This window comes from Streptomyces sp. SCSIO ZS0520 (genome assembly GCF_025643355.1).
In the GTDB taxonomy this organism is placed as follows: domain Bacteria; phylum Actinomycetota; class Actinomycetes; order Streptomycetales; family Streptomycetaceae; genus Streptomyces; species Streptomyces physcomitrii.
In genome coordinates this window covers 6,587,858-6,643,792 of sequence record NZ_CP092644.1, presented here as the reverse complement: position 1 = coordinate 6,643,792, position 55,935 = coordinate 6,587,858, and the positions used below count along the sequence as shown (strand labels likewise).

Here is a 55,935-nt window from a genome sequence, read left to right as displayed (position 1 = left end):
CGCCGCGGGCGCCGTGGCGCTCTCCTCGCCCGCCTCGGCCGACGAGGTGCGCGTCCACGACATCCAGGGCGCCACCCGGCTCTCCCCGCTCGCGGGCAAGCAGGTCACCGAGGTGCCGGGCATCGTCACCGGCGTCCGCGCCTACGGCTCCTCGAAGGGCTTCTGGTTCCAGGATCCGCAGGCCGACCGCGACCCGGCCACCAGCGAGGGCATCTTCGTCTTCACCGGCTCCGCGCCGAAGGTCGCCACCGGCGACGCGGTACGGGTCAGCGGCACCGTCACCGAGTACGTGCCCGGCGGCGCCGAGAGCGGCAACCAGTCGCTCACCCAGATCAGCAAGCCCACCGTGACCGTGGACTCCTCCGGCAACCCGCTGCCGAAGGCCGCCGTGCTCGACGCGCGCAGCCTGCCCGACCGCTACGCGCCCCGGGGGGAGGACTCCGCCGAGGGCTCGGTCAACGACCTCCCGCTGCGCCCGGACCGCTACGCCCTGGACCGCTACGAGTCCCTGGAGGGCATGAACGTCCGCATCGGCACCTCCCGGGTGGTCACCGCCACCGACGCCTACGCCGAGTTGTGGGTCACCGTGAAGCCGCACGAGCGGCCCACGGCCCGCGGCGGCGCCCTCTACAACGGCTACGCGGCGCAGAACACCGGCCGCCTCCAGATCCAGTCCCTGGTCCCGGCCGCCGAGCAGCCCTTCCCCACCGCGAACGTCGGCGACAGCCTGCGCGGACGCACCGAAGGCCCCCTGGACTACAGCCAGTTCGGCGGCTACACGCTCACCGCCCGCACCCTCGGCACCGTCGAGGACAAGGGCCTGGAGCGCGAGCGCACCCGCCCGCAGAAGGACCGCGAGCTGGCGGTGGCCACGTACAACGTCGAGAACCTCGACCCGGCCGACCCCCAGGAGAAGTTCGACCGGCTCGCGGAGGGCGTGGTCGAGCACCTGGCCTCGCCGGACATCGTGACCCTGGAGGAGATCCAGGACAACAGCGGCGCGAAGGACGACGGCACGGTCTCCGCCGAGGAGACGGTACGGAAGTTCACCGCGGCCATCGAGGCCAAGGGCGGCCCGCGCTACGAGTGGCGCGGCATCGACCCCGCCGACAAGGCGGACGGCGGCGAGCCCGGCGGAAACATCCGCCAGGTCTTCCTCTTCAACCCCGAGCGGGTCTCCTTCACCGACCGCCCCGGCGGCACCGCGACCTCCGCGACCGAGGTGGTCCGCGAGCACGGGAAGGCCGCGCTCAGCGCCTCCCCCGGCCGCGTCAGCCCCTCCGCGGAGGCCTGGAAGGACAGCCGCAAGCCGCTGGCCGGGGAGTTCGTCTTCCGCGGCCGTACCGTCTTCGTGCTCGCCAACCACTTCTCCTCCAAGGGCGGCGACCAGGCGCTGCACTCGCAGTTCCAGCCGCCGGCCCGCGTCTCGGAGAAGCAGCGCCACCAGCAGGCGGACGAGGTCAACTCCTTCGTGAAGGAACTCCTCGCCGTCCAGAAGGACGCCCGTGTGATCGCCCTCGGCGACATCAACGACTTCGAGTTCTCCGGTACGACCGCGCATCTGGAGGACGGCCGCGCCCTCTACTCCGCGATCAAGTCCCTGCCCCGGAACGAGCGTTACACCTACGACTACCAGGGCAACAGCCAGGTCCTCGACCAGATCCTGGTCAGCCCGAAGATCCGCAAGGACGGCTTCGGCTACGACAGCGTGCACATCAACGCCGAGTTCGCGGACCAGAACAGCGACCACGACCCGCAGGTGCTGCGGTTCCGGCCGTGAGTTCGGGGCCCGCTCCTCTCGGGGGGCGGGCCCGCTTCCGCGCCTTCCCGGCAAGGCGGCGGTACGCGGCCGAGGAGCGTGACGGGGCGGCGTACGCGGCGGAGGAGCACGGCGGCGTCCGCAGCCGAAGAGCAGCCCTCAGCCGAAGAGCTGGGAGAACCAGTTCCGCCAGGCGAGTTCGGTGCCCTTGGCGTCCGCGCCCGGCGTGAAGTCGTGCACGGTGAGCCCGGCCGGGCCGCCCGGATGGTCGCGGCCGCAGAAGCGGTACAGGGCCTCGTCGGTGCGCAGCCCGAGGAAGTACGGATCGCGGAAGTCGACCAGGGCGTCCAGCTCCTGCCCCTCGGGCCCGGTCGCCCGCACCCGCGCACCCTGGGCCGCGTCCTCCGGAAGCCCGAGCGCCCGCACCATCCGGGCCAGGGTGTTCGGGGCGGGGGCGGCCGGGTCGACGGGGGTTCGCGCGGCACGCCGGGGCGCGAGCAGGGCTGTGAAGGCGGCGGGGCGCCCGGGGAAGTGGACCAGGTACTCGCGCAGGGTGTGCAGGGCGAAGTCGGTACGCCTGGCCAGGGATTCCAGCTGTTCGTCAGGGGTGCCGGCGAGGATGCCGGGGGTGCCGATGAGCACGTTCCGCGGGGGCGGGGCCACGGCGAGCCGGCCGGTGTGGACGTACCACACGCAGGAGCGGCGCCCTCCGTCCCGCGCCTCTATGCGGTGGTCGAACCTGCCGGGTGGCGGCACGGGCGGCGGAGTGCGGGGATCCGGGGACCGGGGATCCCGGGATCCGGAGTCCTCGGACCGGGAATCCCAGGATCCCGAGTCCGGCGATCCCGAGTCCCAGGATCCCGAGTCCCAGGGTCCCAATCCCCCGGTCGTGCAGGTGAGTTGCCGGGGCGGATCCCAGGTCACCACCGTTCCGCCGCAGGGCGCGGCACCGCCCGGCCGGGGCTCGTACGCGAAGGGCCGCAGCCAGCCCGCGCCGCCCTCGGTGAGCGCGGCCCAGACCTGTTCCGGGGTGGCGTCCACGGCGAAGGAGCGGCGTATCTCGAATCTCCGGTGCTCGGGCTCGGACATGGCATCTGCTCCTCCGCATTCGGCGCCCCGACCACGGTGACGCCGCCCCCTGGGTCCATCCGTCCCCTCTACCCTCTTCTCGTCCGGGTGAGCAGGACCGCCGGGAGGAAGAGGAGCCCGTCTACTACCCTTTAGCACCGCTCCGGAAGCTTGGGTAGAAGAATTAAGTGGAGCTTCATGCAGGGGCGGCCGAGACTCCCCGTATGACCTCCCCGATCACCCCCGGCCCGACTTCCCCCCGGGCCTCTCTCAGGGGCTCTCCCGCACCCGCCACGGCCCCGGCCGCCCGATCCACCGCCCCCTTCGGCCGCGCCCTCTGCGCGATGGTCACGCCCTTCACACCGGACGGCGCCCTCGACCTCCCCGGGGCACAGCGGCTCGCGCGCCACCTCCTCGACGAGGGCTGCGAGGGACTCGTCCTCTCCGGCACCACCGGCGAGTCACCGACCACCACGGACGAGGAGAAGGCCCGGTTGGTACGTGCCGTCACCGAGGCGGCCGAGGGCAGGGCGCCGGTCCTCGCGGGCATCGGGAGCGCGGACACCCGGCACACCGTGCGCCTCGCCCGGGAGGCCGAACAGGCGGGCGCGGACGGCCTGTTGGTGGTGTCCCCGTACTACAGCCGCCCGCCGCAGGAGGCCGTCGAGGCGCACTTCCGCCAGGTCGCGGACGCCACCGGTCTCCCCCTGATGCTGTACGACATCCCCGGCCGCACCGGCACCCGCATCGCGCCGGACACCCTGCTCCGCCTCGCCGGACACCCCCGGATCAGGGCGGTCAAGGACTGCGCCTACGACCTCCTCGGCTCCCAACTCGTGATGGCCGAGACCGAACTGGCCTACTACACCGGCTGCGAGGAGTTCGTACTCCCGCTGTACGCGGTGGGCGGCGCGGGCTACGTCTCCACGGTCGCCAACGCCGTCCCGCGCCAGCTCCGCGCCATCCTCGACGCCTTCGACCACGGCGACACCACGACCGCGGCCGCGGCCCAGCGCGCCGCCCTCCCCCTGATCCGCCTGATGATGGCCGACGGCCTGCCGGGCACCGTCACGGCAAAGGCCCTGCTCAACGCCCTGGGGCTGCCCGGGGGCCCACCCCGCGCGCCCTTGCTTCCCGCGGACCCCGCCGTCACGGCCGAACTACTCCGCAGTTACGAGAAGTTGACGCCCAGCGGCACACGCACCCACGAGCCCGCCCCGAACCCCGCCCCGGAGCCCGCAGCCTGACCCTCCTCCGCGCCTGAGACGGATCCCTCCCCTGCCCGGAGGGCAGGCCCCCGGCCCGAGAGGGCAGGCCCCCGGCCCGAGAGGGCAGGCTCCCAGCCTGGGGGGCTCTCTCCGCGCCGCCCTCCACCCTCCTCACACCCCGGTCTCGCCCGCCCCCTCCCCGACCACCGACCCGGTAGCCGGGGCGGCCTCCTCCCCCACTCCCAGAGCCACCCGCACCGCAGCGACAAACCGCTCCGTCCCCGCGAACCGCTCGCGCAAGGCCCGGGAACGAGCAGCGGGGTCCGCCATTGAGGCACTGAGTTCCGAGGCGCTGAGTTCCGAGGCGCTGAGCGCGGATACGCGCGGGTCGCCCTCGACATCCGTACCTGCCCCGACGCCACCACCGACCCCGTCGGCCTCCCCGACGGCCTCCCCGACGATCCGCCCATGCGTACGGAACTCCGCGGCTATCCCCCGAACCACCGCCCGCCCCGCCCGCACCACCGCCTCCGGCGCGGTCAACTGCACCCGCACATACGCCTCGTCCAGCGCCCGCCGCGCCGCGAACCCGTCCTGCCACGGCAACGGCTCCCGGAACGGCCGCGCCGCCCAGCCCTCGTCCAGCACCCGATAGGCGGCATCCGCCTCCGCGAGAAACCGCTCGCAGGCCGCCGCACACACCTCCCGGCGCCCCGACTCCCGCTGGTCAGCCCGCTCTTCCCGGGCAAGCGCGGCCTGGTACCGCAACTGCCGGGCCGTGCTCCGCGCGGCGACCAGCGCGGCGAGCCCCGCCGCGGCAAGCGTGGACAAGGAGGTGATCAGGGCAACGGCGACGGTGTCGTTCACGGGGTCATTCTCGCGGGGCACCCCTCCCCCACCCCCGCAGGGCAGAGTGGGGGCATGCCCCCGTACAAGACGATGTCGCTCCACCTGAGGACCGAACGGCTGCTCCTGCGCCCATGGACCGAGTCGGACGCCGCCGGACTCCGCGCCCTCCACTCCGAACGCGGCAAAGGAACGCCCACGGTCGAGCACACCCGATCCCTCATCGCGAAGCAGCTCACCGCGACGGCCACCACGGGCATCGCCCTCCTGCCCGTCCAGCGCCGTGAGGAAGGCGACTTCATCGGCTACTGCGGATTGACCATCGGCCGCTCCACCGTGGAGGAACCCGAGATCGCGTACGAGCTGTTCCGGCGTGCGCACGGCCACGGCTACGCCACCGAGGCGGCCGAAGCGGTCCTCGACGCCGCGAGAGCGACCGGCCGCACACGCCTCTGGGCGACCGTCGGCGCCTGGAACACCCCCTCGTTCCGCGTCCTCGAAAAACTCGGCTTCGAGCGGGACCGCGTCTCCACGGAGGACAGCGGCGAAGTGGTCTGGCTGACACGCTGGTTGCCGTGACGGCACCGAAGCGCCCTCCCAAGGCCACCCATCGGGGTCGTGGAAGGGCGCTCACCGGTTGAGGGCACTCACAACTGCCCGCAGTCCGGCATCAGTTCAGGGCGACGATCGCTCGGACGGCCGCAAGTCCCGACCGTTCCCGCTCAGTTGTGGCTGTTCTGATGACGCAGTAGGTCAGACACTCAATCCTCCCCCTGGGCCGTCACCGGGCCGTCGTACGGTACGTCCTCCCCGCGGAATACGCGATCCACGGCGGCCCGGATCCGGGCTTCGCTCGACGACATCAAGTGCGTGTACGTGCGGAGCGTGAAGGCCGGGTCATGGTGGCCGAGGTACTCGCTCAGGGCCTTGATGCTCTCCCCCGCGTCGAGGAGGACGGAGGCGTAGAAGTGCCGGAGTGCGTGCATGCCGTTCTCGCGGCCGGAGGGCACGCCAGCGGCGCGAAGGGTCGGCTGCCACACCTTCTCGTTGAAGCGCGTGCGGTTGAGCGGCTTGCCCGTCACGGTGAGGAAGAGGAGCGACGCCGTGACAGCGGGCCCGTCCAGGGTCTTCCAGGGGAGAGTCACCGGCACCGGCGGGTGGCGGGTGATGTGATCAGCGAGCGCGAACCCGACGGTCTCAGGCAGCGGCACGTCACGTTCCTTGCCACCCTTGGGAGGCCCGAAGACGGGACGCGTCCCCTGGAGGAGCTTCACCCGCCGGACCACGTGCAGGGTGCCGCCAAGGAAGTCGACGTCTTCGACGGCCAGCCCGAAGATCTCTCCTTGCCGCAACCCGCAGCCAGCGCCGACCGCGGTCATCTCTCGGTACTGATCCGGCAGCGCCTCGTGCAGCTCCATCACGCGGTCCGCGGTCCACGGCTTGATCTTGCGCGGGTCCAGTCGCGGAGCGCGGACCGATCGAGCCCGGCAAGGGTTCTCGGCGATGATGCGGTCCTCTACAGCCGCCGTGAAGACCGCCGAGATGTTCGCGAAGATCGAGCGCCGGTAGGAAGCAGCGCGGCCAGTCGCTTCGAGTTGCCTCATCCACACGCGGAGGTGCGACGGCCGGAAGGACGCCATCGGCCGATCTCCCAAGAAGGGGAAGGGGTGCACCCGTAGCCGGATCTCGACACTCTCGCGCGTCACGGGGTCGGTAGTGAGCGCCGCCATCCACGTCTTCGCGTACTGCTCGAAGGTGACCACCCCGGCCGAGGGGTCGATGTAACGCCCCTGGGACACGTCCGCCTCGATGTTGGCCAGCCAAGTGTCAGCCTTGCGCTTCTGCTTGCCCGGGAAGCTCTTGGACTTCTCCGAGCCGTCCGGGCCGATGTGGCGGGCCCGATAGCGGAGGCCGACGTCTTAGCGGTCGCTCTTGGCCCTCCGGGGCTTTCCGTCCGGGCCAATCTCGACCTTGAACCAGCGGTCCTGGATGTGCCCGGCCATCAGGCAGCCGCCCTTTCCATCAGGGATTCCGCCCAGGAGCGCACGTCTCCGGGGTGATAGCGAACGTGCCGGCCAACGCGGAATCCCTTGGGACCAGTGCCCTTGCGACGCTACTGATAAAGGGTCTCGACTGGGACGCCGAGCAGGTCAGCAACGTCAGTCGGGGTCAAGTAGCGCTCAGGCAGCGCACGCTTCACGATCACCACTCCTTCTCGTCGGCAAAGTCGGCCAGTGCTTCGCGTGCTGTCTCTCGGTTCAGTTGGATGTCACGGGCGATGGTGGCGGCGAGGGCGGATTCGCCGGGGGGTGTGCCCGTGCCCGGCGTACTGCCAGTCGGCAAGGACGAGGACCGTTCCCGGCTCGTAGTCAGGCGTGCCGAGGGCTTCGCGTTCTTGGGCAGCACGGAAGTCGGCGCGGGCCTGGCGGAGTTCGCCGAGGGTGGTCAAGGCCCGCGCACGGCGCGGGCGCGGGCCGCCTCAGCGGCCCGGCCTGCCTCATGTCTCCGCCCCGGCTGGCCGGGCCCGGCGGCCCGCTGCGTGCATGCGGGCGAGGGCGGGGACATCATCCGCGGGTCCAAGAAGATGCCTCCGGCGGGGGATCGGCCGACACCGGGATGGAGGGGGCGCCGTCGCCGACTGCGGGCACATCGTGGTGAGCGTGGGGGGGGCTCCCATCCCGTCCGCCGTCGACCCAGGCAGAGCCGAGCAGACGCGGCCCATGGCGTCCAGGTCGTTCGTACAGTGGCGCGCTCCACCTGGACGCCATGAACCACGCCCGCTCCACGGTGTGTGGGTCGACGGCGGACGGGATGGGAGCTGGGGGCTTGCTGTTGAAAGGTAGGCCTTCTGTCAGTGCATCTGGTTAGCATGCGTGGCGTGGCAACGTCGAGACCAAAAATTCCGAGCGAACTACGCCGTCGAGTGCTCATTGAAGCTGGCCATCGCTGCGCAATTCCGACCTGCAAATCCACGCCCGTCGAGATCGCGCACATCATCCCGTGGGCGAAAGCACAAAAGCATGAGTTCAAAAATCTAATTGCGCTATGCCCGACGTGCCATACCCGTTTCGACGACCCGCATGGCCCTATAGATCGAAAGGCCATGCGTCAATACAAGGCGAATTTGAATCCGCTCCTGACTATCAACCTTGCCAGCCGAAACGGGCAAGCCAATATGCTTGCCGCCTATCAGGAGCTGAGGGGGAGGTTCGCGGAGTGGCTTCCGGCCGAGGTGGAGTATGCGGAAATTAAGTCTTGTCGATCCTCATCGCGCGAGAGAATCAAAAAAGGCAAGTCGGATGCAGTAGATAAGTTCGCATGGGCGATCGACGCTGTAGCCGACTTCCAATCAGCCTGGGGCGAGTCAGAAGTTTCGGATCTGACTGGAGCAATCTTTTACCATGTGGCCGACTGGTGTGATGAAGTCGAGAGCGCACCGTCCCCCCTCCCGGCAGAGTTGAAGCGGCGGGATATTTTAGAGGAGATTTCAGAAGCTTCGGCAGACCTTCACCTAATGGTATGCGAAGAGCTCTCGATGTAGAGCGCGTCACCATGGAATGAACGGTTGGGCACACGGGACAAAACCCAGCCGACTCGACCATCAGGCTCCGCCGCCCCTCGACTGAGTATGCCACCCATCACAGCACTTAACCGCCTAGAAGTCCGGCAGCTTGTCCCGTCGATGCAATCGGGCCTTACGGTAGACATAGAACGGATCTGCATCCGTCAGGTTCCATTCCCACCGGTACATCACACCGATATACCCAACCGTCATGGAACTTGAAAACATCGCCAATCGACCTTTCGATGGGTTTACCGCTCCCGCCATAGGGCCGAACCCTTCACCGATTATCCAATTCTCGGTCTTCCGTGAGCCCTTGTGCAGCTCCCAGAGGGCCGAATCTTTGTACATCACCATGTGCAGACTCGGAACTCTACTGGCCCCATCCAGGAAGTCGACGAACTCCGGAGGGACTGGGTAGCCATCATGCTCAACACGACAACCGATCTGCTTCACAAAGTATCGAGCGAGGTTGAGTGCCTGCGCGGGCCAATCATCGCCATAGATGCGCTTCATGTTGACATGCCGGGAGCGATTGAGGCGCCGCCCATGGCTCCACAAGTAGTCAACGAAGCCGTCATAGGCAAAGTCGAAGGGCTGACTCCTGGCATTATTGCACGAGGCGCAGAGATTCGCTCTAAACCTCACATGCTGCGATTTCTTGATGGAACGAATTTCCCGATTGAAATCGTCACCCACCCATACCAGATTCCCTTCGGTGCCTTGAGAGAGTCGCTTCAAGTTCTTTAGCTTGAACTTATGCTCTTGCGAGTCTGCAACTGCTCCGCACCACCAGCAGAGTCCAGTCGGGGCCACCTTGTACGCTTCGAGGTCATCGCCTTGCAGGAATTCGTCATCACTCATGGTGCCTCCAGCGATCTGCAAGAAGCCCCAGCGACTCTCTGCGGCATTACGAGCTTAGAATCTGCGAGATTCGCTCGCATCGACATTTGCGCATGCCCGGATGCAGCCGCGCGCCGGGCGACCGACGCAGCAGAGCAGGCATACCGCGCGAGGGAAGAGCCAGCTTTCGACCCTGACGCACAGGCGCCCTTCGGGGCCGTCCTCGGGCCGTGGAAGGGCGCTCTATGGTGACCAACGTCGACAACTGACGACAGCTCACCAGCAGGTCAGGACGTTGATCGGTGAGACAGCCGCAGGTCACGGCCGTCCGTGATCAGTTGTGGCTGTGCAGCACCTCATTGAGCCCGCCCCACACCGCGTTGTTCGGGCGGCCCTCGACCGTGCCGGTCTCGGAGTTGCGGCGGAAGAGGATGTTCGAGGCGCCGGAGAGTTCGCGGGCCTTGACGATCTGGCCGTCGGGGAGGGTGATGCGGGTGCCCGCGGTGACGTACAGGCCCGCCTCGACCACGCACTCGTCGCCGAGGGCGATGCCGACCCCGGCCTCGGCGCCGATCAGGCACCGCTCGCCGATGCTGATCCGGACGTTGCCGCCGCCGGAGAGGGTGCCCATGGTGGAGGCGCCGCCGCCGATGTCCGAGCCGTCGCCGACGACGACACCGGCGGAGATGCGGCCCTCGACCATGGAGGTGCCGAGGGTTCCGGCGTTGAAGTTGACGAAGCCCTCGTGCATCACGGTGGTGCCCTCGGCGAGGTGGGCGCCGAGCCGTACCCGGTCCGCGTCGGCGATGCGTACGCCCTTGGGGGCCACGTAGTCCGTCATGCGCGGGAACTTGTCGACCGAGGTGACCTGGAGGTGCAGGCCCTCGGCGCGGGCGTTCAGGCGGACCTTCTCCAGCTCGTCCACGGCGACCGGGCCGAGCGAGGTCCAGGCGACGTTGGCGAGCAGGCCGAAGATCCCGTCGAGGCTCTGGCCGTGCGGGCGCACCAGGCGGTGGCTCAGCAGGTGCAGGCGCAGATAGACGTCGTGGGTGTCGAGCGGCTTCTCGTCGAGGGAGGCGATGACCGTGCGGACGGCGACGATCTCGACGCCGCGGCGGGCGTCGGTCCCGATCGCCTTCGCGGCCCCCTCGCCGAGCAGTTCCACGGCGCGTTCGGCGCTCAGTTTCTCGGTACCGGCCGGGCCGGGCGCCTCGCTCAGCTCGGGCGCGGGGAACCAGGTGTCGAGGACGGTGCCGTCGGCGGTGAGGGTGGCGAGGCCGGCGGCGACGGCACCGGTGGTACGAGGGGCAGTGGTGTCGGTCATGGGGACAGTTTAGGTGCCGTGCCCGGTGACCCGGCGGGCCGGGCGGCCCGGAGCGGCGCGGCGGCGCAGCGACAGAGGCGCAGCTCAGCGGTACCAGAGCCCGCCGCTACGGCCTGCCCGGGGCGGTGCCCCTCAGCCATGCGCCCCGCCCGTCAAGTTGACCACCACGACCCCCGCGATGATCAGCGCGATGCCCAGCGCCTTCGCCGCCGTCATCGACTCGCCCAGGAACAGCGCGCCGATGGCCGCGATGGCCGCGGTCCCGGTGCCCGCCCAGATCGCGTAGGCGGTGCCGACGCTCAGTGACTTGAGGGTCTGGGCGAGGAGGGCGAAGGCGATCAGATAGCCGAGGGCGGTGGCCAGCGAGGGCCAGAGCCTGCTGAAGCCCTCGCTGTACTTCATCGCCGTGGTCGCCCCGACCTCGGCGGCTATCGCTCCCGCGAGCAGCACGTATCCCATGAGGCGAGGGTACGACCGGGGGCGCGGTCGGCTCGCCCGTTCACGGCGGTGTTCACCCCGGCTCCCCGGTCCGGTTGCCGTCCGCTTCGCCGAGATAGGTGCCCAGCGGCTGGAGGGCGGCCCAGAGCTGCTCGAAGTAGGCGGCGAAGTAGGTCATGAACATGGGGTCCTCGACGCTGAAGCCGTTCAGCCGCTGACGCGGGCCCCCGGAGAAGGCCAGGAAGACCACGCTGTCGTCGATCAGGGCCATGTTCAGACCGTCGGCCGCCGGGGTCCAACGCAGCACATTGGCTTCGTAGTTGAGGATGTCCTTGCTGTCCTCGTGGTGCTGGCGGGCCCAGGAGAACATGTCCCGGTCGGGGAGCCCGTCGCGTTCGGGGATCCCGATGATGCGCCGGACGCTGCGTTCGTCGTCGCTCTCCTCGCCGGCCCAGTCCAGGATGGTCCGGAAGTAGTCGGCGGACGCCCGGGTGGTGTACTGCGTCGGCGGGTACCGGCGCGTGTAGGTGACCCGGATCTCCGACCGGGCCTGGCGGACACGTGCGGAGGCCGCCTCGTAGAACTCGCGGTTGTCCCGGTACCAGTGTGCGGACAGCAGGGCGTCGCCCGGGGTCTCGGGCCCGGCGACGAGCGGGAGTGGGGGGAGCGGGGAGCGCGGGCCCTTGGTGGCCTCCTCGATCTGCCTGCCCGCCCGCAGCCACCGGTCCTGCCATCTCGACGGTTCCCCGCCGCAGGCCTCCACCAGGGAGGCCGTGTGCTCCCAGTTCGGGAAGCGGCGGCCGTTGAGGATCGCCGAGACGGTGCTGCGGCCGCAGCCCATCTTCCGGGCCAGCGCCTCCTCGGTCGGCTTCCTGAGGGTCCGCCGCCGCAGCTCGCGCAACTCGGCCGCGAAGGCGAGCTGAGGCTCCGGTGCCTTGGAGGAGCTCCGCTGGCCGGACATGGTCCACCCCCGTGAACGACACAGAAAGACGCTGACGGTCCGTCATTGTCCGTCAGTGCTACAGAACTTCGCCAGCGGTTGGGAGTGTCCGGCTTCGCCCGGGGAGTTCTCCGCACGTCTTCCAGCCATTGTCGCAGTTGAGGACCGGCTCCAGACTCGGAGCAGCGGCCGTCGGGCGCCGCCCCGGCGAGAGAAGGGAGCCACCTGCCATGTGAGCTGCCGAACCACCGTGCCACCGGCCCGCGTTGCCGGGCCCGGCGGCAAAGCCGAGGCCGCCCCCTGGTGCTTCTGGGCGGAAGCAGGGAGCGGCCTTCTGACCACACACAAGGAGAACCTCGTGCTCGTCGACTTCAGGATAGACCTGCCGTGTATGAGCGTGGCCTTCGTGGCCACGCTGGTACTGGGCATCGTGCTGGTGATGTCCCCCTCGGTCCAGGCGGCCGTTCTGCAGGAGGGTGGCTGGCTGCTCCCGGCGGCCGCCTGCCTGCTGACCGCCGTCCGGCCCCGCGAGACGGGCCGGCGATGACCTCCCGCGGCCTCGTGGCGTTCTGCCCGCGGTGCGCGGGACGCCACCGCGGGCTCGCCTTCCGCGTCCGGCGCGAGGAGGAGCCGCGCTCCGGGTAGCCGCCCGCGGGCGGGCCCTCCCGCGGCCGTCTCCCGCGGGAGGGTGCGGGCATGCCTGAGCCCCCGGCTCGCCGGGGGCTCAGTGCCGTACGAGGCGGTCGCGGTCGGCGCGGTGCGTGAACTGCCGTGCGCGACGTGCGGGGTGAGGGATCAGACGTTGAACCCCAGCGCCCGCAGCTGCTCGCGGCCGTCGTCGGTGATCTTGTCCGGGCCCCACGGCGGCATCCAGACCCAGTTGATGCGCAGCTCGTTGACGATGCCGTCGGTGGCGGCCTTGGCCTGGTCCTCGATGACGTCGGTGAGCGGGCAGGCCGCGGAGGTGAGCGTCATGTCGATGGTGGCCACGTTGGAGTCGTCGACGTGGATGCCGTAGATCAGGCCGAGGTTGACCACGTCGATGCCCAGCTCCGGGTCGACGACGTCGTAGAGCGCCTCGCGGACCTCCTCCTCGGAGGCGGGCTTGGTCAGCGTGTCCTGTGTCGTCTCTTCGCTCATGCGGTCTTCGCCTCCTGGTCGAGAGCCTGGGCCGTCGCGTCTTTCCACGCCATCCAGCTGAGCAGCGCGCACTTCACCCGGGCCGGGTACTTGGAGACCCCGGCGAAGGCGACGGCGTCCTCCAGGATCTCCTCCATGGCGTCGTCCGGCTCGATCTGCCCCTTGGACTGCATCAGTTCGAGGAAGACGCCCTGGATCTTCTGTGCCTCGCCGAGGTCCTTGCCGACGAGCAGGTCGTTCAGCACCGAGGCGCTGGCCTGGCTGATCGAGCAGCCCTGGCCCTCGTAGCTGATGTCCTCGATCCGCGAGCCCTCGTACCGTACGCGGAGCGTGATCTCGTCGCCGCACGTCGGGTTGACGTGGTGCACCTCGGCGTCGCCATCCCGGAGCCCCCGGCCGTGCGGGTGTTTGTAGTGGTCCAGGATGACGTCCTGGTACATCGAATCCAGCTTCACCGGTCAGTCACGTCCTATCCGAAGAAGTTCCGTACGTGCTCCAGGCCCTCGACCAGAGCGTCGACCTCGGCCGGGGAGGAGTACAGATAGAACGACGCCCGCGTGGTCGCGGGAATTCCGTACCGCAGGCAGACGGGGCGTGCGCAGTGGTGGCCGACGCGTACCGCGATGCCCTGCTCGTCGAGTACCTGGCCCACGTCGTGCGGGTGGATGTCGCCGAGCGTGAAGGAGATCGCCGCGCCGCGGTCCTCGGCCGTGGTGGGGCCGATGATCCGCAGGCCGGGTACGGACTGGAGCTGCCGCACCGCGTACTCGGTCAGCGCGTGCTCGTGCTGGGCGATGCGGTCCATGCCCACCGAGCTGAGGTAGTCCACCGCCGCGCCGAGGCCGACGGCCTGCGCGATCGGCGGGGTGCCCGCCTCGAACTTGTGGGGCGCGGGGGCGTAGGTCGAGGAGTGCATCGAGACGGTCTCGATCATCTCGCCGCCGCCGAGGAAGGGCGGCAGGTCCTCCAGGAGTTCCTGGCGGCCCCAGAGCACGCCGATGCCGGTCGGGCCGCACATCTTGTGGCCGGTGAAGGCCACGAAGTCGGCCTGCAGCGCCTGCACGTCGAGCACCATGTGCGGGGCGGCCTGCGAGGCGTCGACGAGGACGAGCGCGCCGACCTCCTGGGCGCGGCGCACGATCGCCTCGACCGGGTTGACGGTGCCGAGGATGTTGGAGACCAGCACGAAGGAGACGATCTTCGTCTTCTCGGTGATGATCTCGTCGAGGTTCGACAGGTCGAGGCGGCCGTCGTCGGTCAGGCCGAACCACTTCAGCTTCGCGCCGGTGCGCTGCGAGAGCAGCTGCCAGGGCACGATGTTGGAGTGGTGCTCCATCTCCGTGATGACCACTTCGGTCTCGTGGTCGACGCGGTAGGGCTCGTCCGCCCAGCCGAGCATGTTGGCGACGAGGTTGAGCGCCTCGGAGGCGTTCTTGGTGAAGATGACCTCGTTGCGGCTGGGCGCGTTGATGAACTCGGCGACCTTGTCCCGGGCGCCCTCGTAGAGCGCCGTGGCCTCCTCGGCGAGTACGTGCACACCGCGGTGGACGTTGGCGTTGTGCTGCTCGTAGTACTCGGAGAGGGTGTCGATCACCTGGCGCGGCGTCTGGGAGGTCGCCGCGTTGTCCAGGTAGACCAGCTTCTTGCCGTCGTGGAGCTCACGCTCCAGGATCGGGAAGTCCTTGCGGATCGCCTCGGTGTCGAGGAGCCCGGTAAGCCCCTGGCGGGCAGTGGTCACGCGGACGCGCCTCCCTTCACGTATGCCTCGTAGCCCTCGTTCTCCAGCTTGTCGGCCAGCTCGGCGCCGCCGGACTCGGCGATGCGCCCGGCCGCGAAGACGTGGACGTAGTCGGGCTTGATGTAGCGCAGGATGCGCGTGTAGTGGGTGATGAGCAGGGTGCCGACCTCGCCGCTCTCGCGGACCCGGTTGACGCCCTCGGAGACGACGCGCAGGGCGTCCACGTCGAGGCCGGAGTCGGTCTCGTCGAGGACCGCGATCTTCGGCTTGAGCAGCTCCAGCTGGAGGATCTCGTGGCGCTTCTTCTCGCCGCCGGAGAAGCCCTCGTTGACGTTGCGCTCGGCGAAGGCGGGGTCCATGTTGAGGCGCTCCATGGCCTCCTTGACCTCCTTGACCCAGGTACGCAGCTTGGGGGCCTCGCCGCGGACGGCGGTGGCGGAGGTGCGCAGGAAGTTGGAGACGGAGACGCCGGGCACCTCGACCGGGTACTGCATGGCCAGGAAGAGGCCGGCCCGGGCGCGCTCGTCGACGGTCATCTCCAGGACGTCCTCGCCGTCGAGGGTGACGGTGCCGCTGGTGACCGTGTACTTGGGGTGACCCGCGAGCGAGTAGGCGAGGGTCGACTTGCCGGAGCCGTTGGGGCCCATGATGGCGTGCGTCTCGCCCTGCTTCACGGTGAGGTCGACGCCCTTGAGGATCTCCTTCGTGGCGTTGTCGGCCTCGACGGTGACGTGCAGGTCTCGGATTTCAAGCGTTGCCATGGGTGCCTCAGGACTCCTGGGAGAGGGAGACGAGCACGTCGTCCCCTTCGATCTTTACGGGGTATACGGGGACGGGGCGTGTCGCGGGCAGGCCGGAGGGCTTGCCGGTGCGCAGGTCGAAGGCGGAGCCGTGGAGCCAGCACTCGATCTGGCAGTCCTCCACCTCGCCCTCGGACAGCGAGACGTTCGCGTGCGAGCAGATGTCGTTGATCGCGAACACCTCGCCCTCGGTGCGCACGACGGAGATCGGGACGCCGTCGAGTTCGACCCGTTTCGGGGTGTCCTCGTCCAGCTCCTCGATCCCGCAGGCGCGCAGGAAGCTCATGCGACCGCCCCCTCCAGCTCTTCCTCGATCTTGGCGAGGAGGCGCTCCTCCACGTCCGGGACCTGGATCTGCTGGACGAGTTCGGCGAAGAAGCCGCGCACCACCAGGCGGCGGGCCTCCTTCTCCGGGATGCCGCGGGCCATCAGGTAGAAGAGCTGCTCGTCGTCGAAGCGACCGGTGGCCGAGGCGTGGCCGGCTCCGACGATCTCGCCGGTCTCGATCTCCAGGTTCGGCACCGAGTCGACCCGGGCGCCGTCGGTGAGGACGAGGTTGCGGTTCATCTCGTAGGTGTCGGTGCCCTCGGCGGCGGCCTCGATGAGCACGTCACCGATCCACACCGCGTGGGCGTCCTCGCCCTGGAGCGCGCCCTTGTAGACCACGTTGGACTTGCAGTGCGGGGTGTTGTGGTCGACCAGGAGGCGGTGCTCCTGGTGCTGGCCGCGGTCGGTGAAGTACAGGCCGAACAGCTCGGCCTCGCCGCCGGGGCCCGCGTAGGCGACCCGCGGGTGCAGCCGGACCACGTCGCCGCCGAAGGTGACCACGACCGACTTGAGCGAGGCGTCCCGGCCGATCAGCGCGTTGTGCTGGGCGACGTGCACGGCCTTGTCGTCCCAGTCCTGCACGGAGACCACGGTGAGCTTGGCGCCGTCGCCGACCAGGAACTCCACATTGGCGGCGAGCACCGCGTCACCGGTGTGGTCGAGGACCACGACGGCCTCGGCGAAGGCGCCGAGCTCCACGATCTGGTGGCCGTAGGCGGTCCCGCCCTCGCCGTGCACGGCGATCCGGATGGGCTCGGTGAGCACCGACTCCTTGGGCACCGAGACGACCGAGGCCTTCTCGAAGGCCGAGTAGGCCTGGGCGGCGACCCGGTCCACCGGGACACCGGCCTTGCCGACGCGCGCGTCCTCGCGGCCGACGGTCTCGACGGTGACGCCGTCGGGGGCGCTGACCTCGACCCGCAGGCCCGAGCCGGTCGCGACGGCGGTGCCGTCGTGCAGCCCGCGCAGGCGCTCCAGCGGGGTGAAGCGCCACTCCTCCTCGCGGCCGTGCGGCACGGGGAAGTCGGCCACGTCGTACGAGGGCGGGGCGCTCATGCGCGTGGCGACGGTCGACTCGGCGGCAACCGCGATCGAGCCGGTGGTGGTGGAGCCCACCGGGGTAATAGGGGCCTCAGCCATGGCGGTCGTTGTGCTCTCTTCCTGCGGTCGGTGTTCTGCGGCTCGGCGCGGGACGGGCGGGCCGGCGGCCGGTGGTGGATGCCACCGGCCACGGTAGGTCCGGGCGGTGCGGGCGCCCGGCAGGCGCCCGCGTGCTGGGGGCGGCTAGCCGACCGAACCCTCCATCTGCAGCTCGATCAGCCGGTTGAGCTCCAGGGCGTACTCCATGGGCAGCTCCTTGGCGATCGGCTCGACGAAGCCGCGCACGATCATCGCCATGGCCTCGAACTCGGAGAGACCGCGGCTCATCAGGTAGAAGAGCTGGTCCTCGGAGACCTTGGAGACGGTCGCCTCGTGGCCCATGGACACGTCGTCCTCGCGGACGTCCACGTACGGGTAGGTGTCGGAGCGCGAGATGGTGTCGACGAGCAGCGCGTCGCACAGCACGTTCGACTTGGCTCCGGGCGCGCCCTCGCCGATCTCGATGAGACCGCGGTAGGAGGTGCGGCCGCCGCCCCGGGCCACCGACTTGGAGACGATGTTCGAGGAGGTGTTCGGGGCCATGTGGACCATCTTGGCGCCGGCGTCCTGGTGCTGGCCCTCGCCCGCGAAGGCGATGGACAGGGTCTCGCCCTTGGCGTGCTCGCCCATCAGGTAGACGGCCGGGTACTTCATGGTGACCTTGGAGCCGATGTTGCCGTCGACCCACTCCATGGTCGCGCCCTCGTAGGCCACGGCGCGCTTGGTGACCAGGTTGTAGACGTTGTTCGACCAGTTCTGGATGGTCGTGTACCGGCAGCGGGCGCCCTTCTTCACGATGATCTCGACCACCGCGGAGTGCAGGGAGTCCGACTTGTAGATCGGTGCGGTGCAGCCCTCGACGTAGTGGACGTAGGCGTCCTCGTCGACGATGATCAGCGTCCGCTCGAACTGGCCCATGTTCTCGGTGTTGATGCGGAAGTAGGCCTGCAGCGGGATCTCCACGTGCACGCCCTTCGGCACGTAGATGAAGGAGCCGCCGGACCACACGGCCGTGTTCAGCGCGGCGAACTTGTTGTCGCCGGCCGGGATGACCGTGCCGAAGTACTCCTTGAACAGCTCGGGGTGCTCGCGCAGCGCGGTGTCGGTGTCCAGGAAGAGGACGCCCTGCTCCTCCAGGTCCTCGCGGATCTGGTGGTACACGACCTCCGACTCGTACTGCGCGGCGACGCCGGCCACCAGGCGCTGCTTCTCCGCCTCGGGGATGCCGAGCTTGTCGTAGGTGTTCTTGATGTCCTCGGGCAGGTCCTCCCAGGACTCCGCCTGCTTCTCCGTGGAGCGCACGAAGTACTTGATGTTGTCGAAGTCGATGCCCGACAGGTCCGAGCCCCAGTGCGGCATGGGCTTCTTCTCGAAGAGCTTCAGGCCCTTGAGCCGCAGCTTGGTCATCCACTCGGGCTCGGACTTCTTGTCCGAGATGTCGCGGACCACGGCCTCGCTCAGACCGCGCTTGGCGGAGGCACCGGCCTCGTCGGAGTCGGCCCAGCCGTACTCGTACTTGCCCAGACCCTCGAGCTCGGGGTGAGCAGTCTCCGTGGGCAGAGTCATGCGGGGTTCCTCCCGGCGGTGCTTGCTGATGGGTGTGCGTGGTTCTGGGGTGGTTCGCCTGGCGGAGCCGGCTCGCCGTGCGGGGCCGCTTCGCCCCGCGGGGCCGGCTCGCCCCGCGGGATGTACGTCGTGCAGACGCCGTCCCCGTGGGCGATGGTCGCCAGCCGCTGGACGTGGGTCCCCAGGAGCTCGGAGAAGAACTGGGTCTCCGCCTCGCACAGCTGGGGGTACTTCTCGGCGACATGGGCGACCGGGCAGTGGTGCTGGCACAGCTGCTCGCCCTGCTGCTGACCGGGTGCGCTACGCGCCGTAGCAGCGTACCCGTCCGCGCTGAGCGCCGCGGCCAGCGCCTGGGTGCGCTCCTGCGGATCCGCGGCCTCCACCGCGGCGCGGTAGGCGCCCGCCTGGGCCTCGATCCGCTCGCGGGCGAAACGGGCGACCGCCTCGTCGCCCACGGTACGGGCGATCCAGTCGAGCGCGTCGACGGCGAGCTGGTCGTAGGACTGGTCGAAGGCGTCCCGGCCGCAGTCGGTGAGCGCGAAGACCTTCGCGGGGCGGCCGCGGGTGCGGGCCCCGTAGACGCGCTGTTCACGGGCCTGTACGACATCCTCGGCGAGCAGCGCGTCCAGATGCCTGCGCACCGCGGCCTGGGTCAGGCCGAGGCGCTTCGCGAGGTCGGCCACCGTGGAGGGGCCGTGGTCCAGGATGGAGCGCGCGACGCGGTCGCGCGTCGAACGGTCCGCGCGCGAGCCGGTCGCGAGTTCCTCTTGCGGAACCTCGCCAACCTTTTTCACAACGCCATTGTTGCGTAATTCCTTGGGACCGGACAAGCCACCTGGGTCCATGCAGGTGGTGGCCTCAATCACTAAGGGTTACCTAAGTAGACGTACCAGACGCCCGCCCTCCGCCTTTTCGGGGCGCTCCGGGGCCCCGAACCCCGGGGCGGGAGCGCCCCCGCGGCCTGCCTAGACTCTGCGCCATGCACAGTGAGCCCGCGGCCGTCGGCGCCGCGCCCGTGGTCCGGCTGCGCGGCGTGGTGAAGCGGTACGGGGCCAAGACCGCCGTCGACCGCCTCGACCTCACGGCGGGGCCCGGGGTCACCGCGGTCCTCGGCCCGAACGGCGCGGGGAAGACCACCACCGTCGAGATCTGCGAGGGCTACCGCAGGCCGGAGGCGGGCACCGCCGAGGTCCTCGGGCTCGACCCGGTGCGCCAGGCCGCCGCGCTCCGCCCCCGGATAGGCGTCATGCTCCAGTCCGGCGGCGTCTACTCCGGCGCCCGCGCCGAGGAGATGCTGCGCCACCTCGCCAAGCTGCACGCCCACCCCCTCGACGTCGGCGCCCTGATCGAACGCCTCGGCCTCGGCTCCTGCGGCCGCACCCCCTACCGGCGCCTCTCCGGCGGGCAGCAGCAGCGCCTGGCGCTCGCCATGGCCGTGGTGGGCCGCCCCGAACTGGTCTTCCTGGACGAGCCCACCGCGGGACTCGACCCGCAGGCCCGCCGCGCCACCTGGGAACTCCTGCGCGAACTGCGCGCCGACGGGGTCAGTGCCCTGCTCACCACCCACTTCATGGACGAGGCCGAGGAACTCGCCGACGACGTCGCGATCGTCGACGCCGGCCGGGTCATCGCCCAGGGCACCCCCGAGGAGCTGTGCCGCGGCGGCGCCGAGAACACCCTGCGCTTCACCGGGCGCCCCGGGCTCGACCTGCACTCGCTGCTCAAGGCCCTGCCCGCCGACTCGGCCGCCGCCGAGCTGAGCCCCGGCTCCTACCGGGTGAGCGGCAAGGTCGACCCGCACCTGCTGGCGACCGTGACCTCCTGGTGCGCCCAGCACGGGGTGATGCCGGACCGCCTCTCGGTCGAGCGGCACTCCCTGGAGGACGTCTTCCTCGAACTGACCGGCAAGGAGCTGCGCGGATGAGCACCCCGACCGCCCACGGCGAGCGGCGCGAGAGCTACGCCCCGCGCCCCGGCGCCGCCCCGCTCCCCCGCATGATCACGGCGCAGGCCCTCCTGGAGACCAGGATGCTGCTGCGCAACGGCGAGCAGCTGCTGCTCACCGTCGTCATCCCGACCCTGGTCCTCGTCCTCTTCTCCGCCGTGGACATCGTGGACACCGGCGAGGGCGAGGCCGTGGACTTCCTGGCCCCCGGGGTGCTCGCCCTCGCGGTGATGTCCACCGCCTTCACCGGCCAGGCCATCGCCACCGGATTCGAGCGGCGCTACGGGGTACTGAAGCGGCTCGGCACCTCGCCGCTGCCGCGCTGGGCCCTGATGACCGCCAAGACCCTCTCCGTACTGGTGACGGAGCTGCTCCAGGTGGCGCTCCTGACGGTGATCGCCCTGGCCCTCGGCTGGTCCCCGCACGGCAACCCGGCGGCCGTGGTGCTGCTGCTCGTCCTCGGCACCGCCGCCTTCTCCGGGCTCGGGCTGCTGATGGCCGGGACCCTCAAGGCGGAGGCCACGCTGGCGGCGGCCAATCTGGTCTTCCTGCTGCTGCTGGTCGGCGGCGGCGTCCTCGTCCCGCTGGACAAGTTCCCGGACGCGGCCCGCGCCGCCCTGGAGCTGCTGCCGATCTCGGCGCTCTCCGGCGGTCTGCGCGAGGTGCTCCAGGACGGGGCCGCGATGCCCTGGCGGGAGCTGGGGATCCTCGCGGTCTGGTCGGTGCTGGGGCTGGGCGCGGCGGGCCGGTTCTTCCGCTGGGAGTGAGCCCGGGGGCCTGCGGCTCCGGGCTCGGACGCGGGCGTACACCGGCCTCGGGCGCGGGCGTGCGGGCCTCGGGCGCGGGCGTACGCGCTCCTCGCGCCGGGCGGGCGAGAGGCGCGCATACGTCCGCCTCGCCCCCCTCGTGAAGCCGTGCACAAGCGGGCGCCTACCATGGTGCGCGTGCCGAATCTGACCCGCGCCGAGTCGATCTCCGCCCTGCGCAACCCCCTCGCCTTCATCGCCGGACGCTGGACGCCCACCCCGCGGACCGTCCAGCGCGCGGCCCTGGCCGCCCTCGTGATGGCGGTGGCCATCGTGGTGACGGGCGGCGCCGTCCGCCTCACCGGCTCGGGGCTCGGCTGCCCGACCTGGCCCAAGTGCACCGAGGAATCGCTCACCACCACCGGCGAGATGGGCCTGCACGGCGTCATCGAGTTCGGCAACCGGATGCTCACCTATGTGCTCTGCGCGGCGGTCGGCTGGGCGATCATCGCCGCCCGCGCGGCGAAGCCGGGGCGCCGGGACCTGACCCGGCTCGGCTGGACGCAGTTCTGGCTGGTGATGGGCAACGCCGTACTCGGCGGCATCGTCGTCCTGGTCGGCCTCAACCCCTACACCGTCGCCAGCCACTTCCTGCTCTCCACCGCGCTGATCGCGGTGGCCACGGTGATGTGGCAGCGCACCCGCGAGGGCCAGGCCCCGCCGCGCCCGCTGGTCGGCCCGGCGGTGGTCCAGCTGGTCCGGGTCCTGACCGCCGCGACCGTGGTGCTGATCGCGGTGGGCACCGTGGTGACCGGGGCCGGGCCGCACGCGGGCGACTCCAGCGATGTGGAGCGGATGCCGCTGGACTGGGAGACCGTCAGCAAGGTGCACGCGGTCTTCGCCTGGATCGTGGTGACCCTCGCCTTCGCCCTGTGGTTCGTCCTCAAGGCGGTCGACGCCCCCCGGGGCCCGCTGCACCGCACCCGCGACCTCTTCCTGATCCTGCTCGGCCAGGGCGCCATCGGCTACGTCCAGTACTTCACCGACCTGCCCGAGGTACTGGTCGGGGCGCACATGTTCGGCTCCTGTCTGGTGTGGATCGGGGTGCTCCGGGTCTGCCTCTCGCTGCGGGAGCGCCCCGGCGCCCCGGCGGGGGTGCCCGAGCCCGCGAAGGACGAGGTGCTGGAAGGCGCGGCCGCCCGCTGAGCCGCGGACCCGGCCCCACCGCTCAGCGGTACGCGGCCACCAGGGCGTCGATCGCCGGGGCCAGATGGTCCCGGGTGAGCGCGGCCCGCCGCCCGAGCCACCCCTCGTGGGCTTCGTCCTTCCGGGCGCCGCCCGCCCCCTCGCCGCGGGACTCGTGCAACTCGGCCTTTCCGTACCGGCGTTCACGGATGTCGGCGACGACCTCCGCGGGCGCACCGGCCCCGGCCAGTACGGTCAGCGCCTCCCCCTTGGTGATCAACCGGCCCTCGCGCAGCGCCACCGCGGCCCTGGCGTGGGTCAGCAGGCCGAGGTCGACCCAGATGTCCCGGCGCCACAGCTCCGCCCGGTCCACCGCGGGCCGCCAGTAGTCGCGCTGGTCGCGGACGAGGAAGTCCCGCAGCTCCGCGGCGTCCACCGGGGGCAGCAGGTCCACCGGGCCCGGGCCCTGGAAGACCCGGCCGAAGGCGTGCAGTTCACGGCGGGTGACCGGGGTGACCGGGCGGTCCATGAGGCGTTCGTGCGCCCAGGCCGGGTGCGGCAGGTCCGCGTCGGTGAGCCGCCCGCGGTCGAGGTAGCCGCAGTGCAGGCGCGCGGCGAGCGGGTGGGTCGCGCGCAGGTCCCGGTGCAGCCGGCGCAGGTGGCCCCGCAGGTCCTGGGTGACCGGCCCGTCCAGGACCGCGATCAGGTCGAGGTCGCTGCGGCCCTCCTGGTAGTCGCCGCCGGCCAGCGAGCCGTGCGCCCAGACGGCGACCGGGCGGACGCCGGTGCGCAGCGCGGTGACGAAGTGGTCGAGGAGCAGCGAGGTGGATACGTCGGGCATGGGCACACTCTCGCGGCTCGGGCACGGGCGTTCCAGACCGCTCGCCGCGGGAAACAAGCCACAGGACGGCGAGAACCGGGCGGCGGCGCTGGGCCGCACCCGGTTCTCGTGTCCGTCTTCTCGGCCCCGTCTTCTCGGGGCCATGTCCCGCGGGACGGGGCCCGCGCGGGGCCTCAGCTGTTCTTCGGGCCGCCGATCTGGATGCCCGCCATGCGCGACCACTCGTACCGGCCGGTCTTCACCTTGGCCGCGAAGTCGCCGTCGAAGTCCTCGTGCACCTCGATACCGGCCTTCTCCACGGCCTGTTCGGCGATCGCGACGGAGGGGGCGACCAGGGTGCCCCACTCGCCGTCCTGGCCGACCAGGGCGATCCGGGCGCCGCGCTCGCCGATGTAGGCGATCTGGCCCTCGGTGCCGCCGTGCTCCTTGGCGAAGGAGCCGATCTGCTTGGCGAGCCTGGCCGCACGGCGCTCGGCGCGTGCCGCCTGCTTGCTGTCCTCAGCCTGCTGCGTTTCTGCCATAGCTGGATGCTACCGGCGGGTAGATCATCCCGCGACGGCCGTACGGCGTGGTCTCGGCCACGTGGGCGGGCCGGTTCAGCGCAGGAAGGGGTCCACCGCGACGGCGACGAAGAGCAGCGAGACGTAGGTGATGGACCAGTGGAAGAGGCGCATCTCCTTGAGCTTCGCGCCGGTCAGGCCGCCTTTGGCGCGGTTCTGCAGACCGTGCGCCTCCCAGAGCCACCAGCCGCCGGTGACCAGGGCGACGCCGGTGTAGAACCAGCCGGTGTAGCCGAGCGGGGTGAGCAGCAGCGAGACGAGGACCATCACCCAGCTGTAGAGCACGATCTGCTTGGCGACGACCTTGTTGGAGGCGACCACCGGCAGCATCGGGACGCCGACCCGGGCGTAGTCCTCGCGGACCTTCATGGACAGCGGCCAGTAGTGCGGCGGGGTCCAGAAGAACATCACCAGGAAGAGGACGACCGGGGCCCAGGACATCGAGTTGGTGACCGCGGACCAGCCGATCAGGACCGGCATGCAGCCCGCGATGCCGCCCCAGACGATGTTCTGCGAGGTGCGGCGCTTGAGGATCATCGTGTAGACGACCACGTAGAAGAGGAGCGCGCCGAGCGAGAGCCAGGCCGAGAGCCAGTTGACCAGGAGGCCGAACCAGAGGGTGGAGACCACCGCGAGGGCGAGGCCGAAGGCCAGCCCCTCGCGCGGCGAGACCATGCCGGTGACCAGCGGGCGCTGGGCGGTGCGGTCCATCAGCGCGTCGATGTCGCGGTCGATGTACATGTTGAGCGCGTTGGCGCCGCCCGCGGAGAGGTAGCCGCCGAGGCAGGTGACGAGGACCAGCCACAGATCCGGGACGCCCTGTTCGGCCAGGAACATCACGGGAACGGTGGTGATCAGCAGCAGCTCGATGATCCGCGGCTTCGTCAGCGCGACGAAGGCCAGCACACGGGCGCCGAAGGGGCGGCGGCCCGGACGCCGGCCGGCCGCGGTCCTGCCGGCGCGGGGGGCTTCCCCGGCCGCCATGCCCTCAACGGCACGGGCGGTGCCCCCAGGACGGGAATCGACGGCCGTCACGCACACCCCTGACAGAGACAAAATCAAAGCAGGCCCATCGACGTGAAGTCCCCGTCGAGGCCCGCGCGTACCACGCCACTCTAGACGTTGCCCATACCTCGCCCTCCGCCGGGGTGGCCCGTGTCCGGTGGGGGGAGCGAGGTGAACGGGCAGTGATCACCCTCGCGGGAGCGGGCTCGGACGAGCACTCGGCTGAGCGCGCTTTGCCCCACTTGGGCACCCCTCGACTGAGCACCGCCGCACCCGTTTGTGAACGGCTCCCAAAGTGCCGGATGCCTTGTCAGGAGGCGGATTCCGGCATCGGCGGTCACTCTGGATTCGCGGGCCGGGCCGGGACCGCACGGGCGGTAGGCTCGGCAATGGCCGGTGCGCGTCAAGACCGCCGGCATCCGACTTGTGGAGAGGAGCCCTGACTCAGGGTGAGCACCAAGCCGACCACCACAGACCTTCAGTGGACCGATCTGGACCAGCGGGCGGTGGACACCGTTCGCGTACTGGCAGCGGATGCCGTGCAGAAAGTGGGCAACGGTCATCCCGGGACCGCGATGAGCCTGGCCCCGGCCGCCTACACGCTGTTCCAGAAGGTGATGCGGCACGACCCCGCAGACACCGACTGGACGGGCCGCGACCGGTTCATCCTCTCCGCGGGCCACTCCTCCCTGACCCTCTACATCCAGCTGTACCTGGGCGGGTTCGGGCTCCAGCTGGAGGACCTGGAGTCCTTCCGCACCTGGGGTTCGAAGACCCCGGGCCACCCGGAGTACGGGCACACCCCGGGCGTGGAGACCACCACCGGGCCGCTCGGCCAGGGCGTCGCCAACGCGGTGGGCATGGCGATGGCCGCCCGCTACGAGCGCGGCCTCTTCGACCCGGACGCCGCCCCCGGCACCTCCCCCTTCGACCACTACGTCTACGCGATCGCGGGCGACGGCTGCCTCCAGGAGGGCATCTCCGCGGAGGCCTCCTCGCTGGCCGGCCACCAGAAGCTCGGCAATCTGATCCTGCTGTGGGACGACAACCACATCTCGATCGAGGGCGACACCGAGGCCGCGATCTCCGAGGACACCGTCGCGCGCTACGAGGCCTACGGCTGGCACGTGCAGCGGGTGGAGCCGAAGGCGGACGGCGACCTCGACCCCGAGGCGCTGTTCCGCGCGATCGAGGCGGCCAAGGCCGTCACCGACCGCCCGTCCTTCATCGCGATGCGCTCGATCATCGCCTGGCCCGCCCCGAACGCGCAGAACACCGAGGCCGCGCACGGCTCGGCGCTCGGTGACGAGGAGGTCGCGGCGACCAAGCGGGTGCTCGGCTTCGACCCGGAGAAGTCCTTCGAGGTGGGCGAGGAGGTCCTCGCGCACACCCGCGGCCTGCTGGACCGCGGCCGCGAGGCCCGCGCCGAGTGGGAGAAGTCCTTCGCCTCCTGGCGCACCGCCAACCCCGAGCACGCCGCGCGCTTCGACCGGGTCGCCGCGGGCGAGCTGCCCGAGGGCTGGGAGAAGGAGCTGCCGGTCTTCGAGACGGGCAAGTCGCTGGCCACCCGCGCCGCCTCCGGCAAGGTGCTCCAGGCCCTCGGCCCGGTCCTGCCGGAGCTGTGGGGCGGCAGCGCCGACCTCGCGGGCTCCAACAACACGACGATCGACAAGACCTCGTCGTTCCTGCCCGCGGGCAACCCGCTGCCGGGCGCCGACCCGTACGGCCGCACCGTGCACTTCGGCATCCGCGAGCACGCGATGGCCGCGAGCATGAACGGCATCGCGCTGCACGGCAACACCCGCATCTACGGCGGCACCTTCCTGGTGTTCTCCGACTACATGCGCAACGCGGTGCGGCTCTCCGCGCTGATGCACGCGCCGGTCACCTACGTCTGGACGCACGACTCGATCGGCCTCGGCGAGGACGGCCCGACCCACCAGCCGGTGGAGCACCTGGCCGCACTGCGCGCCATCCCGGGCCTGAACGTCGTCCGCCCCGCCGACGCCAACGAGACCGCGCTCGCCTGGCGGGAGATCCTGCGCCGCCACACCAAGGTGTACGGCAAGGGCACCCCGCACGGACTGGTGCTCACCCGCCAGGGCGTGCCCACCTACGAGCCCCACGAGGACGTGGCCAAGGGCGGCTATGTCCTGGCGGAGGCCGAGGACGAGGGCGGCCGGTCCGTCGAGCCGCAGGTGGTGCTCATCGGCACCGGCTCCGAGGTGCAGCTCGCGGTCGGCGCGCGCGAGCAGCTCCAGGCCGGGGGCGTGCCCACCCGGGTGGTCTCGATGCCGTCCGTGGAGTGGTTCGAGGAGCAGGACCAGGCGTACCGGGAGTCGGTACTGCCGCCGTCGGTGCGGGCCCGGGTCGCGGTCGAGGCGGGCGTGGGCCTGACCTGGTACCGCTTCGTCGGGGACGCGGGCCGGATCGTCTCGCTGGAGCACTTCGGTGCCTCGGCGGACGGGAAGGTCCTCTTCGAGAAGTACGGCTTCACCGCGGACGCCGTCGCCGCCGCCGCGCGGGAATCCCTCGAAGCCGCACAGCGCTGACGCGAGCAGACGGCATTTCGGGCCGTCGCCCCTCGCGTACCGGGGCGCACGCAGCGGTGCGCCCGCCGAGCTGAACAAGCAGACGAAGCAGGAGATGCAATTTCCATGACAGACGCACTCAAGCGCCTCTCCGAGGAGGGCGTCGCGATCTGGCTGGACGACCTGTCGCGCAAGCGGATCACGTCCGGCAACCTCGCCGAACTGATCGACCAGCAGCACGTCGTGGGTGTCACCACCAATCCGTCGATCTTCCAGAAGGCGATCTCCGCCGGAGACGGCTACGAGACCCAGGTCGCCGACCTCGCGGCCCGCAGGGTCACCGTCGAGGAAGCCCTCCGCATGATCACCACGGCGGACGTCCGGGACGCCGCCGACATCCTGCGCCCGGTCCACGAGGCGACCGGCGGCCAGGACGGCCGGGTCTCCATCGAGGTCGACCCGCGCCTCGCGCACGACACCCGGGCCACCGTCGCCGAGGCCAAGCAGCTGGCCTGGCTGGTGGATCGCCCGAACACCCTGATCAAGATCCCGGCGACCGAGGCGGGGCTGCCCGCGATCACCGAGGTCATCGGCCGGGGCATCAGCGTCAACGTCACGCTGATCTTCTCCCTGGAGCGCTACCGGGCCGTCATGGACGCCTACCTGGCGGGTCTGGAGAAGGCGAAGGCCGCGGGGCTCGACCTCTCCACGATCTACTCGGTGGCCTCCTTCTTCGTCTCCCGGGTCGACTCCGAGATCGACAAGCGCCTCGGCGCGCTCGGCACCGACGAGGCGAAGGCGCTGCGCGGCAAGTCCGCCGTCGCCAACGCCCGCCTCGCCTACCAGGCCTACGAGGAGGTCTTCGGCTCCGCCGACGGCTCGACGCCCGCACCCGGCCGCTGGGCCGCCCTGGAGAAGGCGGGCGCCAACCGCCAGCGCCCGCTGTGGGCCTCGACCGGCGTGAAGGACCCGGCGTACAAGGACACCCTGTACGTGGACGACCTGGTCGCGCCCGGCACCGTCAACACCATGCCGGAGGCCACCCTGGAGGCGACCGCGGAGCACGGCTCCATCACGGGCGACACCGTCCGGGGCACCTACCAGCAGGCCCGGGCCGATCTCGACGCCGTCGAGAAGCTGGGCATCTCCTACGACGAGGTGGTGCTGCTCCTGGAGAAGGAGGGCGTCGAGAAGTTCGAGTCCTCGTGGAACGACCTGCTCAAGTCGACCGAGGCGGAGCTCAAGCGCCTCGCGCCCTCGGAGGGCTGACACCTTGTCATCTGCGCACGAAGCGAATCCGCTTCGTGATCCCGCGGACCGACGGCTCCCGCGCATCGCGGGGCCGTCGGGTCTGGTGATCTTCGGGGTCACGGGCGATCTGTCCCGCAAGAAACTGATGCCCGCGGTCTACGACCTGGCCAACCGCGGACTGCTGCCGCCCGGCTTCGCCCTCATCGGCTTCGCCCGCCGCGACTGGGCGGACGAGGACTTCGCCCAGATCGTGCACGACGCCGTCAAGGAGCACGCCCGCACCCCCTTCCGCGAGGAGGTCTGGCAGCAGCTGCTGCAAGGGATGCGGTTCGTCCAGGGCGACTTCGACGACGACGACGCCTTCGAGCAGCTGGGCGCCACCATCCAGGACCTGGACAAGGCGCAGGGCACCGGCGGCAACTTCGCCTTCTACCTCTCCGTACCGCCGAAGTTCTTCCCCAAGGTCGTCCAGCAGCTGAAGAAGCACGGGCTGGCCGACGAGCAGAACGGCTCCTGGCGGCGCGCGGTCATCGAGAAGCCCTTCGGGCACGACCTGGCCTCCGCGAAGGAACTCAACGCCATCGTGCACGAGGTCTTCGCCCCGGACCAGGTCTTCCGGATCGACCACTACCTCGGCAAGGAGACCGTCCAGAACATCCTGGCGCTCCGCTTCGCCAACACCCTCTTCGAGCCGATCTGGAACCGGTCCTACGTCGACCATGTGCAGATCACCATGGCCGAGGACATCGGCATCGGCGGCCGCGCCGGGTACTACGACGGCATCGGCGCCGCCCGCGACGTCATCCAGAACCACCTGCTCCAGCTGCTCGCGCTGACCGCGATGGAGGAGCCCGCCTCCTTCGACGCGGCCTCGCTGGCGGCGGAGAAGACCAAGGTGCTGCGCGCGGTCCGGCTGCCCAAGGACCTCGGCTCCGCCACCGTGCGCGCCCAGTACGCGGCGGGCTGGCAGGGCGGCGAGAAGGTGATCGGCTACCTCCAGGAGGAGGGCATCGACGCCAAGTCGAAGACCGACACCTACGCGGCCGTCCGGCTCGGCATCGACAACCGCCGCTGGGCGGGCGTGCCCTTCTACCTGCGCACCGGCAAGCGCCTCGGCCGCCGGGTCACCGAGATCGCGGTGGTCTTCCAGCGCGCCCCGCACTCCCCCTTCGACTCCACCGCCACCGAGGAACTGGGGCAGAACGCCCTGGTCATCCGGGTGCAGCCGGACGAGGGCGTGACTTTGCGCTTCGGCTCGAAGGTGCCGGGCACCTCGATGGAGGTGCGGGACGTCTCGATGGACTTCGCGTACGGCGAGTCCTTCACGGAGTCCAGCCCCGAGGCGTACGAGCGGCTGATCCTCGATGTGCTGCTCGGCGACTCGAACCTCTTCCCGCGGACGGAGGAGGTCGAGCTGTCCTGGGAGATCCTCGACCCGATCGAGCAGTTCTGGGACCGGTCCGGCAAGCCCGCGCAGTACCCCGCGGGCACCTGGGGTCCCGTCGAGGCGGACGAAATGCTCGAACGAGACGGACGGAGCTGGCGTCGGCCATGAAGATCGACCTTACGGACACCACGGCCAGCAAGATCAACAAGGCGCTGGTGCAGGGCCGCCGCGCCATCGGCACCCCTGCCGTCGGCATGGTGCTCACCCTGGTCATCGTCACGGACGAGGAGAACGCCTACGACGCGATGCGCGCCGCGGGCGAGGCCTCGCGCGAACACCCCTCCCGCACCCTCGTCGTCATCCGCCGCGTCTCGCGCACCCCCCGGGACCGTACGAGCTCCCGGCTCGACGCGGAGGTGCGGGTCGGCGCCGACGCGGGCACCGGCGAGACCGTGGTGGTCCGGCTGTACGGCGAGGTGGTGGGCCACGCGCAGTCGGTGGTGCTTCCGCTGCTGCTGCCGGACGCCCCGGTGGTGGTCTGGTGGCCGGTCAACGCGCCGCTCGACCCCGCGCAGGACCCGCTCGGCAAGCTCGGCCAGCGCCGGGTGACCGACACCTACGCCGCCGAGCAGCCCACCGAGGAGCTGACCGCGCGCTCCGAGGCGTACACCCCCGGGGACACCGACCTCGCCTGGACCCGGATCACGCCTTGGCGCTCGATGATCGCCGCCGCGCTGGACCAGGTGAACTGCACGGTGACCTCGGTCGTCGTGGAGGGCGAGGAGTTCAACCCGAGCTGTGAGCTGCTCGCCATGTGGCTCGCGGAGCGCCTCGGCGTACCGGTGGAGCGCACCCTCTCGCCGGGCCCCGGACTGACCGCGGTGCGGATGGAGACGGACTGCGGGCCGGTCGCGCTCGACCGCGCCGACGGTTCGCTCGCCACCCTCTCGGTGCAGGGCCAGCCGGAGCGGGCGGTGGCCCTCAAGCGGCGGGAGACCGCCGAGCTGATCGCCGAGGAGCTGCGCAGGCTCGACCCGGACGACACCTACGCGGCGGCGCTGAGCTTCGGCGTGGAGCACCTCTACGACGCGGCCAAGGCGCCGGTGCGCGAGCCCGGTTCCGAGGAGGCGTCCTCCGCGCGGGGCACCGACGGGCAGTCCGCCGAGCCGGCCGGTTCCGGCGCCGCGAAGAAGAGCGCGCGGTCCGCGGCGAAGAAGGCTCCCGCGAAGAAGGCGACGGCGAAGTGAGCGCACCGCAGCTCGTCGTCCACCGCGACAAGGAGCTGATGGCCCAGGCCGCGGCGGCCCGGCTGATCACCCGGATCGTGGACGCCCAGTCCTCCCGCGGCACCGCCTCGGTGGTGCTGACGGGAGGGCGCAACGGCAACGGACTGCTCGCCGCGCTCGGTGCCTCCGAGGCCCGGGACGCGATCGACTGGTCCCGGCTCGACCTGTGGTGGGGCGACGAGCGCTTCCTGCCCGAGGGCGACCCGGAGCGCAACGCCACCCAGGCCCGCGAGGCACTGCTCGACGCGGTGCCGCTCGACCCGGAGCGGGTGCACACCATGCCCGCCTCGGACGGGGCGCACGCCGATGTGGACGCCGCGGCCGAGGCCTACGCCCGCGAGCTCGCGGCGGCGGCCGGCCCCGAGGACCACGCGGGGGTGCCCGGCTTCGACGTCCTGCTGCTCGGCGTCGGTCCGGACACCCATGTCGCCTCGCTCTTCCCGGAGTTGCCCGGGGTCCGCGAGCAGGAGCGCACGGTGGTCGGGGTGCACGGCGCGCCCAAGCCGCCGCCGCTGCGGATCTCGCTGACCCTGCCCGCGATCCGGGCGGCCCGTGAGGTGTGGCTGCTCGCGGCGGGCGAGGACAAGGCCGACGCGGCGGCCATCGCCCTCTCCGGCGCGGGCGAGATCCAGGCCCCCGCCGCGGGCGCCCGGGGCCGCGCCCGCACCCTGTGGCTGCTCGACCGGGCGGCGGCCTCCCGGCTCCCGGTGGAGCTGCGGCCCCCGGCGGTCGCCTGAGCCCCTCGTCCGCGAAGAGGCCCGTACCGCGGTGGCGGTACGGGCCTAGGGGCTGTCTTCAGACTTCCCTCGTCGCCCGGAGGGCGGCGTCGCGGCCTCTGGTGCGTGCTCGCCGGGGGTACCCCCTGCTCGAAGAACTCGGGGAGTGCCGGGTGCAAGGCCTCGTACCGGACGTACGTGGCCTTGCGCCCGGTGCGGCGAGAGTGCGTGCCAGGCGTCGCGACGCAGAGGGGAGTGTGACGACAGGCCCTAGGCGGCTTCGGCCAGCCGGTAGCGGCTGCCGTCCCGCTCGCGGACGAGGAGGCCCTCGATGACGCAGTGGCGCCGCAGGGCCGCGGTGTCGTCGTGCACCTCGGCGAATGCCTCGTTGATCTCCCGCTCGGTGTAACTGCGGTCGGCGGCGAAGTACTTGGCCGTCAGGTGGACGAGGAGTTCATGGCGGACCGCGGGCCGCACCGGGATGGCGGTCAGGCGGCCGCGGGCGAAGAAGCCGACCAGGGCCCGGGGCACCTCGGGTCTCGGCTCCGCGGGACGGGCCCGCCGGAAGACCTCCGGGTCGGCGGTGAGGCTCCCGTCCTCCTGCCGCTGGACGAGACCGCTCTGCAGCAGCCGGGCGAGCGGGCGCCGCACCTGCTCGACCTCGCGGGGCGCGAGCTGCCCGAGCACGATCCGCGCGTACAGCCGCTGGCGTTCGGGGTCCGCGAGCGCGGCCAGCAGGTGGTCCATGGGTCTCTCCTCGGGAGTCGGGGGGTGCCCGCGCAGTCTCGTCCACGCGGGCGGCTCCCGCATCCCCATTACGGGCGGCGCGGGCGCGGGGACGGGCGCTGTCCGCGCGCCCCCGCGCCCCGCCGGTTGCGGGTCAACGCCCCCGGTACTGCCGGTACTTGGCGACCAGTGCCCGGGTGGAGGGGTCCAGGCCCGGCACCTCGGCGCCCTCGGTGAGCGCGGGCTCGATGCGCTTGGCGAGGACCTTGCCCAGCTCGACGCCCCACTGGTCGAAGGAGTCGATGTTCCAGATCGCGCCCTGCACGAAGACCTTGTGCTCGTAGAGGGCGACCAGCTGCCCGAGCACCGAGGGGGTGAGCTTCCCGGCCAGGATGGTGGTGGTGGGGTGGTTGCCCCGGAAGGTCTTGTGCGGGACGAGCTCCTCGGCGGTGCCCTCGGCGCGTACCTCCTCGGGGGTCTTGCCGAAGGCGAGCGCCTGGGTCTGGGCGAAGAAGTTGGCCATCAGCAGGTCGTGCTGGGCGATCAGCCCGGGCCCCAGGTCGTGCACCGGGTTGGCGAAGCCGATGAAGTCCGCGGGGATCAGCTTGGTGCCCTGGTGGATCAACTGGTAGTAGGCGTGCTGCCCGTTGGTGCCCGGGGTGCCCCAGACGACCGGTCCGGTCTGCCAGTCGACCGGCTGGCCCGTGCGGTCCACGGACTTGCCGTTGGACTCCATGTCGAGCTGCTGGAGGTAGGCGGTGAACCGCGAGAGGTAGTGCGAGTAGGGCAGTACGGCGTGCGACTGGGCGTCGTGGAAGTTGCCGTACCAGATGCCGAGCAGGCCGAGCAGGAGCGGGGCGTTGGCCTCGGGGGGCGCGGTGCGGAAGTGCTCGTCGACCAGGTGGAAGCCGTCGAGCATCTCGCGGAAGCGCTCGGGGCCGATGGCGATCATCAGCGCGAGGCCGATCGCCGAGTCGTAGGAGTAGCGGCCGCCGACCCACTCCCAGAACTCGAACATGTTGTCCGTGTCGATGCCGAAGGCGGCCACCTTCTCGGCGTTGGTGGACAGCGCCACGAAGTGCTTGGCGACGGCCTCCTGACCGGCCCTCAGCTCGGTGAGCAGCCAGTCCCGGGCGGAGGTGGCGTTGGTGATCGTCTCGATGGTGGTGAAGGTCTTCGAGGCGATGACGAAGAGGGTCTCGGCGGGGTCCAGGTCGCGGACGGCCTCGTGCAGGTCGGCGCCGTCGACGTTGGAGACGAAGCGCACCGTCAGCGCGCGGTCGGTGAAGGAGCGCAGCACCTCGTAGGCCATGGCGGGGCCGAGGTCGGAGCCGCCGATGCCGATGTTGACGACATTGCGGATCGGCCGCCCGGTGTGGCCGGTCCACTCGCCGCCCCGGACCCGGTCGGCGAAGGCGCTCATCCGGTCGAGGACGGCGTGCACCTCGGGCACCACGTCGACGCCGTCCACCTCGATCACCGCGTCCCGCGGGGCCCGCAGCGCGGTGTGCAGCACCGCCCGGTCCTCGGTGGTGTTGATCTTCTCGCCGCGGAACATCGCGTCCCGCAGGGCGAACACCCCGGTGGCCTCGGCCAGTTCCCGCAGCAACCGCAGGGTCTCGTCGGTCACCAGGTGCTTGGAGTAGTCCAGGTGCAGATCGCCGACCTGGAGGGTGTACGCGTCCCCGCGCCCGGGGTGCGCGGCGAACAGCTCCCGCAGCCGCACCTCCCCCAGCTCCTGCCGGTGCTTGTCCAGCGCCTGCCACGCGGCGGTCCGGTCGAGCCGGGAAGGGCTTGTTGCGTTCATACGGGCTTCCGCCTTCTCTCGTCCTTGCGTACGTCGTGCCCCGCCGCTCCAACCTAATTGATCAGAGCGGGCGGCGGCGGACCGCAGGGCGGAGCCGGTGCCCGGGGCACGCGCGCGGCGGAACAGGCGCGCCCCCGAGGTGCCGTCCCGCGCGCGACCCGTGGTCAGGCCGCGATCGGGACCCGTGAAAACACCGCGGGCCGGGCGCACTTGGGCACCCGGCCGGCATTCTCAGATCTCGCCCCGCAGCTTGGCGAGGGCCTCGGCGAGGATCGCCTCACCGTCCTCGTCGCTGCGCCGCTCCCGTACGTACGCGAGGTGCGTCTTGTACGGCTCGGTGCGCGGCGGGTCCGGCGGGTTCTCGCGGTCCTGCCCGGCCGGGAAGCCGCAGCGTGTGCAGTCCCAGGTGTCGGGCACGGTCGCGTCACTGGCGAAGCTGGGCTGGGTCTCGTGCCCGTTGGAGCACCAGAAGGAGATGCGCGCCCGGGGCGCGGACTCACCGCGCTCGGCCTCGCCCATCGGCCCCGCCCCGACCCGGCTTCCCCGGATCGCGTTGCCACTTGCCACGGTCGTAACTCCCTGCGTGAAAGTGCTGCACTGCGTCGGCAGCGGCTGTGCCGCGAGGGACGACCCCCCTCCGCTGCGGCGCCTGAAGTCTGCGTAAGGCTCAACCCGCGTCCGGTGAGGGGAGGAAACGGCCCCGGCGGACACGCAAGCCCCATGATAGGCCGCGCTCGCGAGCGCGTACCCGGCATGGGGCCGGCGTCAGGTCATACGGCACGGTGGTGCACGTCAGTTGTTGACCTTCATCAGCAACCCGAGCACGACAATGCACGCGAACCACAGCAGACCGACCACGACCGTGATCCGGTCGAGGTTGCGCTCGGCGACCGAGGAGCCGCCGACGGACGACTGCATACCGCCACCGAACATGTCGGAGAGGCCGCCGCCCTTGCCCTTGTGCATCAGCACAAGCAGCATCAGCAGCAGGCTGAAGACGATAAGGGCGATCGAGAACCCCAATTCCACGGCTGGACTCCCTTTCCGGGGCATTCCCTCGGATCTGTACGGACAGCGGGGCCGGACTCAGGTGCTCCGGCCCCGCAAGAGTACGACGGAACTGCGCTAGCGCATACTCACTGGTCGCGGAAGCGCACGATCTTGACGAACTCGTCCGCGTCCAGTGCGGCGCCGCCCACGAGGGCGCCGTCCACGTCGGGCTGCGCCATGATCGCGGCCACATTGCCCGACTTGACCGAGCCGCCGTACTGGATCCGCACCTTCTGGGCCAGCTCCGGCGAGTACAGCTTGGCCAGGGACTCGCGGATCGCCCCGCAGACCTCCTGGGCGTCCTCGGGGGTGGCGACCTCGCCGGTGCCGATCGCCCAGACCGGCTCGTAGGCGATGACCACGGACTCGGCCTGCTCGGCGGGGACGTCCTTGAGGCCGCCCTCGACCTGGGCGAGGGTGTGCGCGACCTGGTTGCCGGCCTTGCGGACCTCCAGGCCCTCGCCCACGCACATGATCGGGGTGAGGCCGTGCTTGAAGGCGGCCTTGACCTTGGCGTTGACGATCTCGTCGGTCTCGTCGTGGTACTGGCGGCGCTCCGAGTGGCCGATGGCCACATAGGTGCACTTCAGCTTGGCGAGCATCGGGCCGGAGATCTCGCCGGTGTAGGCGCCGGAGTCGTGCGCGGAGACGTCCTGGGCGCCGTACTTGATCTTCAGCTTGTCGCCGTCGACCAGGGTCTGCACCGAGCGCAGGTCGGTGAACGGGGGCAGGACGGCGACCTCGACGGCCTCGTAGTCCTTGTCCGCGAGCGCGAAGGCGAGCTTCTGGACGTGGGCGATGGCCTCCAGGTGGTTGAGGTTCATCTTCCAGTTGCCCGCCATCAGCGGCGTACGGGTCTCACTCATCAGGTGTTCAGTCCTTTAGTGCGGCGAGGCCGGGGAGCGTCTTGCCCTCGAGGTATTCGAGGCTGGCGCCGCCGCCGGTCGAGATGTGGCCGAAGGCATTCTCGTCGAAGCCGAGCAGGCGCACGGCCGCGGCCGAGTCACCGCCGCCGACGACGGTGAAGGCCGGGCTGTCGAGCAGGGCCTGGGCGACCGCCTTGGTGCCCTCGGCGTAGTCCGGGTGCTCGAAGACACCCATCGGGCCGTTCCAGAAGACGGTGGCCGCGTCCGCGAGCTTGGCGGCGTACAGCTCACACGTCTTCGGGCCGATGTCCAGTCCCTCCTCGTCGGCCGGGATGGCGTCCGCGGCGACGGTGGTGGGGTGGGCGGGGGCCTTGGTCCTCAGGTCCGGGAAGTCGGGGGCGACCAGGACGTCGACGGGGAGCACGAACTCCACGCCGCGCTCCTTCGCCCGGTCCAGGTAGTCCCGGCAGGCCGGGACCTGGTCCTCCTGGAGCAGCGACTTGCCGACCTCGTGGCCCTGGGCCTTGAGGAAGGTGTAGGCCATGCCGCCGCCGATCAGGATGCGGTCGGCCTTCTCCAGGAGGTGGTCGATCACGCCGAGCTTGTCGGAGACCTTGGCCCCGCCGAGCACGACCGCGTACGGGCGCTTGACGTCCTCGGTGAGCTTCTGCAGGACCTCGACCTCGGCGCTGATCAGATAACCGGCGTAGTGCGGCAGCCGGGCCGGCAGGTCGAGGACCGAGGCGTGCCCCCGGTGCACCGCGCCGAAGCCGTCGCCCACGTACACATCGGCGAGGGCGGCGAGCCGGTCGGCGAACTCGCCGCGCTCGGTGTCGTCCTTGCTGGTCTCGCCCGGGTTGAAGCGCAGGTTCTCGATCACGGCGACCTGTCCCGGCTGCAGGCCGTCGACGGCCGCCTGCGCGGCGGGTCCGGTGGTGTCCTCGGCGAAGGCGACGGGCGCGCCGAGGAGTTCACCGAGCCGCTCGGCGGCGGGCAGCAGCGAGAAGGCCGGGTCGGGCGCGCCCTTGGGGCGGCCGAGGTGGGAGGCGACGACCACCTTCGCGCCCGCCCCGGCGAGCGCCTTGACGGTGGGCAGCACGGCGCGGATGCGGCCGTCGTCGGTGATGGCGCCGTCGGCGAGCGGCACATTGAGGTCGGCGCGGACGAAGACCCGCTTGCCTTCGACACCCGCGGCGAGAAGTTCGTCGATCGTCTTCACAACTCAACTCCTAGGAGAGCTCTGATGTCAGGGGGCTGCCCGGCAGGCATGCGCGACAGGGCCCGGGCGTGCTGCCCGAGCCCTGTCGATCACATCGCGGTGCCTGCCGTGTCAGATACGGATCAGAGCTGCTCGCCGACGAAGACCGTGAGGTCGACGAGGCGGTTGGAGTAGCCCCACTCGTTGTCGTACCAGCCGATGATCTTCACCTGGGTGCCCTCGGCCATGGTCAGCGAGGAGTCGAAGGTGCACGACGACGGGTCGGAGACGATGTCCGAGGAGACGATCGGGTCGGTGGTGTAGGTGAGGCGGCCCTTGAGCTCGGCGCTCTCGGAGGCCTTCTGGAAGGCGGCGTTCACCTCGTCCTTGGTGACCTCGCGGTCCAGGGTGACGACCAGGTCGGTGACCGAGCCGGTCGGGACCGGGACGCGCATCGCGATGCCGTCCAGCTTGCCCTTGAGCTGGGGTAGGACCAGCGCGGTGGCCTTGGCGGCACCGGTGGTGGTCGGGATGATGTTCTCGGCGGCGGCGCGGGCGCGGCGCAGGTCCTTGTGCGGGAAGTCCAGGATGCGCTGGTCGTTGGTGTACGCGTGCACCGTCGTCATCAGGCCCTTGACGATGCCGAAGTTCTCGTCGAGGACCTTGGCCATCGGCGCCACGCAGTTGGTGGTGCAGGAGGCGTTGGAGATGACGTGGTCCTTCGCCGGGTCGTACTTGTCCTGGTTGACGCCCATCACGATGGTGATGTCCTCGTCCTTGGCCGGAGCCGAGATGAGGACCTTCTTGGCGCCGCCCGCGAGGTGCTTGGCGGCGTCCTCGCGCTTGGTGAAGATGCCGGTGGACTCGATCACGATGTCCACGCCCAGCTCGCCCCAGGGGATGTCGGCCGGGTTGCGCTCGGACAGGACCTTGATGGTGTGGCCGCCGACCGTGATGCTGTCCGCGGTGTGCGACACGTCCTCCTTCAGGCGTCCGAGGATGGTGTCGTACTTGAGCAGGTGCGCCGTCGTCGCGGTGTCACCCAGGTCGTTGACAGCCACGATCTCGATGTCCGCACCCTGCTCAAGGAGCGCACGGAAGTAGTTACGCCCGATGCGGCCGAAGCCGTTGATGCCTACGCGGATCGTCACGAACCGATCTCCTCGTTGGTACGCCGGGTTTCGACGCCGGCGAGTTGTATGGGATGTCCCCGACCGCCTCCGACCCTACCTCTCCCGGCTCCCTTCAGTGACATCGAGCCGCCCCGGGAACGGGCCGGCGGCCACTACCCGTGAGTACGGGTGGTGGCCGCCGCGGCGGTGCGCTCGAAGGGGCCCGGTCAACGGGGCCGCCGCGTACGCCCTTTGGCGGCTCGCGGCCCCTGCGGTCCGCTCCGTGAACGGTCCTCGGTCAGCCCGCGAGATTGTCCGCGAGCTCCTCGCTCAGATTGGATTCGGTGCCGGGGATCCCGAGGTCCTGGGCCCGCTTGTCGGCCATCGCGAGCAGGCGGCGGATCCGGCCCGCCACCGCGTCCTTGGTCAGCGGCGGATCGGCGAGCGCGCCCAGCTCCTCCAGGGAGGCCTGCTTGTGCTCCATGCGCAGCCGCCCGGCGGCGGCGAGGTGCTCGGGCACCTCCTCGCCGAGGATCTCCAGGGCGCGCTGCACCCGGGCACCGGCGGCGACCGCGGCCCGCGCGGAGCGGCGCAGATTGGCGTCGTCGAAGTTGGCGAGGCGGTTGGCGGTGGCCCGCACCTCGCGGCGCATCCGCCGCTCCTCCCAGGCGAGCACCGACTCATGGGCGCCGAGGCGGGTGAGCAGGGCCCCGATGGCGTCGCCGTCGCGGACCACCACCCGGTCGACGCCGCGCACCTCGCGGGCCTTGGCGCCGATGGAGAGCCGGCGGGCCGCGCCGACCAGGGCGAGGGCGGCCTCCGGTCCCGGGCAGGTGACCTCCAGGGAGGAGGAGCGGCCCGGCTCGGTGAGCGAGCCGTGGGCGAGGAAGGCCCCGCGCCAGGCGGCCTCGGCGTCGCAGGTGGCCCCCGAGACCACCTGCGGGGGCAGTCCGCGGATCGGGCGGCCCCGGCCGTCGACGAGTCCGGTCTGCCGGGCCAGCTGGTCACCGCCGGCGACGACCCGTACGACATAGCGTGAGCCGCGGCGCAGTCCGCCGGGGGCCATCACGATCAGTTCGGAGCTGTGCCCGAAGATCTCCAGGATGTCGCGCTTGAGCCGCCGGGCCGCCATCGCGGTGTCCAGCTCCGCCTCGATCACGATGCGGCCGCTGACGAGGTGCAGCCCGCCCGCGAAGCGCAGGATCGCCGAGACCTCCGCTTTTCTGCAGCAGGTCCGGGTGACGGGAAGCCGGGAGACCTCGTCCTTCACCTCTGCCGTCATCGCCATGGGCCGATCCTTCCATGCATCCGGAAAATACGGTCGTACGCGGCGGCCAGCAGCTCCGGGTCGTGCCTCGGGCTGCCGTCGGTCCGGGCCACCGGAGCCAGTTCGACCGCGGCGCCGAAGCTCTTGGCGGCTTCGGTGAGCACCTCGCGGTCGGGCACGGCGGCCTCGTCGGCCAGCACCACGTCGAGGGCGAGTTTAGGGGCGTGTCGGCCCAAAACCTCCAAATGACGCTGCGGGGAGAAGCCCTCGGTTTCGCCGGGTTGGGGCGCGAGGTTCAGCGAGAGCACCCGGCGCGCCTTGGTGCGGGTCAGGGCCTCCAGCAGTTCGGGCACGAGCAGGTGCGGGATCACCGAGGAGAACCAGGATCCGGGGCCGAGAACCACCCAGTCGGCGTCAAGCACCGCCGCGACGGCCTCCGGTACGGCGGGCGGGTCCTGCGGCACCAGGTGCACGGACTGCACCTCGCCGCGGGTGAGCGCCACGGTGGCCTGCCCGCGGACGGTCTCCACCTCCTCCGGGCGCGCCGGGTCGTGCCCGCGCACCAGGGCCTGGAGTTCGAGGGGGACCGCGGACATCGGCAGGACCCGGCCGTGCGCGCCGAGCAGGGTGCCGACCAGGTCGAGGGCCTGGACATGGTCGCCGAGCTGCTCCCACAGGGCGACGATCAGCAGATTGCCGACCGCGTGGTCGTGCAGCTCGCCCTGGGAGTGGAAGCGGTGCTGGATGACCCGGGCCCAGGTCTGGCCCCAGTCGTCGTCGCCGCACAGCGCGGCCAGCGCCTTGCGCAGGTCGCCCGGCGGCAGCACGCCCAGCTCGTCGCGGAGCCGCCCGCTGGAGCCGCCGTCGTCGGCGACGGTGACCACGGCGGTCAGGTCCCCGGTGATGCGGCGCAGGGCGGCGAGCGAGGCGGAGAGCCCCATCCCGCCGCCGAGGGCGACCACCTTCGGCTGGGTGCCGCGGCGGCTGCCCCGGCGGGCGCGGCCGGTCCGTGCCGCCGGTACGGCGGGGGTCTCCCGGAGCATTCTGCGCAGCCGGGAAGTGCTCGATGTCATTCGCGTCCCATGTCCCGGTGGACGACGACGGTCTCCACACCTTCGGTGGCGAGTCGGGCGGCGAGCTTCTCCGACATGGCGACGGACCGGTGCTTGCCACCTGTGCAGCCGACCGCGATCGTCACATAGCGCTTGCCCTCGCGGCGGTACCCCGCGGCGATGAGCTGGAGCAGCTCGGTGTACCGGTCGAGGAACTCCTTGGCACCGGGCTGGTTGAAGACATACCCCGACACCTCCTCGTTGAGTCCGGTGAAGGGCCGCAGCTCCGGCACCCAGTGCGGGTTGGGCAGAAAGCGGCAGTCCACCACGAGGTCGGCGTCGACGGGCAGCCCGTACTTGTAGCCGAAGGACATGACGGTGGCCCGCAGTTCGGGCTCCTCCTCGCCCGCGAACTGGGCGTCGAGCTTGGCCCGCAGCTCGTGGACGTTGAGGCTGGAGGTGTCGATCACCAGGTCGGCGTCGCCGCGCAGTTCGCGCAGCAGCTCGCGCTCGGCCTCGATGCCGTCGACGATGCGGCCCTCGCCCTGCAGCGGATGCGGGCGGCGCACCGACTCGAAGCGGCGCACCAGGGCCTCGTCGGAGGACTCCAGGAAGACGATCCGGCGGGTGACGTGCCGGGTCTCCAGATCGGCGAAGGATTCGCGCAGATTGTCGAAGAAGCGTCTGCCGCGCACGTCGACGACGACGGCGATCCGGGCGACGTTCCCCTGCGAGCGGGCGCCGAGTTCGACCATGGTCGGGATCAGCGCGGGCGGCAGGTTGTCGACGACGAACCAGCCCAGGTCCTCCAGACACTTGGCCGCGGTGGAGCGGCCCGCCCCGGACATGCCGGAGATGATCACCAGCTCGGGGATGACCGGTTCGGTGCCCGCCTCGGGCGCCTGCTGCCGGTCGTCGGCCGGGCCGGCCGCCGGTGCGGTGCCGGTCTGCTGTGCCTCGTGCTCGCTCATGAATCCTGCCCCCGTTGTCGGTCGGTGAGGTCCGCGGTGTCCGGAGCGGGGCCGTGGTCGGGGACCGTCGCGGTCCCCGGCTCCCGCTCCGCCACCCAGTCTTGCGCCTCCGCGGACTCCTCGCTGTCCATGATCTCTCCGGTGGCGGTGTTCACGGCGGGCGCGGAGGGTGCCGAGCCGGCCAGGGCGGCGGCGATGGTCTCGGCCGTCTTGCGGCCGACGCCGGGCACCTCGCAGATCTGCTCGATCGTCGCGGCCCGCAGCTTCTTCACCGAGCCGAAGTGCTTGACCAGCGCCTGCTTGCGGGCCTCGCCGAGCCCCGGCACCGCGTCCAGCGGTCCGGACCGCAGCCGCTTGGTGCGCTTCTTGCGCTGGTAGGTGATCGCGAACCGGTGCGCCTCGTCGCGCACCCGCTGGAGAAGGTACAGCCCCTCGCTGGTGCGCGGCAGGATCACCGGATCCCCCTCGCCCGGCACCCAGACCTCCTCCAGGCGCTTGGCGAGCCCGCAGACCGCGATGTCGTCGATGCCCAGCTCGTCCAGGGCCCTGGCCGCGGCGGCGACCTGGGGCGCGCCGCCGTCGACGACGACCAGCTGCGGCGGGTAGGCGAAGCGCCGGGGGCGGCCGTCCTCCTCGCGGGGACCGGAGGCCTCCTCGCCCTCCGGCACCTCCCCGTCGGCCCACTCCCCCGTCCGCTCCTTCTCGGCGAGGTACCGGCGGAAGCGGCGGGCGACGACCTCGTGCATGGAGCGGACGTCGTCCTGCCCCTCGCCGTGCCAGACCTGGGTGTCCCCGACCCGGCCCTTGATCTGGAAGCGGCGGTACTCGCTCTTGCGGGCGAGGCCGTCCTCGAAGACGACCATGGAGGCCACCACGTCCTCGCCCTGCAGGTGCGAGATGTCGTAGCACTCGATGCGCAGCGGGGCGCTGTCCAGGCCGAGCGCCTCGGCGATCTCCTCCAGGGCGCGGGAGCGGGTGGTGAGGTCGGAGGCGCGCTTGGTCTTGTGCAGGCCGAGCGCCTGGAGGGCGTTGCGCTCCACGGTCTCCATCAGCGCCTTCTTGTCGCCGCGCTGCGGGATGCGCAGCGAGACCTGCGAGCCGCGCCGCCCGGAGAGCCACTCCTGCACCGGCTCGACCGGTTCGGGCAGCGCCGGGACGAGCACCTCCTTGGGTACGGCGTCGCCGCGCTCCTCGCCGTAGAGCTGCTGGAGGGCGTGCTCGACGAGGCCGCCGGTGGTGACGGCCTCGACCTTGTCGGTGACCCAGCCGCGCTGGCCGCGCACCCGGCCGCCGCGGACGTGGAAGATCTGCACGGCCGCTTCGAGTTCGTCCTCGCTGACCGCGATGAGGTCGGCGTCGGTGGCGTCGGCGAGGACGACGGCGTTCTTCTCCATCGCCTTGCGCAGGGCTTCTATGTCGTCGCGCAGCCGCGCCGCGCGTTCGTACTCCATGTCCTCGGCGGCCTCGGTCATCCGCGCCTCCAGGCGGCGGATGTAGGTGCCGGTGCGTCCGGCCATGAAGTCGCAGAACTCCTCGGCGAGTTCGCGGTGCTCCTCGGCGTCGACGCGGCCGACGCAGGGCGCCGCGCACTTGCCGATGTAGCCGAGCAGGCAGGGGCGGTCGGTGCGCACCGCGTTCTTGAACACCCCGGCGGAGCAGGTGCGGACCGGGAAGACCCGCAGCAGCAGGTCGACGGTGTCCCGGATCGCCCAGGCGTGGCCGTACGGACCGAAGTAGCGCACGCCCTTCTTCTTCTGGCCGCGCATCACCTGGACCCGCGGGAACTCCTCGTTCAGCGTGACCGCGAGGTACGGATAGCTCTTGTCGTCGCGGTACTTGACGTTGAACCGGGGGTCGAACTCCTTGATCCAGGAGTATTCGAGCTGGAGGGCCTCGACCTCGGTGGAGACGACGGTCCACTCCACGGAGGCGGCGGTGGTGACCATCGTCCTGGTCCGCGGGTGGAGGTTGGCGAGGTCCTGGAAGTAGCTGGCGAGCCGCTGGCGCAGGCTCTTGGCCTTCCCGACGTAGATCACCCTGCGGTGGTCGTCGCGGAAGCGGTAGACCCCCGGGGAGTCGGGGATCTGTCCCGGTTTCGGGCGGTAGCTGGAGGGGTCGGCCATGGTCCACACCCTACGTCCGCGCACCGACAGAGCGGGCCCCCGCGGGCGCCCGCCGGGACGCCCGCAGGGGCCCGCCCTCGCCGCTTCCCGGGGCCGAGGGCCGCTCGGGCGGGACCGCAGGAGGAGCGGCCCCGCCCGGCCTCAGCTCACCGGGTGCCGCGGCGGGCGCGCACCAGCCAGGCCCCGCTCAGGCCGAGCGCCGCGAGGGCGCCCGCACCCGCGAGGGCGGAGGCGGTGGTGACGGCCGGATCCGCCGGCTCCTCGGCCCGAGGCGCGGCCGGGGGCGCGTGCCGGTGCCCGGCGGCGGGCTGAGCAACCGCGCCCTTCTGGTCGAAGCCGCCGGCCTCGCCCGCCTTGTCGTAGGCGGAGCCGGGCAGCTTGTCGCCGTAGGCCCGGTGCACGCGCTTCTGGTAGGCGGCGAGGGTGGTGCCCTGTTTGCCGACCGCCTTCTTCGCGTCGGCGTTCAGCGGCAGCACCCGCTGCCCGCCCTGGACGTACCAGGCGCCGATCTGCGGCTCGTGGAAGACCGTGCCGCCGGGCAGCCTGCGCTCGCCGAGGGCGGCGTAGCGGGTCTCGTCGTCGCCGGTGGCGATGTTGACGACCTGCCAGCTGCCGCCCTGCTTCGCGGTCCACAGCGAGGCCTTCTGGCCGTCCGAGGCGACCGCCTTCCCCGCGAGGAACTGCAACTCCCCGACGGCGGCGTCCTTCTCGCCCGCCACGAACCGCGGCGAGAGGTAGTAGACGGGCACCGTCTCGGCACTCACCTCGGGGTCGGCGGCGGCGCGGGAGAGGGCGCCGTCGCGGGCGAAGAAGCGGGAGAGGGTCTCCCGGGTCTCGGCGGAGTCGGCGGCCCGGTGCGCGGCCGAGAGGCTGGCGCCGGAGGGGGCGGCGGGCTTGTCCTGGGCGGTGGCCGCCGGGGCGCCGAGCCCGAGGACGAGCGCGGCGGCGGCCGAGGTCGCGAGGGCCGCGGGGAGGCGGCGGTGGAGCGCTGCGGTCATCGTGCTCACGCCCCGATCCGGTAGAGCGAGTGGGTCCAGTCGAAGGAGTTGTTGCTCGTGTACCAGGAGTGCGAGGCCCAGTTGTAGCGGTCGCTGGAGGGCCAGGGGTCGCCCCAGTAGACCAGGCTGCTCGCGGTGTCGAAGCCGTAGATCACGTGCATGTGGCCGCCGCCGCTGGTCCAGCCGATGCGGGTCTCGACGGGCCGGTCGGCATTGATCTCGCTCTGCACGGTCGCGTAGTTCAGCCAACCGCTCACATACGAACCGGAGTTGATGCCCGCCCAGTCGAAGGCGTTCTGCACGTCACCGAGCGTGGCCTGCGAGTTGGGGCAGCTGCTGTCGGTGGCCCGGCCGAAGGCGGCGTTGCAGAAGGTGTTCTGGCTGTAGTCGTGGCCGTAGTAGTCCGCGATGGTGTTGCCGCTCGCGGCCCAGCACCAGTTGTCCTGCTCCTGTGCCTGCATGGTGATGCCGAGCTGGTTCGAGGCGGCCGCGGCGGCCGGGGCGGTCTGGCCCGTGGGGGCGGGGGCGGCCAAGGCGGTCGTGGCCGGCACCGTGAAGAGGGCCGCGGCGGCGAGCGTGAGCGCGGCGAGCCGTCTGTGCCGGAGGGGGGTTCGGTTTCTGTGACGCATCGTGTTCCTGCCTGCCGTGGGGTGGAGGAGGTGAGGAGCACGTCCGGACGTTGCGATGAGCATCGGGTGTTGTCCAGTGCAGGTCAACACGCTTCAATACGGGATGACCCGCCGACGTGAACGCGCGGCGTACGGATGTGAACGCACCGGCCACGCCCACCAGGGAGCCCCGCCGCCCGGACCCGGCGGGAGCGGCCGGCTGCTGTGAACATTCACAGAAAGGCCAGTTGTATGCCCCACGCCGGCCATGTGGACGCCGCCACGGTGCGCCTCGAAGAGGCCCTGCGCACCGGCCCGTTCGCCCTCGCGCTGCGGGCGGCCCTGGCCGCGCGGCGGATGCCGCTCCAGCGGGTGCAGCACCATCTGGCCCGGCGCGGGGTCAAGCTCGGTGTCACCAGCCTGAGTTACTGGCAGCAGGGCGCCCGCCGCCCGCAGCGGCCCGAGTCACTGCGGGCCGTACGGATGCTGGAGGAGATCCTCCAGCTCCCGCAGGACTCGCTGATCCGGCTGCTCGCCCAGCCCGGCGGGCGCCCCGACCCCGAACGCCCGCCCGCCCGCTCGTACCGCGCGATCACCGGCGAGTCCGCCGCGGTGGAGAGCCTGCTCGGCGAGCTGGGCGCGCCGCTGGACGGCGGGCTGCACACCCTCAGCCACCACGAGGGGGTGCGCATCGGCGCCCGCCGGGAGCTGCTGGAGCGCGACTCGCACCACATCGTGCGCGCCCACAAGGAGGGCGTGGACCGGTATGTGGTGATCCACCAGGGCGACCCGGGGTGCGCGCCGGAGCGCGTCGAGGTGCGCGCCCTGGAGAACTGCCGCCGGGGGCGGGTGCGGTGGGACGGCGACTCCGGGGTGGTCGTCGCCGAGCTGCTCTTCGACGTCCGGCTGAGCATGGGCGACACCCATGTCTTCCGGTACGGGATCGGTGACGGCACGGCGGGCGAGGCCACCGAGTACATGCGCGGCTTCAGCTTCGCGGGCGGGCAGTACGCCCTCCAGGTGCGCTTCACCGGCGAGGTGCTGCCGGTCCGCTGCCACCGCTTCGCGCGGCTGACCGCCACCGCCCCGCTGAGCGACCGCCGCGAGCTCACGCTCAGCGGCCACCACCGCTCGGTGCACCTGGTGGAGACCGATGTCACCACGGGGATCCTGGGCATCGGCTGGGACTGGGACTGAGCGCGGGCCCGCCCCGGCTCCGGCGCGGGCGAAGGCTCCGGGACCCGGACCCGCGGCCCCGGCACCCCTGACCTGCGCGCACCCCCGGCCGCGATACGTTCGCCGGGCGGCCCCGCTCCGCGCCCTCGGCGCGGCCGCGCCGAGGGACCAGCCGTCCGCACACCGAGAGGACCCGCCACGTGATCGCCGTCGCCGGGGAGGCCCTGATCGATCTCGTGCCCGGGGAGCCGGGCGCCCTGTCCGCGCTGGCGCCCTCCCGGGGCGGCGGCCCGTACAACACCGCGATCGCGCTCGGGCGGCTCGGCGCGGCCCCCGCCTTCCTCTCCCGGATCTCCACGGACGCCTTCGGGCAGTCCCTGATGGCGGGGCTGCGGGAGGCGGGCGTGGACGTCTCGCCGGTGCAGCGCGGACCGGAGCCCACCACGCTGGCGCTCGCCTCGGTCGGCGAGGAGGGCTCCGCCCGGTACACCTTCTACGTCGAGGGCACCGCGGACCGGCTCTTCCACTGCCCCGACCGGTTGCCGGAGGGCCTGCGCGCGCTCTGCTTCGGCACCTGCTCCCTCGCGCTGGAACCCGGGGCGAGCGCCTACGAGAAGGTGCTCCGCCAAGCCTCCGCGCGCGGGCTGTTCACCATGCTCGACCCGAACATCCGGCAGGGGCTGATCCCGGACCCCGGGGCCTACCGCGCCCGGTTCCGCTCCTGGCTGGCGGACACCACCCTGCTGAAGCTCTCCGAGGAGGACGCCGAGTGGCTCGGCGGCACCCCCGAGGAGTGGCTCGCGGCCGGGCCCGAGGCGGTCGTGCTGACCCGGGGCGCCCGGGGCCTCGACGTACTGGGGCGGTGGGGGCGGTGCGCGGTGCCCGCGGTGCCGGTGCGGGTGGTGGACACCATCGGCGCGGGCGACACCGTCAACGCGGCGCTGCTGCACCGGCTCTCGGCCCACGGGGTGCTCGCGCCCGGGTCGCTCGGCGCGCTCGGCGCGGAGCGGTGGCGCGATGTCCTCGGCTACGCCGCCCGCGCCGCCGCGCTCACCTGCTCCCGCGCGGGGGCGCAGCCGCCCACGGCCCGGGAGCTGGAGACGGGGGAGGAACCGGAGTACGGCCCCTCCCCCGCCGACCCGGCCTGATCCGGCCGGGATTCAGCCCGCGGCCTTCTTCGAGGCGCGCTTGCGGGGCGCCGCCGCCTTCTTGGCGGCGGTCGCCTTTCCGGCGGCCGCCTTGGCCGACTTCGCCCTGGGCGCGGTCTTCCGGGCGGGCTCGGAGGAGGCGGCGTCGCTGACCCGGTCCGCGCCGAGCACCTCCCGCAGGAACTTGCCGGTGTGGCTGGCGGGCACCGAGGCGACCTGCTCCGGGGTGCCCTCGGCGATCACCAGGCCGCCGCCGCTGCCGCCTTCGGGGCCCATGTCCACGACCCAGTCGGCGGTCTTGATGACATCGAGGTTGTGCTCGATCACGATGACCGTGTTGCCCTTGTCGACGAGTCCGGACAGCACGCTGATGAGCTTGCTGATGTCCTCGAAGTGCAGACCGGTGGTGGGCTCGTCGAGGACGTAGACGGTCCGCCCGGTGGAGCGCTTCTGCAGTTCGCTGGCGAGCTTGACGCGCTGCGCCTCACCGCCGGAGAGGGTCGGCGCGGACTGGCCGAGGCGGACGTAGCCGAGGCCGACGTCGTTGAGGGTCTTCAGATGGCGGGCGATCGCCGGGACCGCCTCGAAGAAGGCGAGGCCCTCCTCGATGGGCATGTCCAGGACCTCGGCGATGGACTTGCCCTTGTAGTGCACCTCCAGCGTCTCCCGGTTGTAGCGCGCCCCGTGGCAGACCTCGCAGGGGACGTACACATCCGGCAGGAAGTTCATCTCGATCTTGATGGTGCCGTCGCCGGAGCAGTTCTCGCAGCGGCCGCCCTTGACGTTGAAGGAGAAGCGCCCGGGCAGATAGCCGCGGACCTTCGCCTCGGTGGTCTCCGCGAAGAGCCGCCGCACATGGTCGAAGACCCCGGTGTACGTGGCCGGGTTGGAGCGCGGGGTGCGGCCGATGGGCGACTGGTCGACGTGCACCACCTTGTCGACCAGGTCGTCGCCGTCGACGCGGGTGTGCCGGCCCGGTACGCCCCGGGCGCCGTTCAGCTCGCGCGCCAGGTGCGTGTACAGGATGTCGTTGACCAGGGTGGACTTGCCGGAGCCGGAGACGCCGGTGACCGCGGTGAGCACGCCGAGCGGGAAGGAGACGTCGATGTCGCGCAGGTTGTTCTCGCGGGCGCCGTGCACGGTCAGCTGCCGGCCGGGGTCGGCGGGGCGGCGCAGCGGCGGCAGCGCGATGGCCCGCTTGCCGGCCAGGTACTGCCCGGTCATCGACTCCTTGTTGGCGAGGAGTCCCTTCAACGGGCCGCTGTGCACGACCTTGCCGCCGTGCTCACCGGCGCCCGGGCCGATGTCCACGACCCAGTCGGCGACCTTGATGGTGTCCTCGTCGTGCTCGACGACGATGAGGGTGTTGCCCATGTCCCGCAGCCGGACCAGGGTCTCGATGAGCCGGTGGTTGTCGCGCTGGTGCAGGCCGATGGAGGGCTCGTCGAGCACGTACAGGACGCCGACCAGGCCGGAGCCGATCTGGGTGGCGAGCCGGATGCGCTGGGCCTCGCCGCCGGAGAGGGTGCCCGCGGCGCGGTTGAGGGAGAGGTAGTCGAGGCCGACGTCGACGAGGAAGCGCAGGCGCTCGTTGACCTCCTTGAGGACCCGCTCGGCGATCTTCTTGTCGCGGGCGTTCAGCGTCATCTCGCCCAGGAAGTCCGCGCAGTCGCTGATCGACATGGCGGAGACCTCGGCGATGGACTTGCCCATCATGGTGACGGCGAGCACGATCGGCTTGAGCCGGGTGCCCTCGCAGGTCGGGCAGGGCACCTCGCGCATATAGCCCTCGAAGCGCTCGCGGCTCGCGTCGCTCTCGGCCTCGCTGTGCCGGCGCTTGACGTAGGGCACCGCGCCCTCGAAGGCGGTGGTGTACACCCGCTCGCGGCCGTAGCGGTTGCGGTAGCGCACCTCGATCTGGGTCTTGTGGCCGTTCAGCAGGGCCTTCTTGGCGCGCTGCGGCAGACCGGCGAAGGGGATGTCGGTACGGAAGCCGAGGGCGTCGGCGAGGGCGTCGACCAGGCGGCCGAAGTAGTCCTTGGTGTGCCCGTGCGACCAGGGGTGGATGGCGCCCTCGTCGAGCGACTTCTCCTCGTCGGGGACGAGCAGCTCCGGGTCGACCTCCATGCGGGTGCCGATGCCGGTGCAGTCCGGGCAGGCGCCGAAGGGCGAGTTGAAGGAGAAGGAGCGCGGCTCCAGCTCCTCGAAGGAGAGGTCGTCGTAGGGGCAGTAGAGGTGCTCGGAGTACATCCGCTCGCGCTCGGGGTGGTCCTCGGCGAGGTCCACGAAGTCGAGCACCACCATGCCGCCGGAGAGGCCGAGCGCGGTCTCCACCGAGTCGGTCAGGCGCCGCTTGGCACTGTCCTTGACGGTGAGGCGGTCGACGACCACCTCGATGGTGTGCTTCTCCTGCTTCTTGAGCTTCGGCGGCTCGGAGAGCTGGACGGTCTGCCCGTCGACGCGGGCGCGGCTGTACCCCTTGGTCTGCAGCTCGCCGAAGAGGTCGACGAACTCGCCCTTGCGCTCGCGCACCAGCGGCGAGAGCACCTGGAAGCGGCTGCCCTCGGGCAGTTCGAGGACCTTGTCGACGATGGCCTGCGGCGACTGCCGGGTGATGGGCCGCCCGCACTCGGGGCAGTGCGGCTTGCCGACGCGGGCGAAGAGCAGCCGGAGGTAGTCGTAGACCTCGGTGATGGTGCCGACCGTGGAGCGCGGGTTGCGGGAGGTCGACTTCTGGTCGATGGAGACCGCGGGGGACAGCCCCTCGATGAAGTCGACGTCCGGCTTGTCCATCTGCCCGAGGAACTGGCGGGCGTACGAGGACAGCGACTCCACGTACCGGCGCTGGCCCTCGGCGAAGATGGTGTCGAAGGCCAGCGAGGACTTGCCGGATCCGGAGAGCCCGGTGAAGACGATGAGCGAGTCACGCGGAAGGTCGAGCGAGACGTTCTTCAGGTTGTGCTCGCGCGCGCCACGGACGATGAGACGGTCGGCCACGCCGGTCCGCACCTTTCTTAGAGAGAGCGACAGGGGCGGGGCCCCTGCGTCCTCAAGACTATGGGGGGCCGCCTCAGCGGTGGACTGGTTGGGGAAAAACCCCGCACCCGGCCAAGGATGCCTGATACGGAGAACGAGCTTATAGCACGTGCATTCGATTTGCGGCGGGGTCCGCACTCTTTCACCCGATGGTGGGGCGGCGCTATCGTCGGCCCCATGAATGATCATGGGCGGGATCTGCTCTCCGTACGAGAGGCCACCGAGCGGCTGCTGAACGCGGCCGCCAAGCTGGACAACGCGGCGCCGGCCGGGCCGTCACGGCTTCCGGGCTGGTCGCGCGGCCATGTCCTGGCACACCTGGCGCGCAATGCCGACGCGCTCGTCAACGCGCTCTCCGGGCGTCCGATGTACCCGAGCCCGGAGACCAGGGACGCGGAGATCGCCGCGGGCGCGGGGCGTGATCTGGAGACGCAGATCACCGACATCCGCGAGAGCGCGGCCCGCTTCTGGGAGCTGTGCCAGGCCCCCGCCGACTGGTCGCGGACGGTGGAGCTGCGCAACGGCATCAGCGACACCGCCTCCCGGATCCCCTTCCGGCGCCTGGTCGAGGTGGAGCTGCACCATGTCGACCTCGACATCGGCTACGAGCTGGAGGACCTGCCCGCCGAGTTCGCCCAGCAGGAGATCCGCTTCCTCGCCGAGCGCTTCCGGGTCTTCGGCTCGGTGCCCCGGGTGCTGATCCGCCAGGAGGACGGCCGCACCCTGACCACCGGCCAGGGCGAGGAGGTCACGGTGACGGTCGCCGGGACGCAGGCCGAACTCCTCGGCTGGCTCGCCGGGCGGCGCCCGGGCACCGCCCTCACCGTCTCCGGCGGCGAGCTGCCCGCCCTGCCCTCGCTGTGAGGCGCTGAGTACGCTGGGTGCCATGACCTACAGCGGTGAAGTCACGGTCGGCGGTCCCGCGGACGTGCACGAGCTCACGGACCTGATGATCTCCAAGGTCGCGGTGGGCCCGATGAACAACAACGCCTATCTGCTGCGCTGCCGGGCCACCGGCGAGCAGCTGCTGATCGACGCGGCCGACGACGCGGGGACCCTGCTCACCCTGATCGGCGAGGACGGCATCGCCGCGGTCCTCACCACGCACCGGCACGGCGACCACTGGCAGGCGCTGGCCGAGGTGGTCGAGGCCACCGGCGCCCGTACCTACGCGGGCCGTGACGACGCCGAGGGCATCCCGGTGCCCACCGAGGTGGCCCTGGAGGACGGGGACACGGTGCGGGTGGGCCGGGTCCCGCTGACCGCCCGGCACCTGGTCGGGCACACGCCGGGCTCGATCGCGCTGGTCTACGACGACCCGCACGGCCACCCGCACGTCTTCACCGGCGACTGCCTCTTCCCCGGCGGCGTCGGCAACACCCACAAGGACCCGGAGGCCTTCGCCAGCCTCCTCGGCGATGTCGAGGCGAAGATCTTCGGCCCGCTTCCCGACGAGACCTGGGTCTACCCGGGACACGGCGACGACACCACCCTCGGCGCCGAGCGGCCGCAGCTGCCCGAGTGGCGGGCGCGGGGCTGGTGAGCGTCCCACGACGACCGCCCCCGTTTCGACACCGCAGCGGGGGCGGTCGCGCGTTCAGGCCCGTCGACGCCCGGGCAGCGTCCTGCCCGACGGACGGCGGCGTCCGGTCGGTTCAGGGCTTCTCGCCGTCACGGTCGACGAGGGACTGGGTCATCTTCATCTCGCAGAAGGTGACCTCGCCCTTCTTGTGCGAGCGCCCGGCCGGTGAACCGTCCTCGTGGTCCTCCTCGAGGTCGCGCACCGCGACCGACTGGGTTCCCCGGTACTGGAAGGTGGCGGGGTCGAGGAGGTACTCCTGGCGCTGAACGGCCTTGCTGCCCAGGTCCGGGTACACGGCGACGGCGTCATGCCCCATGGGGTCCTTCACCAGGTGCGGCACCACCTCGATCCCGGGGTCCGCAGCGAGGGCCCGGTACAGCCTGGCCATCCCCTGCGGATGCACGGGATAGGCCTCGTCGAGGGTCGCCAGAAGCGCGAAGGTCTCGGCCTGCTCACGCGTCAAGCCGGTGTCCTCGTCCATGGGGAACATGTCCGCCGCCTGCTTCCGGATCCCGGCGGGATCGTCCGGCAGCGAGGCGAGCAGGCGATACAGCCGCCGCTGCGAGGGCTCGGTGTCGCCGTCCGTGTCGTCCTCCCGCACGGGGCTGTCGTACCGGACCCACTCCTCGCTCACCTCGGGCTCGGCGTCGGGCGCCGCGTCCGACGCTCCGGATCGGCACTGCGCGGTCTTCAGGTAGACCCACTGGCCGTCGCGCGGATGCGGTTCAGGCTGTTGCGACACCACGTCCGCCGCCTGCTCCAGGAGGGCCGTCGCGGACGTCAGGTCGGGGCCGGCGGGCTGCACGCCGCGCCCGGGTCCATCGCCACCGACGAGCATGGCCACCGTCACCGCGAGGGTGACGACCGTCGCGGCACCTCCCGCGGCCGCCACACGCCAGTCCAGCCGCATCCCGCGGGCAGAGCCCTTCTGCGCTGCTCCCAGCAGCTTCTGGCGGCCGGTAACCAGCCGCGCCCGGTCCGACGTCGGCGCATCGGCCCGCAACTCGTGCACCTTGGTCATGTCATCCATGGGTTACCGCCCCGTTCTGGTCGCTGACGAGGGTGGGGTCGGCGCCGAGCGCCTTCCGCATCTTGCGGCGCGCCCGGCTCAGCCGGGAGCGGACCGTGCCGACCGGCACCCCGAGGGCGTCGGCACACTCCTGGTAGGTGAAGTCCGCCCAGGCGACCAGCAGCAGCACATGCCGGTCCTTGCCGGGCAAGGCCGCGATCGCCCCGGCCAGCGCCTGCTGCGAGGCCTCGGCCGTCACCCGCTCGTCGGCCCGTTCCGACCAGGACTCGGCCACCGGGTCGACGCCGGTACGGGCCAGCGCCCGCAGCGCCCGCACCTCGGAGCGGCGGTGGCTGCCGATGAGGTTGCCCGCGATGCCGTAGAGCCACGGCCGGGCACTGGCGCGCGCGACGTCGTAGCGGGCGCGGTTGCGGAAGGCGATGAGGAAGGTCTGCGCCGTGATGTCGTCTGCGTGGCTGTCGCCCAGTCTGCGCCTCACATACCGGTGGATCTCGGCGGCGTGTCTGTCGTAAAGCCTGGCGAATATCTCCGGCCGCTCCAGGGATTCCTGGATGACCAGCGCGTCGTCGGTGGGTGGCTCCCCCACGAGGCCCTCGCTTCTTCGTGCAGTAGGAGTGGAGTGCATTCCACCCCCTTGTTGTCCGAAGCTGCCGGGAGGGTTCACGCGCAGGTGTTGAACCGGTCGCACGGAGAGGCGGCAGTTCGTGCCCGGACAGCCCACGAGCTGTCGTCGCCACCACCCTCGGCGCCAAGCGGCCGCAGCTGCCCGAGTGGCGGGCGCGGGGCTGGTGAGCCGGGCGCCCGGGGCGGGTCCGCTCCCCGGGCGGCAGCAGGGGGTCCCGCCTTCCGGGCCCTTCCGGGCCTTCCGACCGGGGCGAGCACTCCGGTCTCCGGCCGGGCGCCGAGACCTCAGGCCGGGGTGCTCCCCCGGGCCGCGAGCGCGGCGATCCGTTCCACCGCGAAGGCGTACCCCTGGATCCCGCAGCCCGCGATGACCGCGTCCGCGCGCAGCGAGACGTAGGAGTGGCGGCGGAACTCCTCGCGCCGGTGGACGTTGGAGAGGTGGACCTCGACCACCGGCAGCCCGTCGCAGGCGCTGAGCGCGTCGAGGAGGGCGATCGAGGTGTGGGTGTACGCGGCGGGGTTGATGACGATCCCGGCGTGGTGCAGCCGGGCCTCCTGGATCCAGTCGACGAGCCGGCCCTCGTGGTTGGACTGGCGGAAGTCGACGGTGCCGCCGTGCGCCTCGGCCGTCTTCGCGCAGAGCGCCTCGGCGTCGGCGAGGGTGTCGCTGCCGTAGATCTCGGGCTGCCGCTCGCCGAGCAGGTTGAGGTTGGGGCCGTTCAGGATCATGACGGGGGCGCTGGCAAGGGTGCGCGGCACGGGGTCCTCCGGTGGCTGCGTCGGCGTGTTCCGCAGCCGGTCTATCACGGGGCGGGGCGGGCCCCCGCGGGAGTGCGCCCCTGGGCGGCCGCGCGCGCTCAGGGGGTGAGGGCGAACTGCAGATAGGCGGCGAGTATGACCAGGTGCACGCCGCCTTGGAGGGGGGTGGCCCGGCCGGGGACGACGGTGAGGGTGCCGACGGAGACGGTGAGCAGGAGCAGCACCATGTGCGTGGAGTTGAGGCCGAGGACGAGCGGGTCGGAGAGCCAGAAGGAGGCCACCGCCACGGCCGGGATGGTCAGCCCGATGCTGGCCATGGCGGATCCGTAGCCGAGGTTGAGGCTGATCTGCACCCGGTCGCGGCGGGCGGCGCGTACGGCGGCGATGGTCTCCGGCAGCAGCACGAGCAGGGCGATGACCACGCCCACCACGGCCTGCGGCAGATCGGCCGCCCTGATCCCGGACTCGATGGTCGGCGAGACGCCCTTGGCGAGGCCGACGACGCCGATCAGGGCGAGCCCGAGCAGGGCGAGGCTGAGCAGGGCGGTGCGGCGGCCGGGGCCCTCGGCGTACTCCTCCTCCGGATCGACGACCTCGCCGTGCCGGGTGAGCGGCAGGAAGTAGTTGCGGTGCCGCACGGTCTGGGTGGC

52 protein-coding genes and 3 pseudogenes (2 of these 55 only partly in view) are annotated in these 55,935 nt (G+C 71.3%); 17 read left to right on the top strand and 38 right to left on the bottom strand.

Annotated elements, in window-relative coordinates; all coding sequences use genetic code 11:
* On the top strand, nt 1-1,780 hold the 3' portion of the coding sequence (locus MID12_RS26890) for an endonuclease/exonuclease/phosphatase family protein (RefSeq protein WP_263171339.1). The gene continues 56 nt to the left of window position 1, outside the view; 1,780 of the gene's 1,836 nt are visible here — the last part of the coding sequence; its start codon lies beyond the left edge, outside the window; the stop codon is at nt 1,778-1,780.
* A 138-nt stretch (nt 1,781-1,918) separates the two neighbouring features.
* On the opposite strand, the gene MID12_RS26885 is transcribed toward MID12_RS26890, so the two are convergent.
* A complete protein-coding gene (locus MID12_RS26885) occupies nt 1,919-2,848 on the bottom strand; it encodes an SRPBCC domain-containing protein (RefSeq protein WP_040254651.1) in 930 nt (309 codons plus the stop codon).
* A gap of 203 nt (nt 2,849-3,051) precedes the next feature.
* On the opposite strand from MID12_RS26885, the gene dapA reads away from it, so the two are divergent.
* Nucleotides 3,052-4,074 carry a 4-hydroxy-tetrahydrodipicolinate synthase gene (gene dapA / locus MID12_RS26880; RefSeq protein ID WP_263171336.1) on the top strand — a complete coding sequence of 341 codons (1,023 nt, stop codon included), beginning with the start codon at nt 3,052-3,054 and terminating at the stop codon, nt 4,072-4,074.
* A gap of 132 nt (nt 4,075-4,206) precedes the next feature.
* Here the strand turns inward: dapA and MID12_RS26875 are convergent, their stop codons facing one another.
* Nucleotides 4,207-4,902 carry a hypothetical protein gene (locus MID12_RS26875; RefSeq protein WP_263171333.1) on the bottom strand — a complete coding sequence of 232 codons (696 nt, stop codon included), beginning with the start codon at nt 4,900-4,902 and terminating at the stop codon, nt 4,207-4,209.
* Nucleotides 4,903-4,956: 54 nt separating this feature from the next.
* Between MID12_RS26875 and MID12_RS26870 the strand changes: the two genes are divergently transcribed.
* On the top strand, nt 4,957-5,460 hold the full coding sequence (locus MID12_RS26870; protein ID WP_263171331.1) for a GNAT family N-acetyltransferase: 504 nt from the start codon (nt 4,957-4,959) through the stop codon (nt 5,458-5,460).
* Nucleotides 5,461-5,642: 182 nt separating this feature from the next.
* On the opposite strand, the pseudogene MID12_RS26865 reads toward MID12_RS26870, so the two are convergent.
* The 3 pseudogenes from MID12_RS26865 to MID12_RS26855 form a co-directional block, all read right to left on the bottom strand.
* Nucleotides 5,643-6,884, bottom strand: a pseudogene (locus tag MID12_RS26865) (tyrosine-type recombinase/integrase).
* A pseudogene (locus MID12_RS26860) lies at nt 6,884-7,081 on the bottom strand (helix-turn-helix transcriptional regulator). The pseudogenes MID12_RS26865 and MID12_RS26860 overlap by 1 nt, the downstream one beginning before the upstream one ends.
* A gap of 2 nt (nt 7,082-7,083) precedes the next feature.
* Nucleotides 7,084-7,336, bottom strand: a pseudogene (locus tag MID12_RS26855) (replication initiator); the annotation flags it as partial.
* A gap of 423 nt (nt 7,337-7,759) precedes the next feature.
* On the opposite strand from MID12_RS26855, the gene MID12_RS26850 reads away from it, so the two are divergent.
* A complete protein-coding gene (locus tag MID12_RS26850) occupies nt 7,760-8,422 on the top strand; it encodes an HNH endonuclease (protein ID WP_263171330.1) in 663 nt (220 codons plus the stop codon).
* A gap of 114 nt (nt 8,423-8,536) precedes the next feature.
* Here the strand turns inward: MID12_RS26850 and MID12_RS26845 are convergent, their stop codons facing one another.
* From MID12_RS26845 to MID12_RS26830, 4 genes are all read right to left on the bottom strand, one after another.
* Nucleotides 8,537-9,307, bottom strand: a complete 771-nt coding sequence (locus tag MID12_RS26845; protein WP_263171328.1) for a hypothetical protein — start codon at nt 9,305-9,307, stop codon at nt 8,537-8,539.
* A 313-nt stretch (nt 9,308-9,620) separates the two neighbouring features.
* Nucleotides 9,621-10,610: a 2,3,4,5-tetrahydropyridine-2,6-dicarboxylate N-succinyltransferase gene (gene dapD / locus MID12_RS26840; RefSeq protein WP_263171325.1), complete on the bottom strand. Its 990-nt coding sequence runs from the start codon at nt 10,608-10,610 to the stop codon at nt 9,621-9,623.
* 132 nt (nt 10,611-10,742) lie between these two features.
* Entirely contained in the window at nt 10,743-11,069 is a 327-nt protein-coding gene (locus MID12_RS26835) for a DMT family transporter (RefSeq protein ID WP_040254644.1), read from the bottom strand.
* A gap of 52 nt (nt 11,070-11,121) precedes the next feature.
* A complete protein-coding gene (locus MID12_RS26830; RefSeq protein WP_263171322.1) occupies nt 11,122-12,009 on the bottom strand; it encodes a helix-turn-helix domain-containing protein in 888 nt (295 codons plus the stop codon).
* A gap of 337 nt (nt 12,010-12,346) precedes the next feature.
* Between MID12_RS26830 and MID12_RS26825 the strand changes: the two genes are divergently transcribed.
* Nucleotides 12,347-12,535: a hypothetical protein gene (locus MID12_RS26825; protein ID WP_263171320.1), complete on the top strand. Its 189-nt coding sequence runs from the start codon at nt 12,347-12,349 to the stop codon at nt 12,533-12,535.
* 248 nt (nt 12,536-12,783) lie between these two features.
* On the opposite strand, the gene MID12_RS26820 is transcribed toward MID12_RS26825, so the two are convergent.
* From MID12_RS26820 to MID12_RS26785, 8 genes are all read right to left on the bottom strand, one after another.
* Nucleotides 12,784-13,128, bottom strand: a complete 345-nt coding sequence (locus tag MID12_RS26820) for a metal-sulfur cluster assembly factor (protein ID WP_040254638.1) — start codon at nt 13,126-13,128, stop codon at nt 12,784-12,786.
* Complete coding sequence (gene sufU, locus MID12_RS26815; RefSeq protein WP_040254636.1) at nt 13,125-13,583, bottom strand: Fe-S cluster assembly sulfur transfer protein SufU; 459 nt, start codon at nt 13,581-13,583, stop codon at nt 13,125-13,127. Before sufU ends, MID12_RS26820 begins: the two co-directional genes overlap by 4 nt.
* A gap of 14 nt (nt 13,584-13,597) precedes the next feature.
* Nucleotides 13,598-14,866 (bottom strand): cysteine desulfurase, encoded by a 1,269-nt coding sequence (locus MID12_RS26810; protein ID WP_040254634.1) that lies wholly within the window; start codon nt 14,864-14,866, stop codon nt 13,598-13,600.
* Nucleotides 14,863-15,627 (bottom strand): Fe-S cluster assembly ATPase SufC, encoded by a 765-nt coding sequence (gene sufC / locus MID12_RS26805; RefSeq protein ID WP_040254632.1) that lies wholly within the window; start codon nt 15,625-15,627, stop codon nt 14,863-14,865. The genes MID12_RS26810 and sufC overlap by 4 nt, the downstream gene beginning before the upstream one ends.
* A 7-nt stretch (nt 15,628-15,634) precedes the next feature.
* Nucleotides 15,635-15,952: a bifunctional 3-phenylpropionate/cinnamic acid dioxygenase ferredoxin subunit gene (locus tag MID12_RS26800; protein ID WP_040254630.1), complete on the bottom strand. Its 318-nt coding sequence runs from the start codon at nt 15,950-15,952 to the stop codon at nt 15,635-15,637.
* Nucleotides 15,949-17,133, bottom strand: a complete 1,185-nt coding sequence (gene sufD / locus MID12_RS26795) for a Fe-S cluster assembly protein SufD (RefSeq protein ID WP_040254628.1) — start codon at nt 17,131-17,133, stop codon at nt 15,949-15,951. Before sufD ends, MID12_RS26800 begins: the two co-directional genes overlap by 4 nt.
* A 144-nt stretch (nt 17,134-17,277) precedes the next feature.
* A complete protein-coding gene (sufB, locus tag MID12_RS26790; RefSeq protein WP_040254625.1) occupies nt 17,278-18,699 on the bottom strand; it encodes a Fe-S cluster assembly protein SufB in 1,422 nt (473 codons plus the stop codon).
* On the bottom strand, nt 18,696-19,493 hold the full coding sequence (locus MID12_RS26785) for a helix-turn-helix transcriptional regulator (protein ID WP_263171308.1): 798 nt from the start codon (nt 19,491-19,493) through the stop codon (nt 18,696-18,698). The genes sufB and MID12_RS26785 overlap by 4 nt, the downstream gene beginning before the upstream one ends.
* Nucleotides 19,494-19,678: 185 nt before the next feature.
* Here MID12_RS26785 and MID12_RS26780 point away from each other — a divergent pair, with 185 nt between their 5' ends.
* The 3 genes from MID12_RS26780 (at nt 19,679) to MID12_RS26770 (ending at nt 22,596) form a co-directional block, all read left to right on the top strand.
* Nucleotides 19,679-20,623: an ABC transporter ATP-binding protein gene (locus MID12_RS26780; RefSeq protein WP_040254620.1), complete on the top strand. Its 945-nt coding sequence runs from the start codon at nt 19,679-19,681 to the stop codon at nt 20,621-20,623.
* A complete protein-coding gene (locus MID12_RS26775; RefSeq protein ID WP_040254619.1) occupies nt 20,620-21,411 on the top strand; it encodes an ABC transporter permease in 792 nt (263 codons plus the stop codon). Before MID12_RS26780 ends, MID12_RS26775 begins: the two co-directional genes overlap by 4 nt.
* A 168-nt stretch (nt 21,412-21,579) precedes the next feature.
* A complete protein-coding gene (locus MID12_RS26770) occupies nt 21,580-22,596 on the top strand; it encodes a COX15/CtaA family protein (RefSeq protein WP_263171305.1) in 1,017 nt (338 codons plus the stop codon).
* A 22-nt stretch (nt 22,597-22,618) separates the two neighbouring features.
* On the opposite strand, the gene MID12_RS26765 is transcribed toward MID12_RS26770, so the two are convergent.
* The 3 genes from MID12_RS26765 to MID12_RS26755 all read right to left on the bottom strand — a co-directional run bounded on the left by MID12_RS26765 (nt 22,619) and on the right by MID12_RS26755 (nt 24,960).
* Entirely contained in the window at nt 22,619-23,416 is a 798-nt protein-coding gene (locus MID12_RS26765; RefSeq protein WP_263171303.1) for a nucleotidyltransferase domain-containing protein, read from the bottom strand.
* Nucleotides 23,417-23,589: 173 nt separating this feature from the next.
* The gene (locus tag MID12_RS26760) at nt 23,590-23,937 is read right to left on the bottom strand and encodes a hypothetical protein (protein WP_040254614.1); all 348 of its coding nucleotides are present in this window, start codon (nt 23,935-23,937) and stop codon (nt 23,590-23,592) included.
* Between the two features lie 75 nt (nt 23,938-24,012).
* Nucleotides 24,013-24,960: a heme o synthase gene (locus tag MID12_RS26755; protein ID WP_052482650.1), complete on the bottom strand. Its 948-nt coding sequence runs from the start codon at nt 24,958-24,960 to the stop codon at nt 24,013-24,015.
* Nucleotides 24,961-25,430: 470 nt separating this feature from the next.
* Between MID12_RS26755 and tkt the strand changes: the two genes are divergently transcribed.
* The 5 genes from tkt (at nt 25,431) to pgl (ending at nt 32,173) form a co-directional block, all read left to right on the top strand.
* Nucleotides 25,431-27,533 carry a transketolase gene (gene tkt / locus MID12_RS26750; RefSeq protein WP_263171298.1) on the top strand — a complete coding sequence of 701 codons (2,103 nt, stop codon included), beginning with the start codon at nt 25,431-25,433 and terminating at the stop codon, nt 27,531-27,533.
* A gap of 105 nt (nt 27,534-27,638) precedes the next feature.
* Entirely contained in the window at nt 27,639-28,781 is a 1,143-nt protein-coding gene (tal, locus tag MID12_RS26745; RefSeq protein WP_040254610.1) for a transaldolase, read from the top strand.
* A gap of 4 nt (nt 28,782-28,785) precedes the next feature.
* Complete coding sequence (gene zwf / locus MID12_RS26740; RefSeq protein ID WP_263171297.1) at nt 28,786-30,318, top strand: glucose-6-phosphate dehydrogenase; 1,533 nt, start codon at nt 28,786-28,788, stop codon at nt 30,316-30,318.
* Complete coding sequence (opcA, locus tag MID12_RS26735; RefSeq protein ID WP_040254608.1) at nt 30,315-31,397, top strand: glucose-6-phosphate dehydrogenase assembly protein OpcA; 1,083 nt, start codon at nt 30,315-30,317, stop codon at nt 31,395-31,397. The genes zwf and opcA overlap by 4 nt, the downstream gene beginning before the upstream one ends.
* The gene (gene pgl / locus MID12_RS26730; RefSeq protein ID WP_263171293.1) at nt 31,394-32,173 is read left to right on the top strand and encodes a 6-phosphogluconolactonase; all 780 of its coding nucleotides are present in this window, start codon (nt 31,394-31,396) and stop codon (nt 32,171-32,173) included. Before opcA ends, pgl begins: the two co-directional genes overlap by 4 nt.
* A 249-nt stretch (nt 32,174-32,422) precedes the next feature.
* Here the strand turns inward: pgl and MID12_RS26725 are convergent, their stop codons facing one another.
* From MID12_RS26725 to MID12_RS26665, 13 genes are all read right to left on the bottom strand, one after another.
* A complete protein-coding gene (locus tag MID12_RS26725) occupies nt 32,423-32,899 on the bottom strand; it encodes a DUF2087 domain-containing protein (RefSeq protein WP_040254606.1) in 477 nt (158 codons plus the stop codon).
* A 133-nt stretch (nt 32,900-33,032) separates the two neighbouring features.
* Nucleotides 33,033-34,685, bottom strand: coding sequence for a glucose-6-phosphate isomerase (pgi, locus tag MID12_RS26720; RefSeq protein WP_263171288.1), 1,653 nt, complete (start codon nt 34,683-34,685; stop codon nt 33,033-33,035).
* A 231-nt stretch (nt 34,686-34,916) separates the two neighbouring features.
* Nucleotides 34,917-35,252: an RNA polymerase-binding protein RbpA gene (locus MID12_RS26715; RefSeq protein ID WP_078845255.1), complete on the bottom strand. Its 336-nt coding sequence runs from the start codon at nt 35,250-35,252 to the stop codon at nt 34,917-34,919.
* A gap of 225 nt (nt 35,253-35,477) precedes the next feature.
* Nucleotides 35,478-35,714 (bottom strand): preprotein translocase subunit SecG, encoded by a 237-nt coding sequence (gene secG / locus MID12_RS26710; RefSeq protein WP_186095476.1) that lies wholly within the window; start codon nt 35,712-35,714, stop codon nt 35,478-35,480.
* Nucleotides 35,715-35,821: 107 nt separating this feature from the next.
* Nucleotides 35,822-36,601 (bottom strand): triose-phosphate isomerase, encoded by a 780-nt coding sequence (tpiA, locus tag MID12_RS26705; protein WP_040254601.1) that lies wholly within the window; start codon nt 36,599-36,601, stop codon nt 35,822-35,824.
* 7 nt (nt 36,602-36,608) lie between these two features.
* Nucleotides 36,609-37,820, bottom strand: a complete 1,212-nt coding sequence (locus MID12_RS26700; protein WP_040254600.1) for a phosphoglycerate kinase — start codon at nt 37,818-37,820, stop codon at nt 36,609-36,611.
* A 122-nt stretch (nt 37,821-37,942) separates the two neighbouring features.
* Nucleotides 37,943-38,950, bottom strand: a complete 1,008-nt coding sequence (gene gap / locus MID12_RS26695) for a type I glyceraldehyde-3-phosphate dehydrogenase (RefSeq protein WP_040254599.1) — start codon at nt 38,948-38,950, stop codon at nt 37,943-37,945.
* A gap of 259 nt (nt 38,951-39,209) precedes the next feature.
* Nucleotides 39,210-40,199: a DNA-binding protein WhiA gene (whiA, locus tag MID12_RS26690; RefSeq protein WP_040254598.1), complete on the bottom strand. Its 990-nt coding sequence runs from the start codon at nt 40,197-40,199 to the stop codon at nt 39,210-39,212.
* The gene (locus MID12_RS26685; RefSeq protein ID WP_263171281.1) at nt 40,190-41,251 is read right to left on the bottom strand and encodes a uridine diphosphate-N-acetylglucosamine-binding protein YvcK; all 1,062 of its coding nucleotides are present in this window, start codon (nt 41,249-41,251) and stop codon (nt 40,190-40,192) included. Before MID12_RS26685 ends, whiA begins: the two co-directional genes overlap by 10 nt.
* A complete protein-coding gene (gene rapZ / locus MID12_RS26680; protein ID WP_040254594.1) occupies nt 41,248-42,201 on the bottom strand; it encodes an RNase adapter RapZ in 954 nt (317 codons plus the stop codon). The genes MID12_RS26685 and rapZ overlap by 4 nt, the downstream gene beginning before the upstream one ends.
* The gene (gene uvrC, locus MID12_RS26675) at nt 42,198-44,324 is read right to left on the bottom strand and encodes an excinuclease ABC subunit UvrC (protein WP_263171279.1); all 2,127 of its coding nucleotides are present in this window, start codon (nt 44,322-44,324) and stop codon (nt 42,198-42,200) included. The genes rapZ and uvrC overlap by 4 nt, the downstream gene beginning before the upstream one ends.
* 146 nt (nt 44,325-44,470) lie before the next feature.
* Entirely contained in the window at nt 44,471-45,322 is an 852-nt protein-coding gene (locus MID12_RS26670) for a hypothetical protein (RefSeq protein WP_263171277.1), read from the bottom strand.
* 5 nt (nt 45,323-45,327) lie between these two features.
* Complete coding sequence (locus MID12_RS26665) at nt 45,328-45,951, bottom strand: papain-like cysteine protease family protein (protein ID WP_040254592.1); 624 nt, start codon at nt 45,949-45,951, stop codon at nt 45,328-45,330.
* A gap of 231 nt (nt 45,952-46,182) precedes the next feature.
* On the opposite strand from MID12_RS26665, the gene MID12_RS26660 reads away from it, so the two are divergent.
* Nucleotides 46,183-47,127, top strand: coding sequence for a hypothetical protein (locus tag MID12_RS26660; protein WP_040254591.1), 945 nt, complete (start codon nt 46,183-46,185; stop codon nt 47,125-47,127).
* Nucleotides 47,128-47,306: 179 nt separating this feature from the next.
* Nucleotides 47,307-48,254 (top strand): carbohydrate kinase family protein, encoded by a 948-nt coding sequence (locus MID12_RS26655; RefSeq protein ID WP_052482649.1) that lies wholly within the window; start codon nt 47,307-47,309, stop codon nt 48,252-48,254.
* Nucleotides 48,255-48,266: 12 nt separating this feature from the next.
* Here the strand turns inward: MID12_RS26655 and uvrA are convergent, their stop codons facing one another.
* On the bottom strand, nt 48,267-51,251 hold the full coding sequence (gene uvrA, locus MID12_RS26650; protein ID WP_040254590.1) for an excinuclease ABC subunit UvrA: 2,985 nt from the start codon (nt 51,249-51,251) through the stop codon (nt 48,267-48,269).
* Between the two features lie 216 nt (nt 51,252-51,467).
* Between uvrA and MID12_RS26645 the strand changes: the two genes are divergently transcribed.
* Complete coding sequence (locus MID12_RS26645) at nt 51,468-52,154, top strand: maleylpyruvate isomerase family mycothiol-dependent enzyme (protein WP_040254588.1); 687 nt, start codon at nt 51,468-51,470, stop codon at nt 52,152-52,154.
* A gap of 22 nt (nt 52,155-52,176) precedes the next feature.
* Nucleotides 52,177-52,833, top strand: coding sequence for an MBL fold metallo-hydrolase (locus tag MID12_RS26640; RefSeq protein WP_040254586.1), 657 nt, complete (start codon nt 52,177-52,179; stop codon nt 52,831-52,833).
* A gap of 112 nt (nt 52,834-52,945) precedes the next feature.
* Here the strand turns inward: MID12_RS26640 and MID12_RS26635 are convergent, their stop codons facing one another.
* The 4 genes from MID12_RS26635 to MID12_RS26620 all read right to left on the bottom strand — a co-directional run.
* On the bottom strand, nt 52,946-53,902 hold the full coding sequence (locus MID12_RS26635) for a CU044_5270 family protein (protein ID WP_263171262.1): 957 nt from the start codon (nt 53,900-53,902) through the stop codon (nt 52,946-52,948).
* A complete protein-coding gene (locus MID12_RS26630; protein WP_186095475.1) occupies nt 53,895-54,527 on the bottom strand; it encodes an RNA polymerase sigma factor in 633 nt (210 codons plus the stop codon). Before MID12_RS26630 ends, MID12_RS26635 begins: the two co-directional genes overlap by 8 nt.
* Before the next feature lie 284 nt (nt 54,528-54,811).
* Nucleotides 54,812-55,285: a type II 3-dehydroquinate dehydratase gene (gene aroQ, locus MID12_RS26625; RefSeq protein ID WP_040254582.1), complete on the bottom strand. Its 474-nt coding sequence runs from the start codon at nt 55,283-55,285 to the stop codon at nt 54,812-54,814.
* Nucleotides 55,286-55,383: 98 nt separating this feature from the next.
* Nucleotides 55,384-55,935 carry the final stretch of a calcium:proton antiporter gene (locus MID12_RS26620; RefSeq protein WP_263171255.1) on the bottom strand. It continues 552 nt past the right edge of the window, so the window shows 552 of its 1,104 coding nt (coding positions 553-1,104); the start codon falls outside the window, past its right edge; its stop codon occupies nt 55,384-55,386.

Coding starts and splice junctions, on each gene's coding strand:
- MID12_RS26885 (WP_040254651.1), bottom strand. CDS start 2,848: ATGTCCGAGCCCGAGCACCGGAGATTCGAGATACGCCGCTCCTTCGCC.
- dapA (WP_263171336.1), top strand. CDS start 3,052: ATGACCTCCCCGATCACCCCCGGCCCGACTTCCCCCCGGGCCTCTCTC.
- MID12_RS26870 (WP_263171331.1), top strand. CDS start 4,957: ATGCCCCCGTACAAGACGATGTCGCTCCACCTGAGGACCGAACGGCTG.
- MID12_RS26845 (WP_263171328.1), bottom strand. CDS start 9,307: ATGAGTGATGACGAATTCCTGCAAGGCGATGACCTCGAAGCGTACAAG.
- dapD (WP_263171325.1), bottom strand. CDS start 10,610: ATGACCGACACCACTGCCCCTCGTACCACCGGTGCCGTCGCCGCCGGC.
- MID12_RS26835 (WP_040254644.1), bottom strand. CDS start 11,069: ATGGGATACGTGCTGCTCGCGGGAGCGATAGCCGCCGAGGTCGGGGCG.
- MID12_RS26830 (WP_263171322.1), bottom strand. CDS start 12,009: ATGTCCGGCCAGCGGAGCTCCTCCAAGGCACCGGAGCCTCAGCTCGCC.
- MID12_RS26820 (WP_040254638.1), bottom strand. CDS start 13,128: ATGAGCGAAGAGACGACACAGGACACGCTGACCAAGCCCGCCTCCGAG.
- sufC (WP_040254632.1), bottom strand. CDS start 15,627: ATGGCAACGCTTGAAATCCGAGACCTGCACGTCACCGTCGAGGCCGAC.
- MID12_RS26800 (WP_040254630.1), bottom strand. CDS start 15,952: ATGAGCTTCCTGCGCGCCTGCGGGATCGAGGAGCTGGACGAGGACACC.
- sufD (WP_040254628.1), bottom strand. CDS start 17,133: ATGGCTGAGGCCCCTATTACCCCGGTGGGCTCCACCACCACCGGCTCG.
- sufB (WP_040254625.1), bottom strand. CDS start 18,699: ATGACTCTGCCCACGGAGACTGCTCACCCCGAGCTCGAGGGTCTGGGC.
- MID12_RS26780 (WP_040254620.1), top strand. CDS start 19,679: ATGCACAGTGAGCCCGCGGCCGTCGGCGCCGCGCCCGTGGTCCGGCTG.
- MID12_RS26775 (WP_040254619.1), top strand. CDS start 20,620: ATGAGCACCCCGACCGCCCACGGCGAGCGGCGCGAGAGCTACGCCCCG.
- MID12_RS26770 (WP_263171305.1), top strand. CDS start 21,580: ATGGTGCGCGTGCCGAATCTGACCCGCGCCGAGTCGATCTCCGCCCTG.
- MID12_RS26765 (WP_263171303.1), bottom strand. CDS start 23,416: ATGCCCGACGTATCCACCTCGCTGCTCCTCGACCACTTCGTCACCGCG.
- MID12_RS26760 (WP_040254614.1), bottom strand. CDS start 23,937: ATGGCAGAAACGCAGCAGGCTGAGGACAGCAAGCAGGCGGCACGCGCC.
- MID12_RS26755 (WP_052482650.1), bottom strand. CDS start 24,960: ATGGCGGCCGGGGAAGCCCCCCGCGCCGGCAGGACCGCGGCCGGCCGG.
- tal (WP_040254610.1), top strand. CDS start 27,639: ATGACAGACGCACTCAAGCGCCTCTCCGAGGAGGGCGTCGCGATCTGG.
- opcA (WP_040254608.1), top strand. CDS start 30,315: ATGAAGATCGACCTTACGGACACCACGGCCAGCAAGATCAACAAGGCG.
- MID12_RS26725 (WP_040254606.1), bottom strand. CDS start 32,899: ATGGACCACCTGCTGGCCGCGCTCGCGGACCCCGAACGCCAGCGGCTG.
- pgi (WP_263171288.1), bottom strand. CDS start 34,685: ATGAACGCAACAAGCCCTTCCCGGCTCGACCGGACCGCCGCGTGGCAG.
- tpiA (WP_040254601.1), bottom strand. CDS start 36,601: ATGAGTGAGACCCGTACGCCGCTGATGGCGGGCAACTGGAAGATGAAC.
- whiA (WP_040254598.1), bottom strand. CDS start 40,199: ATGGCGATGACGGCAGAGGTGAAGGACGAGGTCTCCCGGCTTCCCGTC.
- MID12_RS26685 (WP_263171281.1), bottom strand. CDS start 41,251: ATGACATCGAGCACTTCCCGGCTGCGCAGAATGCTCCGGGAGACCCCC.
- rapZ (WP_040254594.1), bottom strand. CDS start 42,201: ATGAGCGAGCACGAGGCACAGCAGACCGGCACCGCACCGGCGGCCGGC.
- uvrC (WP_263171279.1), bottom strand. CDS start 44,324: ATGGCCGACCCCTCCAGCTACCGCCCGAAACCGGGACAGATCCCCGAC.
- MID12_RS26670 (WP_263171277.1), bottom strand. CDS start 45,322: ATGACCGCAGCGCTCCACCGCCGCCTCCCCGCGGCCCTCGCGACCTCG.
- MID12_RS26665 (WP_040254592.1), bottom strand. CDS start 45,951: ATGCGTCACAGAAACCGAACCCCCCTCCGGCACAGACGGCTCGCCGCG.
- MID12_RS26660 (WP_040254591.1), top strand. CDS start 46,183: ATGCCCCACGCCGGCCATGTGGACGCCGCCACGGTGCGCCTCGAAGAG.
- MID12_RS26645 (WP_040254588.1), top strand. CDS start 51,468: ATGAATGATCATGGGCGGGATCTGCTCTCCGTACGAGAGGCCACCGAG.
- MID12_RS26640 (WP_040254586.1), top strand. CDS start 52,177: ATGACCTACAGCGGTGAAGTCACGGTCGGCGGTCCCGCGGACGTGCAC.
- MID12_RS26635 (WP_263171262.1), bottom strand. CDS start 53,902: ATGGATGACATGACCAAGGTGCACGAGTTGCGGGCCGATGCGCCGACG.
- MID12_RS26630 (WP_186095475.1), bottom strand. CDS start 54,527: ATGCACTCCACTCCTACTGCACGAAGAAGCGAGGGCCTCGTGGGGGAG.